The sequence below is a fragment of the Bacillus sp. NEAU-CP5 genome (assembly GCF_026420705.1).
Taxonomy (GTDB): domain Bacteria; phylum Bacillota; class Bacilli; order Bacillales; family Bacillaceae; genus Bacillus; species Bacillus velezensis.
This window is the reverse complement of record NZ_JAPMOV010000009.1, coordinates 1-55,290: the sequence shown is the minus strand read 5'-3', so window position 1 is coordinate 55,290 and position 55,290 is coordinate 1. Positions and strand designations below refer to the sequence as shown.

Here is a 55,290-nt window from a genome sequence, read left to right as displayed (position 1 = left end):
ACTCTCAATGGTTTGGTGGCGATAGCGAAGAGGTCACACCCGTTCCCATGCCGAACACGGAAGTTAAGCTCTTCAGCGCCGATGGTAGTCGGGGGTTTCCCCCTGTGAGAGTAGGACGCCGCCAAGCTATATTATGGTAAAGGCAGCTCATGATGAGCTGCCTTTTTTGTTGTTTTGAATAAAAACAAAACAAACACCGAAATACGGAAACGCCCATATACTAATTGCAAACTTCAAAAAGGTCCAAATTGTGTATACAATCAACAGCTTAAGGGAAGGCTATTCATACGGAGGTGGGCAAAATGAATGAAACGTCCAGCCATGAAGAAACATGTATTGTGTGTGAAACCAAAAAAAGCAGGGGAATCCATATTTATACGAAATTTATATGTTTAGAGTGTGAGAAGAAAGTAGTTTCCACTCCGACCTCTGATCCAAATTATGAATTTTTCGTTCGTAAACTGAAAAGCCTTCATACACCGACGTTATATTCTTAACCCTGAAAAGGGTCTTTTTTTTGCCTGAAATCAGAGGAGTTTTTACACTTTTTATAAAAGAACTGATACGATAAGAAGAGGAACTTGTTTAGACATGGAATGTAATAGATAATACTGATAAAAGTGAATAAATAGGAGTCGATCAAGTATGAAACCGTTTATTCAATATATGAAATGGACGCTTTGCGGCAGCACAGTTTTTGTATTAGCGGGGATAACCTTCTTTACGATAGGGCATCAGCCTTTTCTGTATTCGCTTTTATACGGGGCAGCCGGCGGAGCCGCAGCCAGTGCGGCCGGTCTGTGGAATGCGAAGCGTCTCTTTTTAAAAAAACACCGGCTGACAAGAAAAGAATATGCTTATATCAAGGAAAATCTTGAGGAAGCAAAGGGTAAAATCATCCGATTACGCAGGGCGCTTTTTCGCTCTAAAAGTATACAAATGCTGAAGCAGAATGCAGAGATACTGCGGATAACCCGACGAATATATCTGCTCACAAAGCAAGAGCCGAAGCGTTTTTATCAGGCGGAGCGTTTCTATTATCAAACGCTTGATTCTGTTGTGGAACTGACGGAAAAGTATGCTCTGCTCTCATCACAGCCGCGAAAAAATAAAGATTTATCAATGTCCTTGAGTGATACGAGGGTGACTCTAGCAGAGCTTTCCAGAAGGCTGGAAGAGGATCTTCATGAACTGATGAAGGAGGACATCGACGACCTGCACTTTGAATTAGATGTGGCAAAGCATTCACTGAGAAAATAGGAAAGGAAGAAGGAAATGGCCAAAGACCGTTCCGACGACAGCATGGGCGCCCAAAATGACCAGACCCCTCTAAAGCTTGCAGATACGCTGCCGGAAGAAAAAAGAGAAGCGGCACTTCGGCTCGCTGAAAAACTGGACCCTGAGAACATGCAAAGCATTGTTCTGTTTGGTTCACAGGCGCAGGCGAATCTTCTGGAATTTTCCCACACGATGATAGAGCACGTGCAAAGAAAAGATGCAGGAGAGATGGGACAGATACTGGCTGATTTGATGCTGAAGCTTGATCAGGTCAACCCTGATGATCTGCAGATGAAGAACAAAGGGTTTTTCGCCCGGCTGTTTAAAAGGGTGTCCGGTTCTGTACAGGAAGTGCTTTCGAAATATCAAAAGACAAGTGTGCAGATTGACCGTATCAGCAGAAGGCTGGAACATTCTAAAAATGTGCTGTTGAGTGACAATAAATTGTTAGATCAGCTGTACGCCCAAAATAAACAATACTTTTCTGATTTAACTATGTATATAGCAGCGGGGGAATTAAAAATAGATGAGCTGAAAACAAAGCTGATACCCGAAGCGGCAAGAAAAGCCGAATTACAAGAACACAATCAAATGGCCGCGCAGGAAGTGAATGATCTTCGCCAGTTTGCCGACCGTCTGGATAAGAGGGTGCATGATCTGCTGCTGAGCAGGCAGATTACGCTTCAGAGTGGGCCGCAAATCCGCCTGATTCAAAACACGAATCAGGCACTGGCAGAGAAAATTCAGTCCTCCATTGTTACGGCTATTCCTTTATGGAAGAATCAAGTCGCCATCGCGCTGACGCTTATGAGGCAGCGGAGTGCGGCAGATGTGCAGCAGAAGGCGGCGGATACGACAAATCAATTGCTGCTGAAAAACGCCGAACTTCTGAAAACAAGTACAGTCGAGACCGCCAAAGCCAATGAGCGCGGACTTGTTGAGGCAGAAACCCTCAAAAAAGTGCAGGAAAGCTTAGTCAGCACACTTGAAGAAATCATGTCTATTCAAGAAGAAGGCAGGATGAAACGCAGGCGTGCCGAGGAGGAGCTTGTTATCATGGAAGGCGATTTAAAAAAGAAGCTGCTTGATATGAGGTCCGGCCGGGATAACGGCTAGATGGCAAAAGTCTTAGCTTTAAGTTGGCTCGCAGTCACGATATAATAAGAAAGACAGGCAAAGGATTTGTTTAAAAATGGACACACCTTTATATACAGCGCTGATGAAGCATGCGCACCGAAATACGTATTCTTTTCATGTTCCGGGACATCACAATGGAGATGTCTTTTTTGATGAAGCCAAATCTGTATATCAATCTCTTTTATCTATTGATATGACTGAGATCACGGGTCTTGATGACTTGCATCACCCGACGGGGGTCATTAAGGAAGCGCAGGATTTGGTGAGCAGATTTTACGGCTCTCAGGAAAGCTTCTTTCTCGTCAATGGAACGACCGCCGGCAATCTGGCGATGATTTTAGCTGTTTGTGAACCGGGTGAACCCATTCTGATCCAGCGTAATTGTCACAAGTCTGTTTTCCATGCGGCGGCATTGGCCGGAGCCAAGCCGGTTTATTTGGCGCCGGAAATCGATGAAAACTTGCATGTGCCGGCACATGTATCCCTTTCAGTCATCGAAAAAGCGCTGGCGTCATATCCGAACGCGAAAGGACTTGTTCTGACCAATCCGACTTACTACGGACACGCCGCCGATTTGACTGCGGCAGTTAACAAAGCCCATTCATACGGCGTTCCTGTACTGGTAGATGAGGCTCATGGGGCTCACTTTGTGTTAGGCCAGCCTTTCCCGCCTTCATCATTGGCTATGGGGGCGGACGCCGTTGTTCAATCGGCTCATAAAACGCTTCCGGCTATGACGATGGGGTCTTACTTTCATTTGAACAGCACCAGAATTGACAGAGATCGATTAACTTATTATATAAGCAGTTTGCAAAGCAGCAGCCCGTCATACCCGATTATGGCATCTTTAGATACGGCGCGCGCTTATGTGCAGGATATTGCTGAAAAAGGGACACTTCCCGTTCATATGGAGCACATTGAGAAAATCAAACGAAGGTTCGCATCAATTTCTTCTATTGAAATAATCGAGCCTTCCGGATATGGGCTGCGGGCGGACCCGTTAAAATTAATTCTTCGGTCAAAGCTCGGACATTCCGGCTATTCATTACAACGCATTTTGGAGAGTGAAGGCATTGTTGCCGAGCTGGCTGACGAGTACCAAGTATTGCTCGTACTGCCGATAGGCGGCAGGCGGATGATAGAACAGGCAACCGTAAGAAACATACAGCAGAAACTGGAGAATACACCGCCCGATAAATTGCCGGATGCCGTGAATTGGACATTTCCGTCCATATCGACACTTGAATACCCGCAAAATGAGATGCGGAAGTTTAAAAAAGAGCTTACAGATATAAATAAGGCTGCCGGGCGCTTGCATGCGGGGAACATTATTCCTTATCCGCCGGGAATTCCGCTGATCATGGACGGAGAACGGATAACAGAAGAGATCGTACAAAAGCTTTCCCGTTTAATCGGCATGGACACGCATATTCAAGGCTTGTTAAACGGGGAACAATTACTTGTCTATATAGAAGAGGAGAAATCATGAGCGGTTTATTTATAACATTTGAAGGTCCTGAAGGTGCAGGGAAAACGACTGTGCTTCAGGAAATGAAAGAGATTCTGTCGGCAGAGGGGCTCCCGGTGACAGCGACAAGAGAACCGGGCGGCATCGACATTGCGGAACAGATCAGAGAAGTGATCTTAAATAAAAACAATACACTGATGGATGCAAAAACGGAGGCGCTGCTTTACGCCGCGGCGAGAAGACAGCATTTAGCCGAAAAGGTGCAGCCTGCATTGAAAGAAGGCCGCATTGTGTTGTGCGATCGTTTCATCGACAGTTCGCTGGCTTATCAAGGCTATGCGAGAGGGCTCGGCATTGATGAAGTCCTTTCTATCAACCAGTTTGCAATCGGCGATACGATGCCTGATGTCACCATCTATTTTTCTATTGAGCCGGAAGAAGGGTTGAAACGGATTACGTCGAATGATTCAAGAGAGAAGAATCGTCTCGATCTTGAGGCCCTGCACTTTCACACAAAAGTACGGGAAGGATACCAAAAGGTCATGCAGCGTTTTCCCGAAAGATTTCATACAATCGACGCTTCGAAAAAGAAGGAACTCGTCATTCAGGACGCACTTCAAGTGATAAATGAAGCATTGAAAAAAATTCAGTTGTGACCTGTTTCTCATAAGTTGCTATAATGAATGTAACGACAATGTTCTTTCCAACCTAAAGGGGGCCTAGAGAATGAAACTAATAGTGGCAGTGGTGCAGGATCAGGACAGCAACAGGCTTTTGAAAGTATTAACCGACCACAACTTCAGGGTGACGAAGCTTGCGACAACAGGCGGATTCCTTAAATCAGGCAATACGACGTTTATGATCGGGGTGGAAGATATCCGTGTCGATAAAGCGCTCAGCCTTATTAAAGAGAATGGCTGTAAACGTGATCAGATGATTGCCCCGGTATCCCCGATGGGCGGGAATGCGGATTCCTACGTTCCATATCCCGTCGAAGTGGAAGTCGGCGGAGCGACGGTCTTTGTCCTCCCGGTCGATGAATTTCATCAATTTTAAGGATTTGACGACGTGAAAATAAATTCTGACTTACGTACATTTATTGAGAAAAAGCAGCAGCCTGCTTATAAAGCGGCAGAGCTTTCCGGAACATTTAAAAGTTCAATGGACAGCCAAAGCAGCAAGCTGAAATTTGATCAGCTGAGCAGGTTCTTAACGGATATAGAAACGTTCGGGAAAAGGCTGACGAAGTCGAGAAACTTCAAAGACTTAGCGAAATTCAAAGGATTGGTAAAACGTTTTGTAAAAGAGGCCGTAGACAGCGGATTATCGCATGAGACGGAGAAAAGCTTTGACCTGTACGGCAGCAGCCGGACTCTGGGGCTTGTGAAAGAAATAGATGAAAAACTGCTTCAGCTGACGGAAGAAATGTTAGATCAGGAAAAACCGGCAATTGATTTGCTGGATCGAATCGGAGAAATAAAAGGTTTATTGATTAACCTTTACACATAGAGAGTGATACAATGGTAATATCATGGAAGGAAATGACCGGGCAGCAGCCCAGAGTGATGCGGCTTTTGCATAACAGTATTGAAAAGAAAAGGCTTTCTCACGCCTATCTGTTTGAAGGCAAAAAAGGTACGGGCAAATTGGATGCCGCACTGCTTCTCGCAAAAAGCTTTTTTTGCCTTGAAGGCGGGACTGAGCCTTGCGGGGAGTGCCGGAACTGTAAGCGCATTGAATCCGGAAACCATCCCGACCTGCATGTGGTTCAGCCCGACGGATTATCCATTAAAAAGGCTCAGATCCAGTCGCTTCAGGAAGAGTTTTCTAAAACAGGACTGGAATCGCATAAAAAGCTGTACATTATATCCCATGCGGATCAAATGACGACAAATGCGGCAAACAGTCTGCTGAAATTTTTAGAGGAGCCGAGTCAAGACACCATCGCAATTCTGATTACTGAGCAGCTCCACCGAATACTGGATACCATCGTTTCGAGATGTCAGGTTCTCCCGTTCCAGCCGCTTCAGCCGAAAGCCATAGAAGAAAGGCTGATTGAACAGGAAGTGAGCCTTCACATGGCCCGGCTCTTAGCAAATATGACAAATAATATTGCGGAAGCAGTCGAATTAAGTCGAAATGATGAGTTTGCAGAGTCCAGAGCGAAAGTGATAAAATTGTATGAAGTCTTACATCAGCGGAAAGGACATGCCTTTTTCTTCATTCAGGATCAGTGGGTGCCCTTTTTCAAAGAAAAAACCCATCAAGAAATGGGTCTTGATATGCTCTTATTGATATACCGTGATGTATTATCCATCCAAATTGGAAATGAAGATAAACTGATTTATCAAGACTTATTCCAATCAATAAAACAGCATGCGCTGCAATTTACACAACAAAGCGTTACGAACCAAATTCTCGCTGTTTTAGAAGCAAAAAAACGGCTTCATTCCAATGTGAATGTGCAGGGATTAATGGAGCACTTGGTGTTAACGTTGCAGGAGGGATAAGCTTGTACAACGTAATAGGCGTCCGCTTTAAAAAAGCGGGGAAAATTTATTATTTTGATCCGAACGGATTTGATATAGAACAAGACAGCTGCGTCATTGTTGAAACCGTAAGAGGTGTCGAATACGGGCAGGTTGTCATCGCAAATAAACAAGTGGACGAGCATGATGTTGTGCTTCCGCTTCGAAAGGTCATTCGCGTTGCTGATGAACGCGATCTTCTCATTGTAGAAGAAAACAAACAGGAGGCCCTGTCCGCTTTTGAAGTCTGTCAGAAAAAAGTGGCTGACCACGGCTTAGATATGAAGCTGGTTGATGTTGAGTTTACATTTGACCGCAATAAAGTCATTTTTTACTTTACAGCAGACGGACGGGTTGATTTCAGGGAATTGGTCAAAGACTTGGCTTCTATCTTTAAAACGAGAATCGAATTGCGCCAAATCGGGGTGAGGGACGAGGCGAAAATGCTCGGCGGTATCGGACCATGCGGGAGAATGCTTTGCTGCTCCACGTTCCTCGGTGATTTTGAACCGGTGTCCATCAAAATGGCGAAGGATCAAAATTTATCGTTGAACCCAACGAAGATTTCCGGTCTGTGCGGCCGTTTGATGTGCTGTTTGAAGTACGAAAATGATGAGTATGAGACGGCAAAAGAACAGCTGCCGGATTTAGGCGAAATGATTACGACGGCAAACGGCCCCGCAAAGGTTGTCGGTCTTAATATTCTGGAACGGGTGCTTCAGGTGGAACTGAAGAATCGTGAAAAAGTGATAGAATATACTTGGGAAGAGCTCTTGGAAGAGGGCGTCGTATCCGCACAAACCACAGATTAACGAGGTGTGGAACCTTGGATAAAAAAGAGTTATTTGATACTGTCATAAACCTGGAGGAACAAATCGGTTCGCTGTACCGTCAGCTGGGTGACTTAAAGCAGCATATCGGCGAAATGATTGAAGAGAATCACCATCTTCAGCTTGAAAATAAGCATTTGCGTAAGCGGCTTGATGACACGACAGAGCAAATTGAGAAATTCAAAGCCGATCAGAAAGAAACAAAAACACAGAAGGCAGAGCAGAGTGATATAGGAGAAGGGTACGACAATCTGGCCCGGCTGTATCAAGAAGGCTTTCATATTTGCAACGTCCATTATGGGAGCGTCCGCAAGGGAGATTGCCTTTTTTGTCTGTCCTTCTTAAATAAAAAATAAGGAAAAGGCTTCCGCTGATGTCGGAAGCCTTTTTCAAAGAGTGCCGAAAGGAATAAGATTATGGTTTCATTACGTGATGATGAAAGATTGGATTACTTATTAGCAGAGGATATGAAAATAGTACAGAGTCCGACGGTTTTCGCTTTTTCATTAGATGCCGTGCTGCTGTCTAAGTTTGCATACGTTCCGATTCAAAAGGGGAACATCGTTGATTTATGCACGGGGAACGGCATTGTGCCGCTTTTGCTCAGCACAAGGTCAAAAGCCGATATCACCGGCGTTGAAATTCAGGAACGCTTGTATGATATGGCGCTCCGAAGCGTGGAATACAACGGGCTGGGCGGTCAGATCAGTCTCATTCATGATGATCTGAAAAATATGCCGGAAAGACTCGGACATAATAAATATGATGTTGTCACCTGCAATCCGCCTTATTTTAAAACACCGAAAGAGGCGGAGCAGAACCTGAACGAGCATCTCAGAATCGCAAGGCACGAAATTCTTTGCACGCTTGAAGATGTGATTTCCGTCAGCAGCAAACTGCTGAAGCAAGGCGGAAAAGCGGCTCTCGTTCATCGGCCGGGGAGGCTTTTGGAAATCTTTGAATTAATGAAAGCGTACCGAATAGAACCGAAACGGGTTCAGTTTATTTATCCGAAACAAGGTAAAGAAGCGAATACCATTTTGGTTGAAGGAATTAAAGGCGGCCGCCCTGATCTCAAAATTCTTCCCCCGCTGTTCGTATACAATGAACAAAATGAATATACGAAAGAGATCCGCACGATTTTATATGGAGACAAATAGTCATTTCTTTTATGTGCTGCTGTGCAATGACAACAGTCTGTATGCCGGTTATACAAATGATCTGCAAAAACGGCTGAAAACCCACAATGAGGGAAAGGGCGCGAAGTACACAAGAGCGCGGAGGCCGGTTTTGTTATGCCATGCGGAATCATTTGAAACAAAACGGGAAGCGATGCAGGCGGAATACCGTTTTAAACAGCTGAACCGAAAGAAAAAAGAGCAATATATAGAAGAAAAACGACGCAGCAAGGAGGCTGTATATGTTAAGACGCCAGATGAGTTTTAACGGAAAAACTGAAATGGGAACTCTGTACCTTGTTCCTACACCGATCGGCAATTTGGAGGACATGACCTTTCGTGCAGTAGAGACGCTGAAATCGGCCGATGTCATAGCTGCCGAAGATACAAGACAGACGAAAAAGCTGTGCCATGTTTATGACATAGAAACATCTCTCATCAGCTATCATGAACATAATAAAGAAAGCAGCGGCCATAAAATCATTGAATGGCTGAAAAGCGGAAAGAATGTGGCATTGGTCAGTGATGCCGGCATGCCGACAATTTCCGACCCGGGGGCTGAGATTGTGAGAGATTTCACCCAAATCGGCGGATATGTCGTTCCGCTTCCGGGTGCTAATGCGGCATTAACCGCGCTGACCGCATCAGGCATCACCCCGCAGCCATTTTTCTTCTACGGATTTTTAAACAGACAGAAAAAAGAAAAGAAGAAAGAACTCGAACTCCTGAAAAAACGGCAGGAAACGATGATATTTTACGAAGCGCCGCACAGATTGAAAGAAACATTAACAGCAATGCATGACGTTTTGGGTAATCGAACCATCGCCGTCACGAGAGAATTAACGAAAAAGTATGAGGAATTCATCAGAGGAACCATCGCCGAGGTGATTGAATGGGCAAATGAAGATCAAATCCGCGGTGAGTTCTGTCTCGTTGTCGAAGGAAATCAAACCGCTGAACCGGATGAAGAGGAAAAGCCTTGGTGGACGGAGCTTTCTGAGAAAGAGCATGTGGAGCATTACATAAACGAAGGAGCATCTTCCAAACAGGCCATAAAACAAACAGCGGTAGATCGGGGCGTTCCGAAACGCGAGATTTATGACGCTTATCACATTCAATCATAAAAAAAAACCGTTCTTGTATCGTAACAAGAACGGTTTTTGTATGAAATAGCTTATTTTTGGTTTTGAAGCTGGTTTTGAATTTCAGAGATGATTTGCTCAGCGCCTTCTTTGCTGAGTACCAATTTGCCGCCGGCAAGTTTAAGGTTATCATCAGAAACTTCACCAGTTACTTGGCAAGTCATGTTTGGTTTATATTTTTTAAGGATGATTTTTTCATCATCAACATAAATTTCAAGAGCGTCTTTTTCTGCGATGCCCAGTGTACGGCGAAGTTCGATAGGGATAACTACGCGTCCAAGTTCATCAACTTTACGTACGATACCAGTAGATTTCATTAACAGTCTCCTCCCGAGAGATAATTATTTTGTAGTTTATATTTTTCTTCGTCATTATTCGACAAAATTCCTTACATTCCTAGCATAACAAGGTTTCCAATAATCGTCAATCTTTTTGTTTACTATTGATTGTAAGAATTAGTTCTTATAGTAAGTAAAGCCTTGGAAATCCTGAAATAACAGGCTTTTTGACTGCTTTTTCGAACCTATTATCCTACTGAAAATCCTTTTAAATCAAGACTTTCGAACCAAGATGTTTTATATTAGTAGATTATATACGACAAATTTCGACATGTTAAGACTTTTTTTAATTTCAATAAAAATTTTTAATTTTATTTACTCTTTTACGCGCAGTACGTATATATCCTTGATCTTAAAGGCTAAGATGGTATCATAGATAGAGGACAAATATCAATATTGTATATCAAATAAAACCGCTCTCGTCCTTTGGGCGTGAGCTTTTCGACATTCTGAATGGGAGGTTGCAACATGCCGCAAGACAATAATACTTTTTATATTACAACCCCGATATATTATCCGAGCGGAAAATTACATATCGGCCATGCTTATACTACCGTGGCCGGCGATGCGATGGCGCGTTACAAAAGATTAAAAGGATTTGACGTACGCTACTTAACCGGAACGGATGAGCACGGACAGAAAATCCAGCAGAAAGCGGAGGAAGAGAATATCACGCCTCAAGCTTATGTGGATCGTGCAGTTGCTGAAATCCAAAAACTATGGAAGCAGCTCGACATTTCTCACGATGATTTCATCCGGACGACGGAAAGCCGGCACAAAGAAATTATCGAGAAAGTGTTTCAAAAACTTCTTGATAATGGTGACATTTACCTGGATGAGTATGAGGGCTGGTACAGCATCCCTGATGAAACATTCTATACGGAAACACAGCTGGTGGATGTGGAACGAAATGAGAAGGGTGAGGTTGTCGGCGGAAAAAGCCCTGACAGCGGCCACCCGGTCGAATTAATCAAAGAGGAGTCATACTTCTTCCGCATGAGCAAATACGCAGACCGCCTGCTGAAGTTTTATGAGGAAAATCCTTCTTTCATCCAGCCTGAATCACGCAAAAATGAAATGATTAACAACTTCATTAAACCGGGGCTTGAAGATTTGGCCGTTTCCAGAACGACGTTCGACTGGGGCGTAAAAGTGCCGGGAAATCCGAAGCATGTCGTGTATGTATGGATTGACGCACTGTTCAACTATATTACAGCGCTCGGTTACGATACGGAAAATGATGAGCTTTACAAAAAGTACTGGCCGGCTGACGTCCACCTTGTCGGTAAAGAAATTGTCCGTTTTCATACCATTTACTGGCCGATTATGCTGATGGCGCTTGATCTCCCGCTGCCTAAGCAAGTATTCGCGCATGGCTGGTTATTGATGAAAGACGGAAAAATGTCGAAATCAAAAGGAAATGTCGTTGATCCGGTAACGTTAATTGAACGCTACGGCTTGGATGAACTTCGCTATTACCTGCTTCGCGAAGTACCGTTCGGTTCAGACGGTGTCTTTACGCCGGAAGGTTTCGTAGAACGGATTAATTATGACTTGGCGAACGACTTAGGAAACCTTCTGAATCGTACAGTCGCAATGATCCAAAAATATTTTGACGGCGAGATTGGTTCATATGAAGGAAATGTAACCGATTTTGATTCAGAGCTTTCTTCTGTAGCCGGTGAAACGGTTAAAGCTTATGAAAAGGCAATGGAAAACATGGAGTTTTCAGTCGCTTTATCAACGCTATGGCAATTAATCAGCCGTACGAACAAATATATTGATGAAACTGCTCCGTGGGTGCTTGCTAAAGACCAGGAAAAACAAAAAGAATTACGTTCTGTCATGTATCATTTAGCTGAATCTCTACGTATCTCAGCCGTATTGCTCCAGCCTTTCTTGACGCAAACACCTGAAAAAATGTTTGCCCAGCTCGGAGTTGAGGATCAGTCTCTAAAAGCATGGGAAAGCATTCAGACATTCGGCCAATTGAAGAACACGAAAGTGAAAAAAGGGGAACCGCTTTTCCCTCGTCTTGAAGCTGAAGAAGAAGTAGCTTACATCAAGCAAAAAATGCAAGGAACTGCTCCTGCTAAAGAAGAAAAGGCGGAAGAGCCGCAAGAAGCAGAGCGGCTTCCTGAAATTACGTTTGATCAATTTATGGATACAGAACTTCGCGTCGCAGAGGTCTTGTCCGCAGAGCCGGTGAAAAAAGCAGATCGGCTGCTGAAATTACAAATTGATCTGGGCTTTGAACAGCGCCAAGTTGTATCAGGTATCGCAAAGCATTACACGCCGGATCAGCTTGTGGGAATGAAGATCATTTGTGTAACGAATTTAAAACCGGTAAAACTGAGAGGCGAGCTTTCTCAAGGAATGATACTGGCAGGAGAATCAGACGGCGTTCTCAAAGTTGTAGCTGTCGACCAGTCATTACCGAAAGGCACTCGAATTAAATAAATAGATGCAAAAGGTGTTTCACGTGTAACATTCCGTCGAACACCTTTTGTTTTTCAACAAGAAAGGAGTTTTTATGATGCTTTTTGATACACATGCGCACTTAAATGCCGAGCAATTTGACACAGACTTAGAGGAAGTCATTGCGCGTGCTAAGGCTGAAAAAGTTGAACGGATCGTCGTTGTCGGATTCGACAAACCCACTATCACGCGTGCGATGGAGCTGATTGAGGAATATGACTTTATATACGCTGCGATCGGCTGGCATCCGGTAGACGCAATTGACATGACAGAGGAAGATTTATCATGGATTAAGGAACTGTCCTCTCACGAAAAAGTCGTGGCAATCGGAGAGATGGGCCTTGATTACCACTGGGATAAATCACCAAAAGACGTTCAGAAAGAAGTATTCCGGAAACAAATCGCTCTCGCCAAAGAAGTGAATCTTCCAATTATCATTCATAATCGTGATGCAACAGAAGATGTTGTCACAATTTTGAAAGAAGAGGGAGCGGAAGAAGTCGGCGGTATTATGCACTGCTTTACGGGGAGCGCGGAGGTTGCGCGGCAGTGTATGGATATGAATTTCTATATTTCATTCGGCGGACCGGTTACCTTCAAAAATGCGAAGAAACCAAAAGAAGTAGCAAAGGAAATTCCGAATGACCGTTTGCTGATTGAAACGGATTGCCCTTTCCTGACACCGCATCCTTTCCGCGGCAAACGGAATGAGCCAAGCTATGTAAAATATGTTGCTGAACAGCTCGCTGAATTAAAAGGGCTGACATATGAAGAAATTGCCTCAATTACAACCGAAAACGCAAAAAGACTTTTCCGCATGAACTGACAGAATGCGCTGTCATAACGTGTAAAAGCTTGTCCGATTCAGTGGATATGTAAAACGGTTCTACAAGCTTCCTTCTCCTCATAAGATAGGTTGTCGATATGTCTCTCTTCCTTTTTTTGCTTTGTTTTTGCATAATGAGGGATACGCTGAAGGTTTTTTATCTTCGAGATGGGAGGGTTGACAGCATTTTAGATACTCTATATAATCTCTCCGAGGAGAAGGAGGCGTTTTTCATCACACAAAAAATGAAAAAACTGTTTTCCGTAAAGCTTGGTAAAAGCAAGGTTATTCTTATTGCAGCTATTATTCTGCTGGGCGGAACCGGGACTGCATACGGGGCACATGAGCTCTCAAAACAATCAGTTTCTGTTTCCATCAACGGCAAGAAAAAGCAAATACGCACTCATGCAAAAACGGTTGGGGAACTTCTGGAAGATTTACATATAGAGACGAGAAATGAAGACCGGATTACCCCGTCTAAGCAGACAGCATTGGCAGACAACATGAATGTCGTGTATGAAGCTGCAAAGCAGATCCGTGTGACAAGAGGCGGAGAAGAAAAGACTTTATGGTCAACGGCAAAAACAGTCGGCGCATTTCTGAACGAACAGCATACACCTGTGAATCAGCACGATAAAATAGATCCAGCAGCAGATACGAAAGTGACAAACGGCATGAAAGTCACGGTCGACCCGGCTTTTCAGGTCACTGTAAATGATGCGGGAAAGAAAAAGAAAATATGGACGACTTCGACTACGGTCGCTGACTTTTTAACGCAGCATAAGATGGACATGAAAGACGAAGATAAAGTAAAACCGGCATTACACGAAAAGCTCACAAAAAATCAGGCCGGTATACAAATCACTCGTATCGAAAAAGTCACCGATGTAGTTGAGGAAAAAATAGCGTATCAAGTGAAAGAAAAAGAAGATGCGTCTCTCGACAGCGGGAAAGAAAAGATCGTTCAAAAAGGAAAAGAAGGCAAACTTAAAAAGCATTTTCATGTTGTCAAAGAAAATGGAAAAGAAGTTTCAAGAAAGCTTGTTAAAGAAGAAACATCTGAAAAAAGCAAAGATCAGATCATTGCGGTCGGCACAAAGCGGCACAGTCCCAAGATTGAGCAGCTCAGTGCACCTGTGAAGGCATCTTCGGGCGAAACCGGATCTTCCGGTAAAGTGATTACCGTGTCTTCCACGGCTTATACCGCAAGCTGCAGCGGCTGTTCCGGCCATACGGCTACAGGCGTTAACCTGACAAGCAATCCGAATGCCAAAGTCATTGCGGTAGACCCAAGCGTCATCCCGCTCGGCACAAGAGTCCACGTAGACGGATACGGGGATGCCGTGGCCGCTGATACAGGTTCAGCCATTAAAGGAAGACGGATTGATGTCTTTTTCCCTGAAAAATCTTCAGCTTACCGCTGGGGAAAGAAACAGGTCAAAATAAAAATCTTAAATTAATTCCGATTCACTCAGAGGGTTTTGCGCCCTCTGTTTTTTTCGTTATAATAGGTAAAGTGTATTTTCAGTATATTAGACGTGACATGCAAGCAAAGGTTTCGTTTTGGATATAAAAAGTTTTTTTGGAGGAAGTAATGAAAATTAAAGAAATTATTGTAGTCGAGGGACGCGATGACACTGCGCGCATAAAACTTGCCGTTGATGCGGATACGATCGAGACAAACGGTTCCGCAATCGGAGACGAAGTCATCAGGCAGATTCGGCTGGCGCAGGAAACGAGAGGGGTCATCGTGCTGACGGACCCGGATTTTCCGGGGGAAAAGATCCGGAAAACCATTTCTGAAGCAGTACCCGGCTGTAAACACGCATTTCTGCCCAAACATCTTGCCAAACCGAAAAACAAGCGCGGCATTGGCGTTGAGCACGCATCCATTGAAAGCATCAGAGCATGTTTGGAAAATGTGCATGAAGAGATGGAGGCAAAGCCGAGTGAGATTTCAGCTGAAGATGTCATACAGGCTGGTCTGATCGGCGGACCGGCTGCCAAAAGACGCCGCGAACGATTGGGCGACCTGCTGAAGATTGGCTATACAAACGGCAAGCAGCTTCAAAAACGGCTGCAAATGTTTCAAATCAAAAGAAGTGATTTTATTGATGCGCTCGATGCTATGAGGCAGGAGGAACAGGATGAACAATAAAGATATCGCGACACCTATCAGAACGAAGGAAATTCTGAAAAAGTACGGTTTCTCTTTTAAAAAGAGTCTGGGACAGAATTTCTTAATTGATACAAATATATTGGACAGAATTGTGGACCATGCGGAAATTACGGATCGGACCGGAGTCATTGAAATCGGGCCCGGAATCGGCGCGCTGACAGAGCAGCTTGCCAAACGGGCGAAAAAGGTCGTCGCGTTTGAAATTGATCAGCGCCTGCTGCCCATTCTCAATGATACGCTGTCTCCATATGACAATGTAACGATCATTCATCAAGATGTGCTGAAAGCAGACGTCAAATCTGTCATTGAAGAGCAGTTTCAGGATTGTGATGAAATTATGGTGACGGCGAATCTCCCATATTATGTGACGACGCCTATCATCATGAAGCTATTGGAAGAACATCTTCCGTTAAAAGGAATTGTCGTGATGCTGCAAAAAGAGGTCGCAGAGCGGATGGCTGCTGATCCTTCCTCTAAGGAGTACGGATCGCTTTCCATTGCGGTTCAGTTCTATACGGAGGCCAAAACCGTCATGACCGTCCCGAAAACGGTGTTTGTGCCTCAGCCTAATGTCGATTCAGCCGTCATCCGTCTTTTGCTTCGTGACGGCCCGGCGGTTGACGTCGATAATGAACCGTTTTTCTTCCAGCTGATTAAAGCAAGCTTCGCACAGCGCCGGAAAACCTTGCTGAACAACCTTGTGAACAATCTTCCGGGCGGAAAAGAGAAAAAAGCTCAAATTGAAGAAGTTCTTCAAGAAACGAATATTGACGGAAAGCGGCGCGGTGAATCCCTGTCCATAGAAGAATTCGCGCTCCTGTCCAACGGATTGCATAAAGCCCTTTTCTAAGAGGGCTTTTTGTTTTGCGTCACCACTTGGACTGCCGCTACATAGGCTAGAGGAGAACCTTATTCATTCAACTGCAAGAAAAGCTTGAAACATCAAGCGCCGCAGCGGAAAGAGGTGTATTTGCCAAGACTTCTTTCATGATGAGGCTTAGTCTATTTGTGGAGTGGGTAACGTGCAATTTCAAATAGGAGATATGGTAGCCAGGAAATCCTATCAAATGGATGTTTTATTTCGCATTATCGGTATAGAGCAAACAAGCAACGGAAATTCAATTGCCATCCTGCATGGTGACGAAGTCAGATTGATTGCGGATGCTGATTTTTCTGATTTGGAGCCTGTCAGAAAAGACGAACAGGCCATGAGAAAGAAAAGAGATGAAAGCAGGATGAATGAATCTCTCGAGCTGCTCCGCCAGGATTATAAGCTGCTTCGGGAAAAACAGGAATATTATGCGACAAATCAATATCAGCATCAGGAGCACTACTTTCATATGCCCGGAAAGGTATTGCATCTGGACGGCGATGAGGCCTATTTGAAAAAGTGCCTGAACTTTTATGAAAAAATCGGTGTGCCGGTATACGGAATTCACTGCCATGAGAAAAAAATGCCGGCATCAATTGACGAGCTGCTTGATAAATACAGGCCGGATATTTTAGTCATCACCGGCCATGATGCATATTCCAAGCATAAGGGTGACGTGAACGATTTAAGCGCCTACAGGCATTCTAAACACTTTGTCGAAACCGTTCAAAAAGCGAGGCGTAAAGTCCCTCATTTGGATCAGCTGGTCATATTCGCGGGGGCCTGTCAATCTCATTTCGAGTCTTTAATCAGAGCAGGCGCGAATTTCGCAAGTTCGCCGTCACGCGTCAATATCCATGCGCTTGACCCGGTATATATTGTCGCGAAAATCAGCTTCACCCCGTTTATGGAGCGGATCAATGTGTGGGATGTCCTGAGAAATACGCTGACGAGAGAGAAAGGGCTGGGAGGAATTGAAACGAAGGGTGTGCTGCGTGTCGGTATGCCGTATAAATCAAATGGATGAGTGATAAAACCCGCATATATTTCGCTATGCGGGTTAATTATTTTACATATTGATACATAAATTTCCGGAACTTGTGAAAAATAACGCAGAAATCAATAGAATTTTGTCAAAATAATTTTGTTGACAATGACTTATTAACGTTGATATAATTTAAATTTTATTTGACAAAATTGGGCTCTTGTTGTACAATAAATGTAGTGAGGTGGATGCAATGGCGAAGACGTTGTCCGATATAAAAAGATCGCTTGATGGGAATTTAGGTAAACGGCTTACGTTAAAAGCAAACGGCGGCCGCCGAAAAACGATTGAGCGTTCGGGCATTTTAGCTGAGACGTACCCTTCTGTTTTTGTGATACAACTAGATCAAGACGAGAATTCGTTTGAAAGAGTTTCATACAGTTATGCTGATATTCTGACTGAGACTGTTGAATTGACATTCAATGACGATACGGCAAGCTCAGTAGCATTTTAATGGGCAGTGAACCTTTTGTTTACTGCTTTTTGTTTTGCCTTCTAAAGCTCTTCTAATTATTCCCTCGAAAGTTTCTGCCGATTAAACGAAAGCTATAGGTGTCACATGTTTTATCGTGGCGTGCACGAATGGTGATCAATTCTATAAAAGGGGTTGTTTCGTTTGGGCAGACGTCGTGGAGTTATGTCAGATGAGTTCAAATATGAGCTGGCGAAGGACCTTGGTTTTTACGATACGGTGAAAAACGAGGGCTGGGGAGGCATTCGGGCGCGTGACGCCGGGAATATGGTAAAGCGCGCGATTGAGATTGCCGAACAGCAGATGGCGGCTCAGAACCAAAATAACCGATAATGCAGTGGCCCGGGGGACAATCCGTTCCCCGGTTTTTTCTATCGGCTGTCAAAACCGGCGTCAATTTCGGATAAGTACCTCCGGGTCTCCAAATGTGATACAATGTTCATACTTATGTTTAGATGGAGAAGTAGGTGAAAGCTATGCGTATTTTAGAAAAAGCGCCGGCCAAAATCAATCTGTCCCTCGATGTGACGAGTAAACGCCCGGATGGTTATCACGAAGTGGAGATGATCATGACGACAATTGATTTGGCAGATCGGATTGAACTGACAGAACTGCCCGAAAACGTTATCAGAGTGGCGTCGCATAACCGCTTTGTTCCGGATGATCAAAGAAATCTGGCTTATCAGGCAGCCAAACTGCTTAAAGAACGGTTTCAAATCAAAAAAGGCGTTTCCATTATGATTACAAAAGTGATCCCTGTAGCGGCAGGGCTTGCCGGCGGAAGCAGCGATGCGGCTGCGACACTAAGAGGGCTGAACAGGCTGTGGGATTTAAAGCTTTCTGTCGAAGAGCTCGCGGAGCTTGGCGCTGAAATCGGTTCAGACGTGTCCTTCTGTGTTTACGGAGGCACTGCTCTGGCAACCGGACGCGGTGAGAAGATCAGGCACATCAGTGCTCCGCCTCATTGCTGGGTCGTGCTCGCCAAACCGACGATCGGGGTATCGACTGCCGAAGTGTACCGCCGGCTGAATTTGCAGCAGGTTCGGCATCCGGATGTACAGGCGATGATTGACGCGATTGAAGAAAAAAGCTTCCAAAAGGTATGCGGACAATTAGGAAACGTATTGGAGTCGGTTACGCTCAGCCTCCATCCCGAGGTGGCGATGATTAAAAATCAAATGAAACGCTTCGGCGCTGATGCGGTGTTAATGAGCGGAAGCGGACCGACTGTATTCGGTTTGGTTCAATACGAATCAAAGGTGCAGCGGATTTATAACGGGTTAAGAGGTTTCTGTGATCAAGTGTACGCGGTGCGGATGATCGGCGAACAGAATGCTCTTGATTAAATCCGTATGTTAAGTTATATTATTTTTAAATTATTCGGATTTTGGGGGTAAGTTCATGAAGTTTCGTCGCAGCGGCAGATTGGTGGACTTAACAAATTATTTGTTAACCCATCCGCATGAATTAATACCGTTAACGTTTTTCTCAGAACGGTATCAATCAGCAAAGTCATCAATCAGTGAAGATTTAACGATTATTAAACAGACCTTTGAACAGCAAGGCATTGGGACGCTGCTTACAGTGCCGGGAGCTGCCGGAGGCGTCAAATACATTCCGAAAGTGAAACAGGCAGAAGCAGAAGCGTTTATACAGGAGCTGGGACAGTCTTTAGTAAATCCTGAGCGTATCCTTCCGGGCGGTTATGTATATTTAACGGATATCTTAGGAAAACCATCTGTCCTCTCTCATGTAGGCAGGCTTTTTGCTTCCGTTTTTGCGGAGCGGGAGATTGATGTGGTGATGACCGTTGCGACAAAAGGAATCCCTCTTGCTTACGCAGCGGCCAGTTATCTGAACGTTCCGGTTGTCATCGTGCGAAAGGACAATAAAGTGACGGAAGGCTCCACGGTGAGCATCAATTATGTATCAGGGTCATCTAACCGCATTCAAACGATGTCGCTTGCGAAAAGAAGTTTGGCTACGGGTTCGAACGTTTTGATTATTGACGACTTTATGAAAGCCGGCGGCACCATTAACGGCATGATCAGTTTGCTTGATGAGTTTAATGCAAACGTCGCGGGAATAGGTGTCTTGGTTGAAGCCGAGGGAGTGAATGAACGGCTTGTCGATGAATACATGTCACTGCTCACGCTTTCAACCATCAATATGAAAGACAAAACGATTGAGATTCAAAACGGCAATTTTCTGCGATTTTTTAAAGAACAGCATTTAAAGAATGGGGAGACAGAAAAATGACAAAAGCAATCCATACAAAACACGCGCCGGCAGCGATCGGGCCATATTCACAGGGAATCATTGTAAACAACATGTTTTACAGCTCAGGCCAGATTCCTCTTACTGCTGAAGGAGAAATGGTAAACGGTGATATCACAGAACAAACGCATCAGGTGTTCAGCAATTTAAAAGCTGTGCTGAAAGAAGCGGGCGCTTCTCTCGAGACGGTTGTAAAAGCAACGGTATTTATTGCTGATATGGAGCAGTTTGCGGAAGTGAATGAAGTGTACGGACAATACTTTGATGTACATAAGCCGGCAAGGTCTTGTGTGGAAGTGGCGAGACTGCCGAAAGATGCTCTCGTGGAAATTGAAGTCATTGCGCTGGTGAAATCTTAAATCTCAGAAAAGTGGTTCCGGTCTCCGGGATCACTTTTTTTATGCAGTATATGATCCCCAAATATGGTTTATCACCTAATTGTGTATGTATATCCTATATTTTCAAAAAAACTTTTTGAAACGTGCAGGAATTTAAAAAGAATCGTGGAATTGTTAGACTAATGCTTTTATATAGGGAAAAGGTGGTGAACTACTGTGGAAGTTACTGACGTAAGATTACGCCGCGTGAATACCGATGGTCGCATGAGAGCGATTGCATCCATCACGCTGGATCACGAATTTGTCGTACATGATATTCGTGTGATTGATGGAAACAATGGTCTTTTCGTTGCGATGCCGAGTAAACGCACCCCTGATGGAGAATTCCGCGATATTGCTCATCCTATTAATTCCAGCACGCGGGGCAAGATCCAGGATGCTGTTTTAAATGAGTATCATCGTTTGGGTGATTCTGAAGCATTAGAATATGAAGAAGCCGGGGCTTCTTAAACATAACAAAATGTAAGGACTGCTGATAAAGGCTGACACAAGGCCTTTTCCGGCAGTCCTTTTTTAAATCTGATTTTTCAGTAATAAAGCGATTACATAGAAAATTCTTGCACTTTTTGATGTCTTCTTGAAATCAACAGCTATTTAGGATATATTTTTCTATGGATAAAAGGGATATTGGAGGCCATTAAATGGATAAGCGGTTTGCAGTGATTTTAGCTGCCGGAAAAGGAACGAGAATGAAATCGAAGCTTTACAAGGTCCTTCATCCGGTATGCGGAAAGCCTATGGTAGAGCACGTCGCAGACGAAGCTCTGAAATTATCTTTAGCGAAGCTTGTCACCATCGTAGGACACGGCGCCGAAGATGTGAAGAAGCAGCTCGGACAGAAAAGCGATTACGCTCTCCAAGCAGAACAGCTCGGTACGGCTCATGCGGTCAAACAGGCAAAACCATTTCTTCACGGAGAAAAGGGTGTCACGATCGTTATTTGCGGCGATACACCGCTTCTGACGGCGGAGACGATGGAAGCCATGCTGAATGAACATACAGACAAAGGTGCAAAAGCCACGGTGTTAACGGCCGTTGCCGACGATCCCGCCGGATACGGAAGAATCATCCGCAGTGAAGACGGCGCCGTTCAAAAAATCGTGGAGCACAAGGATGCTTCGGAGCAAGAACGTCTTGTGAAAGAAATTAACACGGGAACGTACTGTTTTGATAACGAGGCTCTTTTTCGTGTCATCGAACAGGTTTCGAATGAAAATGCCCAAGGCGAGTATTATCTGCCGGATGTGATCGAAATCCTCAAAGACGAAGGCGAAACTGTTGCCGCTTACCAGACTGGTAACTTCCAAGAGACGCTCGGAGTGAATGATAGAGTCGCTCTTTCTCAGGCTGAAATGTATATGAAAGAGCGTATTAACAAACGGCATATGCAGAACGGAGTCACTTTAATCGATCCGATGAATACGTACATCTCACCTGACGCACGTATCGGACAAGATACAGTTATTTATCCCGGAACTGTGTTAAAGGGACAAGCTGAAATCGGCGATGAATGTGTCATCGGCCCTCACACTGAGATAGAGGACAGCTCAATCGGCAGCCGCACTGTGATTAAACAATCCGTTGTCAATCGCAGCAAAGTTGGGAATGATGTAAATATCGGTCCTTTTGCTCACATCAGACCCGATTCCGCAATCGGCAATGAAGTGAAGATCGGAAACTTTGTTGAAATCAAGAAAACACAATTCGGCGACCGGAGCAAAGCATCTCATTTAAGCTATATCGGTGATGCCGAAGTGGGCACGGATGTGAATCTGGGCTGCGGCTCCATCACGGTCAATTATGATGGGAAGAAAAAGTATTTAACCAAAATTGAAGACGGCGCCTTTATTGGCTGCAACTCCAATCTGGTCGCTCCTGTTACAGTGGGAGAAGGCGCGTACGTCGCTGCGGGTTCAACCGTAACTGAAGATGTGCCGGGCGAAGCGCTTGCCATTGCCAGAGCAAGACAAGTAAATAAAGAAGATTATGTGAAAAATATTCATAAAAAATAATCCTAAAATCGGAGGTTTACCATGTCTAACGAATACGGAGATAAGAATTTAAAGATTTTTTCTTTGAATTCAAATCCAGAACTTGCAAAAGAAATCGCGGATAATGTAGGGGTTCAATTAGGAAAGTGCTCTGTTACAAGATTCAGTGACGGAGAGGTCCAGATCAACATAGAAGAAAGTATTCGCGGCTGTGATTGCTATATCATTCAGTCTACAAGTGCGCCGGTTAATGAGCACATTATGGAATTGCTGATTATGGTTGACGCTTTAAAGCGCGCTTCCGCGAAAACAATCAACATTGTGATTCCGTACTACGGTTATGCGCGCCAGGACAGAAAAGCAAGATCACGTGAACCGATTACGGCAAAACTTTTTGCAAACCTGCTTGAAACAGCGGGTGCGACACGCGTGATCGCGCTTGATTTACACGCGCCGCAAATTCAAGGTTTCTTTGATATTCCGATTGACCACTTAATGGGTGTTCCGATTTTAGGCCATTACTTTGAAGGTAAAGACTTGAAAGATATCGTCATTGTTTCTCCTGACCACGGCGGTGTGACGCGCGCCCGCAAACTTGCGGACCGTCTGAAAGCGCCGATCGCGATTATCGACAAACGCCGTCCTAGACCGAATGAGGTAGAAGTGATGAACATCGTCGGTAACGTGGAAGGTAAAACAGCGATCCTGATCGATGATATTATTGATACGGCCGGCACAATCACACTTGCCGCTAACGCGCTGGTTGAAAACGGAGCTGCAGAAGTGTATGCATGCTGTACGCACCCTGTACTGTCAGGCCCTGCCGTTGAGCGGATCAATAACTCTAAAATCAAGGAGCTTGTCGTAACGAACAGCATTAAGCTTCCTGATGAGAAAAAAATCGACCGCTTTAAGCAGCTTTCTGTCGGACCGCTTCTGGCTGAAGCGATCATCCGCGTTCACGAGAAACAATCTGTCAGCTATTTATTCAGCTAAACCAAAACTTTAAGGTTTAAATCCCAGTTATTGTGGGTATTGTTCTAATAGGACGATAAAACGATAATTAGGATGGTGCTGAATATGGCAACTTTAAAAGCAAATGAAAGAACAGATTTTAAACGTTCGACGCTTCGGAAAATCCGTCATTCAGGACATGTTCCAGGGATTATATACGGTAAAGAAACAACGAATACGCCTGTCTCTTTAGACAGTGTCGAATTGCTTAAAACATTGCGGGACGAAGGAAAAAACACGATTATCACAATTGATGTCAACGGAAATCAGCAATCGGTTATGGTGACTGATCTTCAGACAGACCCGCTCAAAAACGAATTGACGCACGCCGATTTTCAAGTCGTGAATATGAGTGAGGAGCTGGAGGCCGAGGTGCCGATTCAGCTGACGGGAGAGGCGAAGGGAGTCAAGGACGGAGGCGTCATCCAGCAGCCGCTGCATGAGCTTTCGATCAAGGCTAAGCCGAAGGACATCCCTCAGACAATCAATGTTGATATTTCAGGACTTGAGATGAATGATGTGCTGACCATCGCAGATCTGACTGCTGACGGCAATTATACATTTACAAACGATCCGGAAGAAGTCGTGGCTTCCATCCTTCCTCCTAAGCAGGAAGCATTCGAAGAAGATGCAGAACCGTCTCCTGGGGAAGAGCCCGAAGGAGAAAATCAATAAGCGCTTTAAGACGTAACCCGCCCGAGGTTACGTCTTTTGTGCTAGAATGAGAAGAATTACAGCGATGTTGAGGGAGGATTTACGATGCTTGTGATTGCCGGTCTCGGTAACCCCGGGAAAACCTACGAGAACACGAGACATAATGTCGGCTTTATGGCCATTGACGAGCTTTCTAAAGAATGGAATATTGAATTGAATAAAACGAAATTCAACGGACTTTACGGAATGGGGTTTGTTTCCGGAAAAAAAGTTCTACTTGTTAAACCGCTTACATATATGAATTTATCAGGGGAATGTTTGCGGCCGCTACTGGATTATTATGATGCCGATCATGAAGATCTGAAAGTCATATACGATGACCTTGATCTTCCGACGGGAAAAATCAGACTTCGGACGAAGGGGAGCGCAGGCGGGCATAACGGAATTAAATCGCTTATACAGCACCTCGGAACCCCTGAATTTGACCGGGTCAGAATCGGAATCGGCCGCCCCGTCAACGGAATGAAAGTCGTTGACTATGTACTGGGAGCTTTTACGAAGGAAGAAGCGCCGCATATCAATGATGCCGTCTCAAAAACCGTAAAAGCCTGCGAAGCTTCCTTAACGAAACCATTTTTAGAAGTCATGAACGAATTTAATGCAAATGTATAAGATAAATAATGGGAGACCATACTAGGGAAAAATGATTTTTTCACATCAGGAGGTCCAACGTATGGCTTTGCATTATTTCTGCCGCCACTGCGGCTTTAAGGTAGGGAGCCTGGAATATTCGACGGTGCCGACACAGTCACTTGGATTTCAGCACTTAACAAATGAGGAAAGAAACGATATGATTTCATATAAAGACAATGGAGATGTCCATGTTCTTACAATTTGTGAAGACTGCCAAGAGGCGCTGGAGCGCAATCCGCACTACCATGAACACAACACATTTATTCAATAAGAAGCTTTGGTGTAGATTCTAGACCAAAGCGTTTTTCTGTTCTTGCAGAAAATAGAGAGGAGGGCCCATATGGACAACATTCAAACCTTTATTAAAGAAAGCGATGATTTTAAATCCATTGTCAACGGTTTACATGAGGGGCTGAAGGAACAGCTGCTTGCGGGTCTGTCAGGTTCCGCGCGTTCTGTTTTTACCTCCGCCCTTGCACAGGAAACGAAAAGGCCGATTTTCTTTATCACCCATAATTTATATCAGGCCCAAAAAGTGACGGAAGATCTGACGGCGCTTCTCGGGGATCAATCTGTTTTTTTATACCCCGTGAATGAATTGATTTCTTCAGAAATTGCGGTAGCGAGCCCTGAACTGCGCGCTCAGCGGCTTGATGTCATTAATAGATTAACAAACGGAGAAGCGCCGGTCGTTGTGGCGCCCGTTGCGGCAGTGAGAAGAATGCTTCCGCCGAAGGAGCTGTGGAAAAGCAGCCAGATCGTCATTTCACTCGGAGACGAAATAGAACCGGATCAGCTGTCCGCGCGCCTTGTAGAGGTGGGGTATGAGCGTTCCGATATGGTTTCTGCACCCGGTGAATTCAGTATTCGCGGCGGAATTATCGACATTTATCCGCTGACGTCGGAGCATCCGGTGCGAATTGAACTGTTTGATACGGAGGTCGATTCCATCAGAAGCTTCAATTCTGATGACCAGAGATCAATTGAGACGCTCAAACATGTGGCGATCGGACCGGCGAAGGAATTGATCATCAGGGCGGAAGAAAAAGCCCGGGCAATGGAAAGGCTCGATAAAGGGCTTGCCGACAGTCTGAAAAAGCTGAAGCAGGACAAACAAAAGGAAATGCTTCATATCAATATCTCACATGATAAAGAACGGTTATCAACGGGACAGACTGATCAGGAACTTGTGAAGTATCTCTCGTACTTTTACGAAAAACCTGCTAGTTTGCTAGATTATACACCGGCAGACACGTTGTTACTGTTAGACGAGGTCAGCCGCATTCATGAAATGGAGGATCAGCTGCAAAAAGAAGAGGCCGAATTTACGACAAGTCTGCTCGAGGAAGGGAAAATTCTGCATGACATTCATTTATCCTTCAGCTTTCAGGAGCTTATGAGCGAAAAGCGGCGCCCGGCTATTTATTATTCATTATTTTTGCGTCATGTCCAGCATACAAGCCCTCAGAATATCGTGAATGTGACAAGCCGGCAGATGCAGAGTTTTCACGGGCAGATGAATGTGCTCGCAGGTGAAATGGAGCGCTTTAAGAAATCAAACTTCACCGTCGTCTTTTTAGGCGCAAATAAGGACAGAACCGACAGATTGGCATCCGTGCTGGCTGATTACGAAATTGAAGCCGCAAAAACGGACAGCTCCAAAGCGCTTGTGCAAGGACAGGTCTATGTCATGGAAGGCGAGCTGCAATCCGGTTTTGAACTGCCGCTGATGAAGCTGGCCGTCATTACGGAGGAAGAGCTGTTCAAAAACCGAATTAAGAAAAAGCCGAGAAAGCAGAAGCTGACAAATGCCGAACGGATCAAAAGCTATTCCGAGCTTCAGGTCGGTGACTATGTCGTCCACGTCAACCACGGGATCGGTAAGTATTTGGGGATCGAAACACTAGAAATCAAAGGCATTCATAAAGATTACCTCAACATTCATTATCAGGGCAGCGATAAGCTGTACGTCCCTGTAGAACAAATCGACCAGGTGCAGAAGTACGTCGGCTCTGAAGGAAAAGAACCGAAGCTTTATAAACTGGGCGGCAGTGAATGGAAACGGGTGAAGAAAAAAGTTGAAAACTCCGTTCAGGATATTGCCGATGATCTGATTAAGCTTTATGCGGAACGGGAAGCAAGCAAGGGCTATGCGTTCTCGCCGGATCATGAAATGCAGCGGCAGTTCGAATCTGCTTTCCCTTATCAGGAAACAGAGGACCAGCTCCGTTCCATTCAGGAGATTAAAAAGGACATGGAAAGAGAGCGCCCGATGGACCGTTTGCTTTGCGGTGATGTCGGTTACGGGAAGACGGAGGTAGCCATCCGAGCGGCCTTTAAAGCGATCGCCGACGGAAAGCAGGTCGCGCTTCTTGTGCCGACGACAATACTCGCGCAGCAGCATTATGAAACCATTATGGAGCGTTTCCAGGACTATCCGATTAACATCGGTCTTCTCAGCCGATTCAGAACGAGAAAAGAATCCAATGAAACGATTAAAGGCTTGAAAAACGGAACGGTAGACATCGTAATCGGGACCCACAGGCTCTTATCTAAAGACGTCGTCTATAAAGATCTCGGCTTGCTCATCATTGATGAAGAGCAGCGCTTTGGCGTAACGCATAAGGAAAAAATCAAACAGATCAAAGCCAATGTCGATGTGCTGACTCTTACAGCGACGCCGATACCGCGTACGCTTCATATGTCCATGCTCGGTGTGCGGGACTTATCTGTTATTGAAACGCCGCCGGAAAACCGTTTCCCTGTTCAGACATATGTCGTGGAATACAACGGCGCGCTTGTGCGGGAAGCCATCGAAAGAGAACTGGCGCGCGGAGGACAGGTATATTTCTTGTACAACCGCGTGGATGACATCGAGCGGAAGGCTGATGAAATTTCCATGCTTGTTCCCGATGCGAAAGTGGCATATGCCCACGGAAAAATGACCGAAAATGAATTGGAAAGCGTCATGCTCAATTTTCTGGAAGGGGAATCGGACGTCCTTGTCAGCACGACTATTATTGAGACAGGCGTAGATATACCAAATGTGAATACCTTGATTGTGTTCGACGGAGACAAAATGGGGCTGTCTCAGCTGTATCAGCTGAGAGGACGGGTCGGCCGTTCCAACCGCGTCGCTTACGCGTATTTTACGTACCGCAGAGACAAAGTGCTCACTGAGGTGGCGGAAAAACGGCTGCAGGCGATTAAAGAATTTACCGAGCTAGGGTCAGGCTTTAAAATCGCCATGCGTGACTTGACGATCAGGGGAGCGGGGAACCTTCTCGGCGCCCAGCAGCACGGCTTTATCGACTCAGTTGGTTTTGACCTGTACTCGCAAATGCTCAAGGAAGCGATTGAAGAGCGGAAAGGCGATATTCCGAAAAGCGAACAGTTTGAGACAGAAATCGATATCGAGCTTGACGCGTATATTCCTGAAAACTATATACAAGACGGCAAGCAAAAAATCGACATGTACAAACGCTTCAGGTCGATCGCCACAATTGAGGAGAAAAATGAGCTTCAAGATGAAATCATTGACAGGTTCGGCAGCTACCCTAAAGAGGTTGAATGGCTGTTTACGGTTGCTGAGATGAAGGTATACGGAAAATATGAACGCGTCGAACTCATCAAGCAGGATAAAGACGCGATCAGATTTACCATTTCTGAAGAGGCCAGCGCACAGATTGACGGCCAGAAATTGTTCGAACTCGGCAATAAATACGGCCGGCAGATCGGACTGGGAATGGAAGGGAAAAAGCTGAAAATCTCAGTACAGACGAAAGGCCGCAAAACGGAAGAGTGGCTGGAGACCGTGCTCGGCATGCTGAAAGGCCTTCAGGATGTGAAGAAAGAAACAATCGCGTCTTCATAAAAATTGTTACTCTCTGGTGTATATTACATTTGATGTGACGGATACTAATTTCAAGCGAGTGGCGGAAGCTACATAAAGTAAAGAGCTTTAGTACTTTCCCTTAAATATCATCACATGAAAGAGAGGCACCAGAGAGATGAAAGCTACAGGTATCGTACGTCGTATTGATGATCTAGGACGGGTCGTCATCCCTAAAGAAATTCGGAGAACACTGCGGATCAGGGAAGGAGACCCGCTTGAAATATTCGTTGACCGCGACGGAGAAGTTATATTGAAAAAGTATTCTCCTATCAGTGAGCTTGGCGATTTTGCGAAGGAATATGCAGATGCATTGTATGACAGTCTCGGCCATTCCGTCTTGATTTGCGACCGTGACGCGTATATTGCCGTTTCAGGCAGTTCGAAAAAAGAATTTCTGAACAAAGCCATCAGCGATTTGCTCGAAAAAACGATGGATCAGCGCAGCTCTGTGGTAGAAAACGACGTGAAGTCCGCGCAGCTTGTTAATGACATTGATGAAGATATGAGCTCCTATACAATAGCTCCGATCGTGGCAAATGGCGATCCTATCGGCGCCGTGGTCATCTTTTCCAAGGAACAGGCACTTGGAGAAGTAGAACATAAAGCAGTAGAAACGGCAGCCAGTTTTTTGGCGAGACAAATGGAGCAGTAGGTCTTATTACCATTATTGAAATAAGAAAACGGAGAAAGAACAGCTCTTATACAAGTGCTGTTCTTTTTCATATTCATATGTGCTCTCTATCGGTTCGGCCGTTAGGATTGTGATATAATAAGCTCGTTTTATAGACGTAATTTTCTAGCGGCTGGAAGGAGCTTTTGGATGAACGATTCAGTTGGCGCCAATCGGCAATCGGCATGGAAAGGTGCTTTTGTGCTCGTCGTTGCGGGTATCGTGACGAAGATATTAAGCGCCGTGTACAGGGTTCCTTTTCAGAATATTGTCGGTGACGTCGGATTTTACATTTATCAGCAGGTGTATCCGTTTTTAGGGATCGCGGTCATGCTGTCAACATCCGGTTTTCCGGTAATCATCTCAAAATTAATGAACGATTATAGCAGTCATAAACAAAAAATAATGAAAATTTCCGCCCTTTATGTCACGGCGGCCGGACTTGTTCTGTTTGCGCTCATGTATGCCGGCGCGGCGCCGTTGGCCGGTTTTATGGGTGACGTCCGCCTTGTGATGCTGATAAGGGTCGCGGCGTTCGCTTTCATACTGTTTCCGTTTACGGCGGTTTTCAGGGGGTATTTCCAAGGCGTGCATGATATGATGCCGTCAGCTTTATCCCAGATTACGGAACAGCTTCTTCGCGTGGCGGTGCTTCTTGGTTTATCCTTCTGGCTTTTGAAAAGCGGCCGTTCATTATACGCGGCTGGTGCGGGGGCGGTCTCGGGATCAATTGCCGGAAGCTTGGCGGCCCTTTGTGTATTGGCTGTTTTCTGGTATAAGCGGGAAGAAACAAAGGAAGACGGCGGACATATCGAAACGGCCGTCATTGTAAAAAAGCTGCTGCTTTATTCAGTCACCATCTGTATCAGCAGTGTACTCATGCTTTTGATTCAGCTTGTAGACGCCTTAAACTTATATTCACTGCTTTCAGACGGGACGGAGAGCCATGCCGCGAAACGGCTGAAAGGCATATATGACCGCGGACAGCCGCTCCTTCAGCTGGGAACCGTGTTTGCCGTCAGTATTGCCGCGTCATTGGTCCCTTCAATTTCAAAAGCGGTGCATGAGAATAAGCCGTTTATCATAAAAGAGAAAGCAACATCAGCCGTCAAGCTCTGCCTTGCGGTAGGGATCGGTGCATCAGCCGGGCTTTTTTGCATTTTAGAGCCGGTGAATATCATGCTTTTCCAAAACAGTGAGGGGACGCAGACCTTACAAATATTCAGCTTATCTATCTTTTTTGCCTCAATTGCGCTTACGGCAGCCGCGATTCTGCAAGGAGCGGGGCATACCGTTTTCCCCGCCGTATCCGTTTTGGCGGGAGGGGCGCTGAAATGGGTGCTGAATGTTTGGCTGGTTCCCGGCTGGGGTATTACAGGAGCGGCACTGGCGACCGTCTTGGCATTTGCCGCAGTTGCGTGCCTGAATCTCCGGAGAATTTGGTCGAAGGGCTGGCTGACGAATATCGGAGGCGTGATTGCCCGTCTGTGCTGGTGCAGTCTGCTGATGGTCTTCTTTCTGCTCGTATATATGAAGCTATGGCAGTTATTTGTTCCTGTCAGCAGAGCCGGAGCTGTATGTGAGAGTCTGTCTGCGTCAGTCATCGGAGGGCTATTGTTTATTTATTGTATGATAAGAATGAAGATTTTCACGGACGAAGAGCTGAGCGGCCTTCCTTTCGGCAGTGCTTTAAGCAAATTGAAAAAGAGGAGAGAAAAACATGGCAGGTAACATTACGGTCGTCGGCCTTGGCGCCGGAGACATGGATCAGTTGACAGTGGGCGTACATAAGCTGCTGACTCAGGCGAAGCATTTATATATAAGAACGAAAGACCACCCTTTGATTCCGGAATTAGAGCAAGAGACGGAAGCGGACATCCGGTATTTTGATGATATTTATGAAAAACATGATCAGTTTGAAGCGGTCTATGAAGAGATCGCGGACATTCTGTTTGAAAAAGCGAAGCAAGAGGATGTCGTCTACGCTGTGCCCGGACATCCGTTTGTCGCTGAGAAAACCGTTCAGCTGTTATTTGAACGCCGGGAAGAACAACAGGTAGCTGTTCATACTGCCGGAGGGCAAAGCTTTTTGGATGCCACTTTTAATGCATTGCGAATTGATCCGATTGAAGGGTTTCAATTTACGGATGCGCAAACAATGACGCCGGATGAGCTCGAACTCCGCCATCACCTGATCATTTGCCAGGTTTATGACCAAATGACGGCCTCTGAGGTGAAGCTGACGCTTATGGAGAAATTGCCTGACGACTATGAAGTGGTCATCGTCACGGCAGCCGGAAGCAAGGGAGAAAAGATGACCAAGGTGCCTTTGTTTGAACTTGACCGCAATGTAGAAATAAATAACTTAACAAGCGTGTATGTTCCGCCGATTAAAAAAGAAGAACTCCTTTACCAGGAATTTTCTGCATTCCGAAGTATTATTCGCGAGCTTCGCGGGCCGAACGGCTGTCCGTGGGATCAAAAGCAGACACACCAGTCATTAAAGAAATATATGATTGAGGAATGCTACGAACTGCTTGAGGCCATTGACGAAGAGGACACGGATCACATGATAGAAGAACTCGGGGACGTCATGCTTCAGGTTATGCTGCACGCCCAGATCGGAGAAGACGAGGGGTATTTCTCAATTGATGATGTCATCAGAGACATCAGTGCGAAGATGGTCAGACGGCACCCGCATGTGTTTAAGGATGTTAAGGTTCAGGATGAACATGATGTCGTCGCCAACTGGGAAGAAATCAAAAAGGCGGAAAAGCAAACAACATCCTCTTCATTGCTGGATGCCGTGCCGAAAACACTGCCTTCTCTTGCAAAAGCGGCCAAGCTTCAGAAAAAAGCCGCGAAAACCGGCTTTGACTGGGATGACGTTCAGGATATATGGGATAAAGTAAATGAAGAGCTGAAGGAATTTTCTGCAGAGGCTTCCGCCGAATCAGCAGATGAAATCAGCTTAAAAGCTGAATTCGGCGATGTTTTATTTGCATTGGTCAATATCGGCCGATACTATAAAATTGAGCCTGAGGAAGCGCTCGCCATGACAAATGACAAATTCCGCAGACGCTTTGCTTATATTGAGAAAGAAGCGGCAGCAAAGGGACTTGAATTGACCGCAATGTCACTTGAGGAAATGGACAAATTGTGGGATGAAGCAAAAGAAATGGAGAGGAGATTCTGATATGAGACTTGATAAGTTTTTAAAAGTATCCAGATTGATTAAACGCCGCACATTGGCGAAAGAGGTCGCCGATCAAGGGAGAATCACCGTTAACGGGAATCAGGCGAAAGCCAGCTCAGACGTAAAAGCCGGTGATGAACTGACGGTCCGCTTCGGCCAGAAGCTTGTCACCGTGAAGGTAAACGAATTGAAAGAAACAACGAAAAAAGAAGAAGCCGCGGGCATGTATACAATCGTCAAGGAAGAAAAACTCGGCGAATAGGCTTGTTCTAAACAAGGCTCCCGCCTCATACAATGCAGTAATAATGCTAAAAGTATCGAGGATATGGGGGCTGAATAGATGAATTCATATTATGAGCAAAAAGGTTCTTCTTCTGTTCCGGAACAGCATGATATAACGATGAAAGGGAGAAAGCATTTAGACATTTCGGGCGTCAAGCATGTAGAAAGTTTTGACAACGAAGAGTTTTTGCTGGAAACAGTTATGGGAATGCTTTCCGTCAGAGGCGAGAACCTGCAGATGAAAAATCTTGATGTGGAAAAAGGGATTGTATCTATAAAAGGCAGGGTGTTTGACCTTGTATATTTAGACGAGCAGCAAGGGGATAAAGCTAAAGGGTTTTTTAGCAAGTTGTTTAAATGACGCTGACCACCCAATTTTATACGATGCTGGCAATGACCGGTATGGGCGCCTGGCTCGGAGCGTCGCTTGATACATACAGGCTGTTTGTCAGCCGCGCCAAAACGGCCAGATGGCTGTTATTCATTCATGACATTCTCTTTTGGATTGTACAAGGTCTGCTGTTTTTCTATGTGCTGCTCAACGTGAATGAAGGAGAACTCAGGGTATACATTTTCTTGGCAGTCTTACTGGGTATTGCGACGTACCAAAGCCTGTTTAAACGAATGTATATAAAAATACTGAAATTTGCCATTCATCTTGCGGTGTCTCTTTACCAATTCGCAAAAAAGCTCATTCAGCACGTGCTGTTCCGTCCGGTGCTTCTGCTCTTTAAGCTGCTCATCGGGCTGATCACGGCTATTTCTTTATACTCCTATCGGGTGAGTGCCTTTTTTGCGAAGTGTCTTTTTAAGATCGTAACGTTTTTGCTGTATCCGCTGTTTTTCCTGTTGAAACAATTATTGAAACTTCTTCCTGAAAAGTGGCGTCTTACTTTCAAACGATATTTTCAAAAAAGTGCAGGATTTTTACAAAAGAGCAAGAAACTAATCATAACAATCAGATCGACCATGATACGTATTTTGAAAAGGTGAAAGGAGGACCGTCTGATTTGAATCTATCTAGAGAACGTACAATAACTGAAATTCAAAACGACTATAAAGAGCAGGTTGAACGGCAATCCCAGCTTATGAAAAGAAGGCGGAAAGGGCTTTTCAGACGGTTGATCGTATTCGGCGCCCTTGTGTTGTTGACGGCTATTGTCTTAGCGGGTTCTCTTTGGTCACAGACCTCTTCCCTTAGCGCAAACGAAGAAAAGAAAGCTAGGCTGGAAAAACAAGTAAAAGAATTGAACGCGAAACAGGCTGATTTAAAAGATGAAATTTCCAAATTAAAGGATGAGGATTACGTCACAGAGCTTGCCAGAAGAGACTTGTTTATGTCAGGAAATGGTGAGATTCTCTTCAATGTAGAGAAGAAGAGCAAGTAGCCTTGTTGACACTTAAATTTTTATTTAGGTATAATTAAACAAACGATCTTTTTATAAGCCTAAGGAGGAGCACTTTTTTTATGTCGATTGAAGTTGGCAGCAAGTTGCAAGGGAAAATAACAGGTATTACAAATTTCGGAGCATTTGTTGAATTGCCTGGAGGCTCAACCGGTCTCGTTCATATCAGTGAGGTAGCCGATAATTATGTAAAAGACATTAACGAGCATTTAAAAGTCGGCGATCAAGTTGAAGTGAAAGTCATCAACGTTGAAAAAGACGGGAAAATTGGTTTATCAATTAAAAAAGCTAAAGACCGTCCGCAAGCCAGACCTAGAAATGATTTCCGTCCGAAAGAATCTTTTGAACAGAAAATGAACAAGTTTCTTAAAGATAGCGAAGACCGCTTATCATCTTTAAAACGAAACACGGAATCAAAACGTGGAGGGCGCGGAGCAAGAAGAGGATAACTTGCTGCTTTCTATAAATACATGGAGCATCCGTCTATCCCAGCGGGTGCTTTTTTTGTATGTGTCCGTATAGTCAGAAAATTAAAACTTTAAAGTTCCTGTTGACGGAATGAAGAAACCTTTGTATTATATAACTTGTGCTTATAAGCACCTATATGGCGGTGTAGCTCAGCTGGCTAGAGCGTACGGTTCATACCCGTGAGGTCGGGGGTTCGATCCCCTCCGCCGCTACCATATATATATGGCCCGTTGGTCAAGCGGTTAAGACACCGCCCTTTCACGGCGGTAACACGGGTTCGAATCCCGTACGGGTCATCAAGCGAATCGGCTTCTGTTGCAGAAGCCGGTTTTTTCATATTTAGACAACTTTTTGAGAAATGTCGGAGGAAATACGAAAGGAAAGGGGAACAAGGGAGAAAGCGTCGAAGAGTTCTTTGGAATTGTTACCTTCTTTTGACAAAATCCTATCTGGGCTTTCATTTATAATGACAAGCAACGAATAAAACAGGTGGGGGATGAGAGCAATGGAAAAAGCGGAAAGAAGAGTGAACGGGCCGATGGCGGGACAAGCTCTGGAAAAACTGCAATCGTTTTTTGAAAAGGCGGCAAAGCTTACAGTCCATCAAGCGCATTCACTTTTTTTCTATAAGGGTTTCATTTATGTCGTGATCGGTTTTTTACTTGGACGGGCTTTCATATTATCTGAGGTTCTTCCGTTTGCGCTGCCGTTTTTCGGAGCGATGCTTTTGATCAGAAGAGATAAAGCCTTCTATGCTTGTCTGTCTTTACTTGCGGGCGCTTTAACCATTTCGCCGAAACACTCTTTATTGATTCTCACAGCTTTGGCCGTCTTCACTCTATTTTCAAAAATCGGTACATATATCGTGCAGGACCGGGTGAAGATGCTGCCGATCGTGGTGTTTTTCTCTATGGCTGCCGCGAGAATCGGATTTGTTTATTTTGAAAGCGGCGCTTTTACCACCTATGATTATGTGATGGCTGTTGTCGAGGCGGGTCTGGCCTTTATTTTGACGCTGATCTTTTTACAAAGCCTGCCGATCTTCACGATCAAAAAAGTGAAGCAATCGTTAAAAATAGAAGAAATCATCTGTTTTATGATCTTGATCGCATCCGTTTTAACCGGGCTTGCCGGTGTTTCATTTCAGGGAATGCAGGCTGAGCATATCCTGGCCCGCTATGTCGTGCTGAGTTTTTCCTTTGTCGGCGGGGCAAGCATCGGCTGTACGGTCGGTGTTGTGACCGGACTGATCCTCGGGCTTGCGAATATCGGGAATCTCTATCAAATGAGTCTGCTTGCGTTTTCCGGGCTTCTTGGCGGGCTGCTGAAAGAAGGAAAGAAAGCCGGAGCCGCAGTCGGGTTAGTGATCGGCTCACTGCTGATTTCATTATATGGAGAAGGGTCTGCCGGATTAATGACCACTCTTTATGAATCTTTGATTGCCGTTGTTTTGTTTTTGATTACGCCCCAATCGATTACGAAAAAGGTGGCGCGATACATACCGGGCACTGCTGAGCACAGTCAGGAACAGCAGCAGTACGCGAGGAAAATCAGAGATGTCACCGCCCAGAAAGTAGACCAGTTCTCCAATGTGTTTCATGCCTTGTCGGAGAGCTTCGCCACCTTTCATCAGACGTCTTCTGATGAGCAGGCGGAAGAAGGAGAAGTGGATCTCTTTTTAAGCAAAATCACCGAGCATTCCTGCCAATCCTGCTATAAGAAAAGCAAATGCTGGGTTCAAAACTTTGATAAAACATATGACTTAATGAAACAAGTTATGCATGAAACAGAAGAAAAACAGTATGCCTCAAACCGCAGATTAAAAAAGGAGTTTCAACAGCACTGTTCCAAATCCAGACAGGTGGAAGAGCTGATTGAGGACGAACTTGCCCACCATCACGCCCATCTGACACTGAAGAGAAAAGTTCAGGACAGCAGAAGGCTTGTTGCCGAGCAGCTGTTGGGGGTTTCTGAGGTCATGGCGGACTTTTCTCGGGAAATAAAACGGGAAAGGGAGCAGCATTTTATTCAGGAAGAACAAATGATAGAGGCGCTTCAGCATTTCGGAATCGAGATTCAGCATGTCGAGATATACAGCTTGGAGCAGGGTAATATTGATATCGAAATGACAATCCCGTTCAGCGGAGGACACGGCGAGAGTGAGAAAATTATCGCTCCGATGCTGTCTGACATTCTTGAGGAGCAGATACTTGTCAAAAGCGAACAGCACTCGACTCATCCGAATGGCTACAGCCATGTCGCGTTCGGTTCGACCAAGTCGTACCGGGTATCGACAGGCGCGGCTCATGCGGCAAAAGGCGGCGGCCTTGTCTCCGGAGACAGCTACAGCATGATGGAACTGGGGGCGAGAAAGTATGCGGCCGCGATCAGTGACGGCATGGGCAATGGGGCGAGGGCCCATTATGAGAGCAATGAAACGATTAAGCTGCTCGAAAAAATTCTCGAATCAGGTATTGATGAAAAAATAGCGATCAAAACGATCAACAGTATTCTGTCTTTAAGGACGACAGACGAAATCTACTCAACTCTCGATCTTTCTATCATTGACCTTCAGGATGCAAGCTGCAAATTCTTGAAGGTCGGTTCAACGCCGAGTTTTATCAAGCGGGGAGATCAAGTCATGAAAGTTCAGGCCAGCAATCTGCCGATCGGCATCATCAATGAATTTGATGTGGAGGTTGTAAGTGAACAGTTAAAAGCGGGAGATCTGCTCGTCATGATGAGTGACGGTATTTTTGAAGGGCCGAAGCACGTTGAAAACCACGACCTGTGGATGAAGCGGAAAATGAAAGGGCTGAAAACCGAAGATCCGCAGGAAATCGCTGATATATTAATGGAAGAGGTCATCAGAACGCGTTCCGGCCAAATCGAAGACGATATGACAGTGGTTGTTGTCCGGATTGATCACAACACGCCGAAATGGGCTTCCATACCGGTGCCGGCGGTTTTCCAAAATAAAAAGGAGATTTCTTAATCCATTCGTATAAATCACTTTCCTTCTGGCGAAGATGGGACTAATCGTATCACCGGGAGGAATGTATGTGAATAAGGGACATTTAAATCAAGTTCTGCTGATTACAGATGGCTGCTCCAATCATGGTGAAGACCCGATCGCAATGGCGGCTTTCGCCAAGGAGCAGGGGATTACGGTGAATGTTATAGGAATTATGGAAGAAAACGCGATTGACCAAGAGGCAATGAAGGAAGTTGAAGGCATCGCCATGGCCGGAGGCGGCGTCCATCAAGTTGTGTATGCGTCACAATTGTCTCAGACGGTTCAAATGGTGACGAAAAAAGCAATGACCCAGACGCTGCAAGGTGTCGTCAATCAAGAGCTTAAACAAATATTAGGGAAAAACGTTGAAATGGAAGAGCTTTCTCCTGAAAAACGCGGCGAAGTGATGGAGGTGGTTGATGAACTCGGCGAAACGGTTCATCTGCAAGTGCTTGTGCTGGTTGATACGAGTGCGAGTATGGCGCCGAAACTGCCGACGGTGAAAGAAGCGCTGATCGATCTTTCCATCAGTTTAAATTCCCGGGCCGGGCAAAATGAATTTGCCATGTGTATATTTCCCGGGAAAAGCCAGGAAGTTGAGCTTGTACTGAATTGGACGCCGAAGCTTGAATCCCTTTCTGCACTCTTTGCGAAGCTGTCGACCGGCGGTATCACCCCTACGGGCCCCGCTATCCGGGAAGCGACGCAGCAGTTTGAGAGAATCCGCTCAAGAAGGAGCATGTTGGCAGATGATGAACGACGCTTTAACGAGTTTGGCATGTAGTCTGGCACCGGGGACGGCAATTCAGGGCAAATGGAACGGCAAATCCTACAGATTGCTCAAACAGCTTGGAAAAGGGGCTAACGGTATTGTATATCTGGCAGAAGCATCAGGCGGACAGGTCGCTTTGAAAATAAGCAGCGACAGCATGTCTGTTACCTCTGAAGTGAATGTCTTAAAATCCTTTTCAAAGGCCCGGTCGCAAACGATGGGGCCTTCTTTTTTTGATGCGGACGACGCGTTTATTCCGCAGCTGAATAAAAATGTCTCTTTTTACGTGATGGAGTACATAGAAGGGCCGCTTCTTCCGCAATATATCAGCAGTAAGGGAGCGGAGTGGATTCCGGTGCTGATGGTGCAGCTTCTTTCCAGCTTGTCAGTCCTTCATCAGCAAGGGTGGGTTTTTGGCGACCTCAAACCGGACAATCTCATTGTAACCGGACCACCGGCTGCCATTCGCTGCATTGATGTAGGGGGAACGACAAAACAAGGCCGCGCGATTAAAGAGTATACGGAGTTTTACGACAGGGGCTATTGGGGGTATGGAACAAGAAAAGCAGAACCATCCTATGACCTGTTTGCTGTCGCAATGATCATGATCCACTGTGTCCAGAAGAAAGAGTGCAAAAAGTCAGGACAGCCGAAAGAACAGCTTCGTTCTATCATTGAAGGCCACCCGTTTCTGAATAAGTATAAGAAGGTTCTGTTTTCTGCTTTAAACGGCCAATATCCGTCTGCGGAAGCCATGAAGCATGACATCCTGACGGCGGGACAGAGCGCCGGGAGCAAAAGGAAAGCCGCCGCCAAGCCTAAGCCGCCGCAATCAAAACCGCGGCAGGGCACTGTATCTCAAACGCGGTATAAACCTAAACAAAAACCCGCAAAGCACAATGGTTTGTTTGAAACAACACTTATTTTAATCAGCGTTCTCGCCCTTTATTTCGCTTACATCGTCTTTTTTCTCATCTAGTGCCGGCCGGGCGCCTGCGCTCATGCTTCTTCTTTGCTTGGAGGGAATGAAAGTGATAGGATATGTATATCTTTAAAAAACCTGCTCATTGTGAGGGGGACATTGTGAAAAGCGTGGAAGATTTTTTCAAAACATATCATCTTCAGGCGGAGGGAGAAACGATTATTGCCGGGGTCTCCGGGGGCCCTGATTCAATGGCGCTTCTCAGTATGCTGAATAAGCACTTCGGGCATTCCTCCGTTATCATAGCGGCGCATGTCGACCATCAGTTCAGGGGACCTGAATCTGAAGAAGATATGAAGTTTGTGCAGTCATATTGCGAAGCGGAACACATTCTCTGCGAAACGGTACAGATTGATGTTTCTGCATACGCAAAGAAGAATAGGCTGAACAAGCAGGCTGCCGCGCGTGATTGCAGATATCAGTTTTTCGAAGATCTGATGGCAAAACACCAAGCGAAGTTTTTGGCGCTGGCTCATCATGGCGATGACCAGGTTGAGACAATGCTCATGAGGCTTGCGAAAGGTACGCTCGGGGCAGGGCTTGCGGGAATGCAGCCCGTCCGCGAATTTGCATCCGGCTGGCTGATCAGGCCTTTCCTTTATGCGGCAAAGGATGAAATCCTTGAATACTGCCGTCAAGAAGGGCTCAGCTACAGAACGGATGAGAGCAATGCAAAAGACGATTATACAAGAAACAGATTCAGAAAGACCGTGCTTCCTTTTTTAAAACAAGAATCACCTGACGTTCATAAAATGTTTCAAAAGGTGAGTGAAGCACTGACAGAAGACGAACAATACCTGCAGTCATTAACGAAAGAACGAATGAATAAGGTTATTACAAGCAAGTCTGACACATCGGTTGAAGTCAATTCCTCTCAATTGCTTGCCCTTCCGATACCTTTACAAAGAAGAGGAGTTCAACTAATATTAAACTATCTTTATGAAAACGTTCCATCGTCGTTTTCCGCCCGCCACATACAGCAGTTTCTCGAATGGGCGGAAAATGGAAGCGCCTCGGGAGTTCTTGATTTTCCGAAAGGGCTGAAGGTGGTCAAATCATATCAGACATGTTTGTTTACATTTGAACAATGGCAATGTGAAAAAGTTCCCTTTGAGCTGCAGCTGCAAGGAGCGGAAGGCGAGACTGCTGTTCTCCCCAACGGCTTTATGATAGAGGTGGCCGTTCAGGCTGACCCTCATATCAAAAATGGGAATGCTGTTTTTATGACAAGCAGAAACAAGGTGCAATTTCCTTTAACAATCCGGACGAGAAAAATCGGCGACCGGATCAAACTTAAAGGGATGAATGGCTCGAAAAAGGTGAAAGATATATTTATTGATCATAAACTGCCTCTGCGGGATCGGGACGAATGGCCGATTGTAACGGATGCGAGCGGTGAAATTATCTGGCTGCCTGGCTTGAAAAAATCCATCTTTGACGATCTTGTGATTTCAAACAGTGACCGCATTGTATTACAATATAGACAGCATGAAAAGTGTAGGGGGCAAGCATTAACATGAAACAGGATATCGAAAAAGTGCTGATCTCAGAAGATGAGATCCAGCAGAAAGTAAAACAGCTTGGAGAACAATTAACAAGCGAGTACAGCGACACGTTTCCGTTGGCAATCGGTGTGTTAAAGGGAGCGCTTCCTTTTATGGCTGATCTTATAAAGCATATTGATACATATTTGGAAATGGACTTCATGGATGTATCAAGCTACGGAAATTCCACGGTTTCTTCCGGAGAAGTCAAAATCATCAAAGATTTGGATACATCTGTAGAAGGCCGGGACATCTTAATCATTGAAGATATTATCGACAGTGGGTTAACCTTGAGCTATCTCGTAGAACTCTTCCGATATCGTAAAGCGAAATCAATTAAGATTGTTACCCTGTTGGATAAACCAAGCGGAAGAAAAGCGGACATTAAAGCAGACTTCGTAGGCTTTGAAGTTCCTGACGCGTTTGTTGTGGGTTACGGACTTGATTATGCCGAACGCTATCGCAATCTGCCTTACATCGGAGTATTAAAACCGGCGATTTATGAAAGCTGATCGGCTGCCTGCTTCCGAGATGGTTATCGGTTGTATTGGAATGATTTTCTATGGTACTATTGAACATAGTTGTGCTTACTGTGGGAGGAGGTAAGGAATGAATCGGGTCTTCCGTAATACCATTTTTTATTTACTTATTTTATTAGTAGTAATCGGGGTTGTGAGTTACTTCCAGACTTCAAACCCGAAAACAGAAAATATGTCGTACAGTACGTTTATCAAGAACCTCGATGAGGGGAAAGTTGATAGCGTATCGGTTCAGCCTGTCAGAGGTGTTTATGAGGTAAAAGGACAGCTGAAAAAATACGACAAAGACCAGTACTTTTTAACACATGTTCCTGAAGGAAAGGGAGCAGACCAGATATTTGATGCAATTAAAAAGACGGACGTAAAAGTTGATCCCGCACAGGAAACAAGCGGGTGGGTGACGTTCTTAACGACGATCATTCCGTTTGTCATCATCTTTATTCTGTTTTTCTTCCTGCTCAATCAGGCTCAGGGCGGCGGCAGCCGTGTCATGAACTTCGGAAAGAGCAAAGCGAAGCTGTATACGGAAGAAAAGAAACGCGTGAAGTTTAAAGATGTAGCCGGCGCGGATGAGGAGAAGCAGGAGCTTGTTGAGGTTGTTGAGTTTCTGAAAGATCCTCGCAAATTCGCCGAGCTTGGCGCTAGAATCCCTAAAGGCGTGCTGCTGGTCGGACCTCCGGGAACCGGTAAGACATTGCTTGCGAGAGCCTCAGCCGGTGAAGCGGGCGTTCCTTTCTTCAGCATCAGCGGATCTGACTTCGTTGAAATGTTTGTCGGTGTCGGTGCTTCGCGTGTGCGTGATTTATTCGAAAATGCGAAAAAGAATGCGCCTTGCCTGATCTTCATTGATGAGATCGACGCGGTGGGACGTCAGCGCGGCGCAGGTCTTGGCGGCGGGCATGATGAACGCGAACAGACGCTGAACCAGCTGCTTGTAGAGATGGACGGTTTCAGTGCGAATGAAGGAATCATTATTATCGCTGCGACAAACCGTGCGGACATTCTTGACCCTGCATTGCTTCGTCCGGGACGTTTTGACCGTCAGATTACGGTAGACCGTCCGGATGTCATCGGCCGTGAAGCCGTATTACAGGTCCATGCGAGAAACAAACCGCTTGATGAAACGGTGAACTTAAAAGCAATCGCTTCAAGAACACCCGGTTTCTCAGGCGCCGATTTAGAAAACCTTCTTAACGAAGCGGCACTTGTTGCTGCCCGTCAAAACAAGAAGAAAATTGATATGCGCGACATTGATGAAGCGACGGACCGTGTCATTGCGGGTCCTGCGAAGAAGAGCCGCGTCATATCGAAAAAAGAACGCAATATCGTGGCGTACCACGAGGGCGGTCACACCGTTATCGGACTTGTGCTGGATGAAGCCGATATGGTTCATAAAGTAACGATCGTTCCGAGGGGGCAGGCGGGCGGATACGCGGTCATGCTTCCGAGAGAAGACCGTTACTTCCAGACAAAACCTGAACTTCTCGATAAAATTGTCGGTCTTCTGGGCGGACGGGTTGCCGAGGAAATTATCTTCGGCGAAGTCAGCACGGGGGCTCACAATGACTTCCAGCGGGCAACGAGCATTGCCAGAAGAATGGTGACAGAGTTCGGTATGTCAGAAAAACTCGGACCGCTTCAGTTCGGTCAATCTCAAGGCGGTCAAGTATTCCTGGGCCGGGATTTCAACAACGAGCAAAACTACAGTGATCAGATCGCTTACGAAATCGATCAGGAAATTCAGCGCATCATTAAAGAATGTTATGAGCGTGCGAAAACCATCCTGACTGAAAATCGCGATAAGCTTGAATTGATTGCTCAGACATTGCTTGATGTGGAAACATTAGATGCGGAACAAATCAAGCATCTCGTGGATCACGGAAAACTCCCTGAGCGCAATTTCTCAGATGACCATCTTCAAAAAGACGATGTGAAAGTAAACATCCTGTCTAAAACAGAAGACGAAAAGAAAGACGAGCCGAAAGAATAGTTCGCTTTCTGATATGAAAACCGCCGGCGTATACCGGCGGTTTTTTTACTGGTTCCGTTTTGTTTACAAAAGAGCCGCAGATCGTGTATGGTATTGTAGAATGTTGAAAATGTTATGATTAGAAACTATTCAAAAGTGGTGATAGAGGTTGTTACTGGTTATAGATGTGGGGAACACCAACACCGTGATTGGTGTATATCATGATGGGGAATTAGAATATCATTGGCGCATAGAAACGAGCAGGCACAAAACAGAAGACGAATTCGGCATGCTGCTCCGTTCCTTATTTGAACATTCCGGACTCATGTTTGAACAGATTGAAGGGATTATCATCTCCTCCGTGGTGCCGCCGATTATGTTCTCTTTAGAAAGAATGTGCACAAAATACTTTCACATCGAGCCGCAAGTTGTCGGCCCGGGAATGAAAACAGGTTTAAATATAAAGTATGACAATCCGAAAGAAGTGGGAGCTGACAGGATCGTCAATGCCGTTGCGGCGATCCAGCAGTATGGCGGCCCCTTAATTGTTGTTGATTTCGGAACGGCGACGACGTATTGCTACATTGATGAAAACAAACAATACATGGGCGGCGCGATTGCTCCCGGCATTACGATTTCAACGGAAGCGCTGTACTCGCGTGCGGCGAAGCTTCCGAGAATTGAAATTGCCCGTCCGGACAATATCATCGGCAAAAACACGGTAAGCGCCATGCAGTCCGGCATCCTTTTCGGCTATGTCGGACAAGTTGAAGGTATAGTGAAGCGGATGAAATGGCAGGCAACACAGGAACCGAAAGTCATTGCGACAGGCGGGCTTGCGTCATTAATCGCAAACGAATCAGACTGTATTGATATTGTTGACCCGTTTCTTACTTTAAAAGGGCTGGAAATCATTTATGAGCGAAATCGCGTGGGTCACGTATAGGAGGTAAACGATGGATTATTTAATTAAAGCAATTGCATATGACGGTAAAGTGCGGGCTTATGCAGCCAGAACGACAGATATGGTAAATGAAGCGCAAAGAAGGCATGACACGTGGCCGACGGCATCAGCCGCAATCGGCCGGACGATGACAGCGTCTCTGATGCTCGGAGCGATGCTTAAGGGTGAAGATAAGCTGACAGTCAAAATAGAAGGCGGCGGCCCGATCGGAGCCATTGTCGCAGATGCGAACGCAAAGGGTGAGGTAAGAGCATACGTATCAAACCCGCACGTTCATTTTGACCTCAATGAACAAGGGAAACTGGATGTCAGACGGGCGGTCGGAACTGACGGAACACTCAGTGTCGTAAAAGATTTGGGCTTGCGTGATTATTTTACGGGGCAAGTAGAGATTGTCTCGGGTGAACTCGGTGATGACTTCACGTATTACCTTGTTTCTTCTGAACAAGTCCCTTCATCTGTCGGGGTAGGTGTTCTAGTAAATCCTGATAACACGATTCTCGCTGCGGGCGGGTTCATCATTCAGCTTCTTCCGGGGACTGATGAAGAAACCATTTCAACAATTGAAAAGCAATTATCTCAAATCGAACCGATTTCAAAATTGATTCAAAAAGGCCTGACACCGGAAGAAATCTTAGAAGAAGTTCTGGGTCAAAAACCGGACGTTCTCGAAACAATGCCGGTCAAATTTCACTGTTCTTGTTCAAAAGATCGATTCGAAACGGCCATTTTAGGACTAGGCAAAAAAGAAATACAAGATATGATAGAAGAAGACGGAAAAGCCGAAGCGGTTTGCCATTTTTGTAATGAGAAATATTTATTTACAAAAGAAGAACTGGAAGAGCTTCGTGACGAAACAACCCGCTAGCTCTTTAGCGGGTTGTTCTATTTTGTAAAAGGGATGGGGTAGATTTTGAAATCGAGAACACTTTTGACGATTATTGTAGCGGCGCTGTTGGTATGCAGTGTAGCAGTGGCGTATAAGTTAACAAAATCCCAAGCTGCAGGGTCATCTGAAGAATCCATCGCGACAATCGGTGATAAACATATCACACGGCAGGACTGGATGAAAAAGATGGAAGACGAGTACGGAAAATCAACTCTGGAAGACATGATTAATGCACAAGTAGTGGAAGAACTTGCGAAAAAGAATAAACTCACAGTTTCAAACACCGAATTGGAACGTGAATTTCTTTTAATCAAAGCGGTGAATAATTCATTTTATGAAGACAGCCATATTACCGAAAAAGAATGGAGAGACCAGATCCGCTACAACATTCTTCTTGAAGAACTGCTGACGAAGGACATCGATATATCGGATAAGGAAATGCAATCATTTTATAATAAAAATAAAGAACTGTACCATTTCGATGATTCCTACAGAATCAGGCACATTGTCGTCAAAAACAAGGAAGAGGCGGACAGGGTGCTTGCTGATTTGAAAGGCGGTTCCAGCTTTGAAGCCGTCGCCGCTGAGCGTTCCACGGACAGATACACGTCTCAGTATGGCGGAGACCTCGGCTTTGTGACAGAAAACCAGGAAAATATCCCGCAGGCATATATCACAGAAGCTAAAAATCTCAAAGAAGATGAGTGGTCCGCTGAACCGATTAAAGTTTCTTCAGGATATGCCGTCATTCAGCTGAAAGAAAAGCTTAAAGCGAGAACTTTCTCATACAATGAAGTGAAGAGCCAAATCAGACGCCAGATCGCGATGGATCAATTAGGTGACAAGGCGACAGTCAAAACGCTGTGGAAAGAGGCGGGGGTCTCTTGGTTCTACGGGGAAAAAAGAACTAAATGATTGACAAAAAATTTTGAAATTGATAACTTATATTTATAATACCAATAAATTTAGTCGGAAATTGAGGTGTCCAACATGGTGCGTATTGCAAATTCTATTACTGAACTAATCGGAAATACTCCTATTGTGAAATTGAATCGCCTGACGGATGAAAACAGTGCAGATGTATATCTGAAGCTTGAATACATGAATCCGGGCAGCAGCGTAAAAGACCGTATCGGAGCGGCGATGATTGAAGCGGCTGAAAAAGAAGGAAAATTAAAAGCCGGCGACACAATCATTGAACCGACAAGCGGAAATACAGGGATCGGTCTTGCGATGGTGGCAGCGGCTAAAGGTCTCAGAGCCATTCTCGTTATGCCTGATACAATGAGTATGGAACGACGCAATCTGCTGCGCGCATACGGAGCGGAGCTTGTGCTGACTCCCGGCGCAGAAGGAATGAAGGGCGCCATTAAAAAGGCGGAAGAACTTGCGGAGGAAAACGGATACTTTGTGCCTCAGCAATTCAACAATGCGGCAAACCCGGAAATTCACCGTCAAACGACGGGGAAAGAAATCGTAGAACAGTTTGGTGACGACCAGCTTGATGCGTTCGTGGCCGGAATCGGTACCGGCGGAACCATCACGGGAGCGGGCGAAGTGCTGAAAGAAGCATATCCATCCATCAAAATCTATGCGGTAGAGCCGGCGGATTCTCCGGTTCTTTCCGGCGGAAAACCGGGTCCGCATAAAATTCAGGGTATCGGAGCGGGATTTGTCCCTGAAACATTGAATACGGACATCTATGATCAAATCATTCCCGTCAAAAACGAGGATGCATTTGAATATGCCCGTAAAACGGCAAAAGAAGAAGGGATTCTCGGCGGTATTTCTTCCGGAGCGGCCATTTACGCGGCACTGGAAATCGCGAAAAAACTCGGGAAAGGCAAGAAAGTGCTTGCGATCATCCCTAGTAACGGAGAACGTTACTTAAGCACACCGCTTTATCAGTTTGAATAGAGACATACACACGGCTCCCGGCTGTATCCGGGAGTTTTTTTGTGCCTGAAGTATCGAAAATCCAAAAAACGTTTCGAATTTTATGGTTGGAAGTGAAATTCACTTTTTTCACCAGTGTGATTGCTTTAAAATAAAACTACAGTAAAACGAAGCAGAGGATTGATATGATGGCACAACGCAGACCGGCAGGAAGAAAAATACCTTTTACGAAACAAGCATTTTTACAGCGATATGAAAACCTTTCGAAATCGAGAAAACGGCATGTTCTGCTCGAAAGCGCGAGAGGGGGAAGATTCAGTATAGCCGGTCTAGATCCGATTGCATCCGTCAGAGGGAAAGACGGAATTACAACGATCAAGCATGAGGGAGAAACACTGTTTAAAGAAGGTGACCCGCTGCGGGCCTTTCATGAATGGTTTGGAACGCTCGGAACGGAAACAAACGTTGAATTTCCGGACTTTCAGGGCGGTGCGATTGGTTTTATCAGTTACGACTATGCCCGATATATTGAGAATTTTAAGATGCTGTCGTTAGATGATCTGGAAACACCCGATATTTACTTTCTTGTTTTTGATGATGTGGCCGTTTATGACCATGAGGAAGAGGCGTTATGGCTCATTACCCATACTGAAGCGGAAGAAGCGGATCTTGCAAAAGAAAAGCTGTCCGGCTTAGAGGACATGTGGTGTTCCCTCCAAACGGCGGACGAGCCTTTTTCACCGCTGAATCGGAATGGGGACGGATCGTACGCCGCTCCGTTCAATGAGGAAGGATTTTCACAGGCTGTAGAACAAATTAAACAATATATCGCGAGCGGCGATGTGTTCCAGGTTAATTTGTCCATCAGGCAGTCTCAGTCTTTATCCGTTCATCCGTACGAGGTGTATAAACACTTGAGAAACGTCAATCCGTCTCCTTACATGGCCTATCTCGAGACACCGGGGTTTCAAGTGATATGCGGGTCGCCGGAGCTATTGGTGACAAAGAAGGGGAAGAAGCTTGAAACGAGACCGATCGCGGGTACGCGTTCAAGAGGAAAAGACGATGCTGAAGACAAGGCCTTGGCTGATGAATTAATTCACAACGAAAAAGAACGTGCGGAACACGTCATGCTTGTGGATCTTGAGCGCAATGACCTCGGGCGCGTATCGCGCTACGGCTCCGTGCGGGTTAACGAATTTATGGCGATCGAAAAGTATTCCCACGTCATGCATATCGTGTCAAACGTACAGGGAGAGCTGCAGGACGGATATGACGCGACAGACATTATTCATGCGGTGTTCCCGGGGGGCACCATCACGGGAGCGCCCAAAGTGAGAACGATGGAAATTATAGAAGAGCTTGAGCCGACAAGACGGGGGCTTTATACTGGATCTATAGGCTGGTTCGGATTCAACGGAGATCTGCAGTTTAACATTGTGATCCGGACGATCTATGCAGCCGGCGGACATGCTTTTATGCAGTCCGGTGCAGGAGTGGTCATTGATTCGGTTCCGAAGCATGAATACAAGGAATCGTTCAAAAAAGCTTTTGCGATGAAAAAGGCGTTAGAGCTGAGCGAAGAAGAGACAAAAAATCAGACGAGGTGAGCAGAGATGATTTTAATGATTGACAATTATGATTCATTTACGTACAACTTGGTTCAATATTTGGGTGAGCTCGGGGAGGAACTGATCGTCAGACGGAATGACGAGATTACGATTGAGCAGATTGAAGAGCTGGGTCCGGACTTCTTAATGATTTCACCCGGGCCGTGCAGTCCTGATGAAGCGGGGATCAGCCTCGAAGCCATCAAACATTTTGCCGGCAGTATTCCTGTTTTCGGCGTATGTCTCGGGCATCAGTCGATTGCGCAAGTATTCGGCGGCGACGTCGTCAGAGCAGAGCGGCTCATGCACGGCAAAACGTCAGAAGTTATGCATGACGGAAAGACGATTTTTAAAGGCCTGCAAAATCCGCTGGTCGCCACCCGGTATCATTCACTTATTGTCAAAGCGGACACGCTGCCGGATTGTTTTACGGTATCCGCTCAAACCAAAGAAGGAGAAATTATGGCAATCCGCCATAATGAGCTTCCTGTTGAAGGTGTTCAGTTCCATCCGGAATCCATCATGACCTCCTTCGGCAAAGAGATGCTCAGAAACTTTATAGAGACACACCGCAAAAAGGAAGTGACGGTGTGATTATATATTTGAATGGTCAATATATAGAGGAGAAAGAAGCGGCGCTTTCTCCTTTTGACCATGGTTATCTGTACGGGATCGGCGCGTTCGAGACGTTCAGGCTTTACAGCGGCCGGCCGTTTCTGCCGGATGCGCATGTCGCCAGGCTCAACAGGGCGCTTCGGGATCTGCAGATTGCATATGAGGTGAACAAACAGGAACTGCTTAATATGCTTCGGAGACTGTTGCTCCTCAATGACATAAAGGACGGCAGCGCACGTGTCCGGCTTAACATCTCGGCAGGCGTCAGCGATAAAGGGTTTGCCGCGCAGACTTATGAAAAGCCGACCGTCCTTTGTTTCGTCAACCGGCTCAATCCGGAAACGCTGCCTGTTCAAAAAGAAGGCAGGCTTCTCTCTATCAGGAGAAATACGCCTGAAGGATATTTCCGGTTAAAATCCCATCACTATTTAAACAACATGTATGCTAAACGGGAGATCGGGAATGATCCCAATCTTGAAGGCATTTTCCTGACCGGAGAAGGGGATGTCGCGGAAGGCATTGTCTCCAACGTGTTTTGGCGAAAAGGAGACAAGGTCTTTACACCATCCTTGGATACGGGCATTCTCGATGGTGTAACAAGACAGTTTGTCATTGATGAATTGAAACGGCAGGGGACAGAAGTCACCGAAGGCCGATTCCGTTTTCAATCAATGCTTGAAGCGGATGAAGCATGGTTGACAAACTCCGTGCTTGAAATCATCCCGTTTTCTAAAATAGAGGAAGTGCCGCTGCCCGGAGTGAGCGGAAAAACGGTGCAATTGCTCCGTAAGCAGTATCAGCAGGAAATAAACAAAATGAATGTACAGGAGGAGGAACAAAATGGCGCAGCAAACAATTGAACAGCCTAAACTGATTCATACAAAAAAAGGCGCTCTGTCCTATAAAGAGAAGACGCTCATTATGGGGATATTAAATGTAACGCCAGACTCCTTCTCTGACGGCGGTAAATACGACAGTACGGAAAGGGCGCTTCTGCATGCGGCGAAGATGGCTGAAGAAGGGGCGCATATCATAGATATCGGCGGCGAATCGACAAGGCCCGGCGCATCACTCGTGTCGGCTGATGAGGAAATGTCGCGAGTCATCCCCGTCATAGAACGGATTACAAGCGAGCTGGACATTCCGCTTTCAATCGATACGTACAAAGCGTCCGTGGCAGACGAAGCGGTCAAAGCGGGAGCCTCTATCCTTAATGACATCTGGGGGGCGAAAGGTGACCCTGATATGGCGTCAGTAGCCGCCGCACACGGGGTTCCGATTATCTTAATGCATAATCGCATGGAAAGAAACTACAACGATCTTATTCCTGATATGCTTGCAGACTTGATGGAAAGCGTAAAAATTGCCGCAGAAGCCGGCGTCACAGATGAAAACATGATTCTGGATCCGGGGATCGGCTTTGCGAAAAACTATGAGGACAATCTGGCTGTCATGAACAAGCTGGAGGTGTTCAGCGGGTTAGGTTATCCGCTGCTCCTGGCGACATCGAGAAAAAGGTTCATCGGCCGTGTGCTTGACCTTCCCCCTGAAGAACGTGCCGAGGGAACGGGAGCGACAGTATGCCTTGGCGTCCAGAAAGGCTGCGACATTGTGAGGGTGCACGATGTCAAAGAGATCGCAAGAATGACTAAGATGATGGATGCTATGTTGAACAAAGGAGGCGTACATTATGGATAAAGTATATGTAGAAGGTATGGAGTTTTACGGATATCACGGCGTATTCGAAGAAGAAAACAAACTCGGCCAGCGCTTCAAAGTAGACCTGACTGCCGAACTGGATTTAAGCAAAGCGGGAAAAACGGATGACCTTTCTTATACCATTAACTATGCGGAATTGTACAGTGTCTGCCGCGGCATCGTTGAGGGCGAGCCCGTTAATTTGGTCGAGACCCTTGCGGAACGGATCGCAGACACCGTCCTTGAGAAATTTGAGCCGGTGCATCAATGTACGGTAAAGGTTGTTAAGCCTGACCCGCCGATTCCCGGCCATTATAAATCAGTAGCCATAGAAATGACGAGAAAGAAATCATGAACAATACGGCATATATCGGCCTCGGTTCCAATATGGGCGACCGTGAACATTATTTGCGTCAGGCAGTGGCCATGCTCAGTCGTCATCATGGCGTGACGGTGTCAAAGGTGTCCTCCATATATGAAACAGATCCCGTCGGCTATGAGGATCAAGATCAGTTTCTTAATATGGCGGTTGAAGTGAAAACGGCGTTATCTCCTTTTGAACTTCTTGACGTAACGCAGAGCATTGAAGCTGAATTAGGCAGAACGAGAGAGATTCGCTGGGGACCGCGGACGGCAGACCTTGACATTTTGCTGTATAATCGTGAAAATATTGAAACAGAGCGGCTGATTGTTCCGCATCCGAGAATGTATGAGCGCTTATTTGTCCTTGCGCCGTTAAAAGAAATATGTCCGCAGGCGGATCATATCACGGTAAGCGCTGAAACAAACCAAGAAGGTGTAAGAGTATGGAAGCAGAAATCTGGGGTAGGCGAATTCGTGCATTCAGAAAGCTGAAAGGTTATACTCAAGAAGGATTTGCAAAAGCATTAGGTGTATCAGTTTCTATTGTCGGTGAAATTGAACGCGGAAACCGATTGCCGTCAGATGCCATCATTCAAGATGCGGCAGATGTTTTAAATATAAGTGCGGACGAATTGGCCCCGCCTGAAAAATAGACAAATAATGAAAGGAGGGGAAAAATGTTTAAAATCGGTGACATTCAATTGAAAAACCGGGTCGTGCTTGCCCCTATGGCCGGTGTCTGTAACTCAGCGTTCAGATTGACTGTAAAGGAATTCGGAGCCGGATTGGTATGCGCTGAAATGGTCAGTGACAAAGCGATTCTTTACAACAACGCCAGAACAATGGGGATGCTTTACATTGATGAACGTGAAAAACCGCTCAGCCTTCAGATTTTTGGAGGAAAAAAGGAAACCCTTGTGGAAGCGGCGAAGTTTGTAGATCAAAACACGACTGCTGATATTATTGATATTAACATGGGATGTCCCGTACCCAAGATTACAAAATGTGATGCGGGCGCCAAATGGCTTCTCGATCCTGATAAGATTTATGAAATGGTATCCGCAGTAGTAGATGCTGTTGATAAGCCGGTTACAGTGAAGATGAGAATGGGTTGGGATGAAGAGCACATCTATGCGGTGAAAAATGCCCAAGCCGTTGAACGTGCCGGCGGAAAAGCCGTTGCCCTGCACGGCCGCACAAGAGTGCAAATGTATGAAGGCACTGCGAACTGGGATATCATTAAAGAAGTGAAGCAATCCGTCTCCATTCCCGTCATCGGAAACGGTGATGTCAAAACGCCTCAGGACGCGAAACGCATGCTTGAGGAAACAGGAGTTGACGGCGTCATGATCGGCCGGGCCGCACTCGGCAACCCGTGGATGATTTACCGTACGGTGCACTACCTTGAAACCGGTGAGTTGAAAGACGAACCGAAAGTTCGTGAAAAAATGTCGGTATGCAAACTGCACTTAGATCGCCTGATTAAGTTAAAAGGCGAAAATGTGGCAGTCAGAGAAATGAGAAAACACGCTGCCTGGTACCTGAAAGGTGTCAGAGGCAATGCGAATGTACGCAACGAAATTAACCAATGTGAGACGCGTGAAGAAGTTGTGCAGCTTTTAGATGCATTTACCGCCGAAGCAGAGGCAAAAGAGCTTCAAGATGCAAAAGTAGGTTAATATACACCCTCTATTGCTGCTCACTGCCAGCTTACCGCTGGCAGTTTTTCTGCTTTTTCGTGAAAACAAAATGTAACGGAGTGATACCAATGAGTCAAGAAGAGCAAAATCATGAGGAATTGAACGACCAGCTGCAAGTCAGACGAGATAAAATGAACCAGCTGAGAGAAAACGGCATTGACCCTTTCGGCGAACGTTTCGAGAGAACGCATCAATCTCAACAGATCATTGACGCCTACCAGGAGCTTTCTAAAGAAGAACTGGAAGAAAAAGCGATCGAAGTGACCATTGCAGGCCGTATGATGACAAAGCGCGGAAAAGGGAAAGCCGGCTTTGCGCATCTGCAGGACTTAGAAGGTCAAATTCAAATTTACGTAAGAAAAGACAGTGTCGGCGAAGAACAATATGAAATCTTTAAATCTTCAGACCTCGGAGACGTTATCGGCATCACGGGGAAAGTTTTCAAAACAAACGTAGGCGAGCTTTCTGTCAAAGCGACATCTTTTGAACTGCTGACAAAAGCACTGCGTCCTCTTCCTGATAAATATCATGGGTTAAAAGACGTTGAACAGCGTTACCGCCAGCGCTATCTCGATCTCATCGTAAACCCTGACAGCAAACAAACGTTTATCACACGCAGCAAAATCATCCAAGCGATGAGAAGATACTTAGATGACCATGGATACTTAGAAGTTGAAACACCTACGATGCACAGCATACCGGGAGGAGCGTCTGCACGCCCGTTCATCACGCACCATAACGCGCTCGACATGCCTCTTTATATGCGTATTGCGATTGAACTGCACCTAAAACGCCTGATTGTCGGCGGATTGGAAAAAGTCTACGAAATCGGCCGTGTGTTCCGTAATGAAGGTGTTTCTACACGCCATAACCCTGAATTCACGATGATCGAGCTGTATGAAGCGTACGCCGATTATAAAGATATTATGAGCCTTACGGAAAACCTCGTTGCACATATTGCGCAGGAAGTGCTTGGAAGCACCACAATCCAGTACGGCGAAGAGCAGATTGATCTGAAACCTGAATGGAAACGACTCCACATGGTAGATGCGGTCAAAGAAGCGACAGGTGTAGATTTCTGGAATGAGATGACTGTTGAAGAAGCGCGCGGTCATGCAAAAGAGCATGGTATCGAGATCACAAACTCAATGACGGTGGGTCATATCATCAATGAATTCTTCGAACAAAAAATTGAAGAAACACTCATTCAGCCTACATTTATTTACGGCCACCCTGTAGAGATTTCTCCTCTTGCTAAGAAAAATCCGGAGGACCCTCGCTTTACAGACCGTTTTGAGCTGTTTATCGTCGGCCGTGAGCACGCTAATGCGTTTACGGAGCTGAATGACCCTATTGACCAGAGGGAACGCTTTGAAGCGCAATTAAAAGAAAGAGAAGAAGGAAACGATGAAGCGCATATGATGGATGAAGACTTCGTTGAAGCTCTTGAATACGGCATGCCGCCGACCGGGGGATTGGGTATCGGTATCGACCGCCTTGTCATGCTGTTAACAAATGCTCCGTCTATCAGAGACGTTTTATTATTCCCTCAAATGAGACAACGATAATAAAAGGGAAGGCGCCGTTTCTGTTTATCGCAGTACGGCGCTTTTTTAGAAACAAGCCGCTCGTAAAACTTTTTTGATTTTCTTTTAAAAAACTATTGCACTATTATTTGCGAGGTGGTATATTATTATTCGTTGCCGCTAAACAAGGCGCTGACGAAAAAAGAAATTTAAAAAGTTATTGACTTCAAGAGATTGATAAGATATAATAATAAAGTCGCTTGAACGAAAGACAAAATGATCTTTGAAAACTAAACAAGACAAAACGTACCTGTTAATTCAAAGTTTTAAATAAATCGCACAGTGATGTGCGTAGTCAGTCAAACTACTTTATCGGAGAGTTTGATCCTGGCTCAGGACGAACGCTGGCGGCGTGCCTAATACATGCAAGTCGAGCGGACAGATGGGAGCTTGCTCCCTGATGTTAGCGGCGGACGGGTGAGTAACACGTGGG

The 55,290-nt window shown here is 45.5% G+C and carries 59 protein-coding genes, 2 tRNA genes and 2 rRNA genes; 62 read left to right on the top strand and 1 reads right to left on the bottom strand.

Annotated features, from left to right (window positions below):
- Window positions 1-11 precede the first annotated feature (11 nt).
- From rrf to rsmI, 14 genes are all read left to right on the top strand, one after another.
- Window positions 12-127, top strand: a 5S ribosomal RNA gene (gene rrf / locus OTK50_RS19620).
- A gap of 175 nt (window positions 128-302) precedes the next feature.
- The gene (locus OTK50_RS19615; RefSeq protein WP_007409914.1) at window positions 303-497 is read left to right on the top strand and encodes a sigma factor G inhibitor Gin; all 195 of its coding nucleotides are present in this window, start codon (window positions 303-305) and stop codon (window positions 495-497) included.
- Between the two features lie 148 nt (window positions 498-645).
- Window positions 646-1,260, top strand: coding sequence for a 5-bromo-4-chloroindolyl phosphate hydrolysis family protein (locus OTK50_RS19610; RefSeq protein ID WP_224223961.1), 615 nt, complete (start codon window positions 646-648; stop codon window positions 1,258-1,260).
- A gap of 15 nt (window positions 1,261-1,275) precedes the next feature.
- On the top strand, window positions 1,276-2,394 hold the full coding sequence (locus tag OTK50_RS19605; RefSeq protein WP_088461226.1) for a toxic anion resistance protein: 1,119 nt from the start codon (window positions 1,276-1,278) through the stop codon (window positions 2,392-2,394).
- A 76-nt stretch (window positions 2,395-2,470) separates the two neighbouring features.
- Window positions 2,471-3,904 carry an aminotransferase class I/II-fold pyridoxal phosphate-dependent enzyme gene (locus OTK50_RS19600; protein WP_044803040.1) on the top strand — a complete coding sequence of 478 codons (1,434 nt, stop codon included), beginning with the start codon at window positions 2,471-2,473 and terminating at the stop codon, window positions 3,902-3,904.
- On the top strand, window positions 3,901-4,539 hold the full coding sequence (gene tmk / locus OTK50_RS19595; protein ID WP_007615155.1) for a dTMP kinase: 639 nt from the start codon (window positions 3,901-3,903) through the stop codon (window positions 4,537-4,539). Before OTK50_RS19600 ends, tmk begins: the two co-directional genes overlap by 4 nt.
- 70 nt (window positions 4,540-4,609) lie before the next feature.
- The gene (gene darA / locus OTK50_RS19590; RefSeq protein ID WP_004264734.1) at window positions 4,610-4,939 is read left to right on the top strand and encodes a cyclic di-AMP receptor DarA; all 330 of its coding nucleotides are present in this window, start codon (window positions 4,610-4,612) and stop codon (window positions 4,937-4,939) included.
- 12 nt (window positions 4,940-4,951) lie between these two features.
- Window positions 4,952-5,392: a YaaR family protein gene (locus tag OTK50_RS19585; protein WP_004264730.1), complete on the top strand. Its 441-nt coding sequence runs from the start codon at window positions 4,952-4,954 to the stop codon at window positions 5,390-5,392.
- Window positions 5,393-5,403: 11 nt separating this feature from the next.
- A complete protein-coding gene (holB, locus tag OTK50_RS19580) occupies window positions 5,404-6,393 on the top strand; it encodes a DNA polymerase III subunit delta' (RefSeq protein WP_088461224.1) in 990 nt (329 codons plus the stop codon).
- Between the two features lie 2 nt (window positions 6,394-6,395).
- Complete coding sequence (gene ricT / locus OTK50_RS19575) at window positions 6,396-7,223, top strand: competence/sporulation regulator complex protein RicT (RefSeq protein ID WP_004264723.1); 828 nt, start codon at window positions 6,396-6,398, stop codon at window positions 7,221-7,223.
- Between the two features lie 14 nt (window positions 7,224-7,237).
- Complete coding sequence (gene yabA / locus OTK50_RS19570) at window positions 7,238-7,597, top strand: replication initiation-control protein YabA (RefSeq protein WP_004264720.1); 360 nt, start codon at window positions 7,238-7,240, stop codon at window positions 7,595-7,597.
- A gap of 60 nt (window positions 7,598-7,657) precedes the next feature.
- Complete coding sequence (locus OTK50_RS19565; protein WP_004264717.1) at window positions 7,658-8,401, top strand: tRNA1(Val) (adenine(37)-N6)-methyltransferase; 744 nt, start codon at window positions 7,658-7,660, stop codon at window positions 8,399-8,401.
- Window positions 8,388-8,687, top strand: a complete 300-nt coding sequence (locus OTK50_RS19560; protein WP_088461223.1) for a GIY-YIG nuclease family protein — start codon at window positions 8,388-8,390, stop codon at window positions 8,685-8,687. Before OTK50_RS19565 ends, OTK50_RS19560 begins: the two co-directional genes overlap by 14 nt.
- Window positions 8,662-9,543 (top strand): 16S rRNA (cytidine(1402)-2'-O)-methyltransferase, encoded by an 882-nt coding sequence (gene rsmI, locus OTK50_RS19555; protein WP_088461222.1) that lies wholly within the window; start codon window positions 8,662-8,664, stop codon window positions 9,541-9,543. Before OTK50_RS19560 ends, rsmI begins: the two co-directional genes overlap by 26 nt.
- A 50-nt stretch (window positions 9,544-9,593) precedes the next feature.
- On the opposite strand, the gene abrB is transcribed toward rsmI, so the two are convergent.
- Window positions 9,594-9,884 (bottom strand): transition state genes transcriptional regulator AbrB, encoded by a 291-nt coding sequence (abrB, locus tag OTK50_RS19550; protein WP_169510469.1) that lies wholly within the window; start codon window positions 9,882-9,884, stop codon window positions 9,594-9,596.
- 483 nt (window positions 9,885-10,367) lie between these two features.
- Here abrB and metG point away from each other — a divergent pair, with 483 nt between their 5' ends.
- The 48 genes from metG to OTK50_RS19310 all read left to right on the top strand — a co-directional run.
- Window positions 10,368-12,359, top strand: coding sequence for a methionine--tRNA ligase (gene metG, locus OTK50_RS19545; RefSeq protein ID WP_088461221.1), 1,992 nt, complete (start codon window positions 10,368-10,370; stop codon window positions 12,357-12,359).
- Between the two features lie 76 nt (window positions 12,360-12,435).
- On the top strand, window positions 12,436-13,203 hold the full coding sequence (locus tag OTK50_RS19540; protein ID WP_017419495.1) for a TatD family hydrolase: 768 nt from the start codon (window positions 12,436-12,438) through the stop codon (window positions 13,201-13,203).
- A 134-nt stretch (window positions 13,204-13,337) separates the two neighbouring features.
- Complete coding sequence (locus tag OTK50_RS19535) at window positions 13,338-14,663, top strand: G5 and 3D domain-containing protein (protein ID WP_088461229.1); 1,326 nt, start codon at window positions 13,338-13,340, stop codon at window positions 14,661-14,663.
- A 134-nt stretch (window positions 14,664-14,797) separates the two neighbouring features.
- Window positions 14,798-15,361: a ribonuclease M5 gene (rnmV, locus tag OTK50_RS19530; RefSeq protein ID WP_004264696.1), complete on the top strand. Its 564-nt coding sequence runs from the start codon at window positions 14,798-14,800 to the stop codon at window positions 15,359-15,361.
- Complete coding sequence (gene rsmA, locus OTK50_RS19525; protein ID WP_004264694.1) at window positions 15,351-16,232, top strand: 16S rRNA (adenine(1518)-N(6)/adenine(1519)-N(6))-dimethyltransferase RsmA; 882 nt, start codon at window positions 15,351-15,353, stop codon at window positions 16,230-16,232. Before rnmV ends, rsmA begins: the two co-directional genes overlap by 11 nt.
- Before the next feature lie 172 nt (window positions 16,233-16,404).
- A complete protein-coding gene (gene yabG / locus OTK50_RS19520; RefSeq protein WP_032872185.1) occupies window positions 16,405-17,280 on the top strand; it encodes a sporulation peptidase YabG in 876 nt (291 codons plus the stop codon).
- 211 nt (window positions 17,281-17,491) lie between these two features.
- Window positions 17,492-17,752, top strand: coding sequence for a biofilm formation stimulator Veg (gene veg / locus OTK50_RS19515; RefSeq protein WP_007615173.1), 261 nt, complete (start codon window positions 17,492-17,494; stop codon window positions 17,750-17,752).
- Between the two features lie 162 nt (window positions 17,753-17,914).
- A complete protein-coding gene (locus OTK50_RS19510; protein ID WP_011996172.1) occupies window positions 17,915-18,103 on the top strand; it encodes a small, acid-soluble spore protein, alpha/beta type in 189 nt (62 codons plus the stop codon).
- A gap of 143 nt (window positions 18,104-18,246) precedes the next feature.
- Window positions 18,247-19,116 (top strand): 4-(cytidine 5'-diphospho)-2-C-methyl-D-erythritol kinase, encoded by an 870-nt coding sequence (ispE, locus tag OTK50_RS19505; RefSeq protein ID WP_266122004.1) that lies wholly within the window; start codon window positions 18,247-18,249, stop codon window positions 19,114-19,116.
- A 55-nt stretch (window positions 19,117-19,171) separates the two neighbouring features.
- Window positions 19,172-20,029, top strand: coding sequence for a pur operon repressor (purR, locus tag OTK50_RS19500; RefSeq protein ID WP_004264666.1), 858 nt, complete (start codon window positions 19,172-19,174; stop codon window positions 20,027-20,029).
- Window positions 20,026-20,406: a 2-iminobutanoate/2-iminopropanoate deaminase gene (ridA, locus tag OTK50_RS19495; RefSeq protein WP_004264663.1), complete on the top strand. Its 381-nt coding sequence runs from the start codon at window positions 20,026-20,028 to the stop codon at window positions 20,404-20,406. The genes purR and ridA overlap by 4 nt, the downstream gene beginning before the upstream one ends.
- Window positions 20,407-20,601: 195 nt before the next feature.
- Window positions 20,602-20,895 (top strand): septation regulator SpoVG, encoded by a 294-nt coding sequence (gene spoVG, locus OTK50_RS19490; RefSeq protein WP_004264660.1) that lies wholly within the window; start codon window positions 20,602-20,604, stop codon window positions 20,893-20,895.
- A gap of 191 nt (window positions 20,896-21,086) precedes the next feature.
- Entirely contained in the window at window positions 21,087-22,457 is a 1,371-nt protein-coding gene (gene glmU, locus OTK50_RS19485; RefSeq protein ID WP_004264658.1) for a bifunctional UDP-N-acetylglucosamine diphosphorylase/glucosamine-1-phosphate N-acetyltransferase GlmU, read from the top strand.
- Between the two features lie 21 nt (window positions 22,458-22,478).
- A complete protein-coding gene (locus OTK50_RS19480; RefSeq protein WP_004264656.1) occupies window positions 22,479-23,432 on the top strand; it encodes a ribose-phosphate diphosphokinase in 954 nt (317 codons plus the stop codon).
- An 84-nt stretch (window positions 23,433-23,516) separates the two neighbouring features.
- Window positions 23,517-24,125 (top strand): 50S ribosomal protein L25/general stress protein Ctc, encoded by a 609-nt coding sequence (locus tag OTK50_RS19475; RefSeq protein ID WP_029326252.1) that lies wholly within the window; start codon window positions 23,517-23,519, stop codon window positions 24,123-24,125.
- Window positions 24,126-24,209: 84 nt separating this feature from the next.
- Window positions 24,210-24,776, top strand: coding sequence for an aminoacyl-tRNA hydrolase (pth, locus tag OTK50_RS19470; RefSeq protein WP_004264652.1), 567 nt, complete (start codon window positions 24,210-24,212; stop codon window positions 24,774-24,776).
- Window positions 24,777-24,837: 61 nt separating this feature from the next.
- A complete protein-coding gene (locus OTK50_RS19465) occupies window positions 24,838-25,068 on the top strand; it encodes an anti-sigma-F factor Fin family protein (RefSeq protein WP_004264650.1) in 231 nt (76 codons plus the stop codon).
- A 69-nt stretch (window positions 25,069-25,137) separates the two neighbouring features.
- Window positions 25,138-28,671, top strand: a complete 3,534-nt coding sequence (gene mfd, locus OTK50_RS19460; protein WP_045206439.1) for a transcription-repair coupling factor — start codon at window positions 25,138-25,140, stop codon at window positions 28,669-28,671.
- Between the two features lie 136 nt (window positions 28,672-28,807).
- Window positions 28,808-29,344 carry a stage V sporulation protein T gene (gene spoVT, locus OTK50_RS19455; RefSeq protein ID WP_004264646.1) on the top strand — a complete coding sequence of 179 codons (537 nt, stop codon included), beginning with the start codon at window positions 28,808-28,810 and terminating at the stop codon, window positions 29,342-29,344.
- A gap of 168 nt (window positions 29,345-29,512) precedes the next feature.
- Window positions 29,513-31,093, top strand: a complete 1,581-nt coding sequence (locus OTK50_RS19450) for a putative polysaccharide biosynthesis protein (RefSeq protein ID WP_224223962.1) — start codon at window positions 29,513-29,515, stop codon at window positions 31,091-31,093.
- A complete protein-coding gene (gene mazG / locus OTK50_RS19445) occupies window positions 31,083-32,558 on the top strand; it encodes a nucleoside triphosphate pyrophosphohydrolase (RefSeq protein ID WP_007615180.1) in 1,476 nt (491 codons plus the stop codon). Before OTK50_RS19450 ends, mazG begins: the two co-directional genes overlap by 11 nt.
- 1 nt (window position 32,559) lies before the next feature.
- Window positions 32,560-32,820, top strand: coding sequence for an RNA-binding S4 domain-containing protein (locus tag OTK50_RS19440; RefSeq protein ID WP_007409934.1), 261 nt, complete (start codon window positions 32,560-32,562; stop codon window positions 32,818-32,820).
- Between the two features lie 78 nt (window positions 32,821-32,898).
- Window positions 32,899-33,201, top strand: a complete 303-nt coding sequence (gene yabP, locus OTK50_RS19435; protein ID WP_003328571.1) for a sporulation protein YabP — start codon at window positions 32,899-32,901, stop codon at window positions 33,199-33,201.
- Window positions 33,198-33,833, top strand: coding sequence for a spore cortex biosynthesis protein YabQ (gene yabQ / locus OTK50_RS19430; protein ID WP_007615182.1), 636 nt, complete (start codon window positions 33,198-33,200; stop codon window positions 33,831-33,833). Before yabP ends, yabQ begins: the two co-directional genes overlap by 4 nt.
- Before the next feature lie 17 nt (window positions 33,834-33,850).
- Window positions 33,851-34,228 (top strand): cell division protein DivIC, encoded by a 378-nt coding sequence (gene divIC, locus OTK50_RS19425; protein WP_032858294.1) that lies wholly within the window; start codon window positions 33,851-33,853, stop codon window positions 34,226-34,228.
- An 80-nt stretch (window positions 34,229-34,308) separates the two neighbouring features.
- Window positions 34,309-34,695: a S1 domain-containing RNA-binding protein gene (locus tag OTK50_RS19420; RefSeq protein ID WP_004264630.1), complete on the top strand. Its 387-nt coding sequence runs from the start codon at window positions 34,309-34,311 to the stop codon at window positions 34,693-34,695.
- Window positions 34,696-34,852: 157 nt separating this feature from the next.
- A tRNA-Met gene (locus OTK50_RS19415) sits at window positions 34,853-34,929 on the top strand.
- A 9-nt stretch (window positions 34,930-34,938) separates the two neighbouring features.
- Window positions 34,939-35,010 (top strand) — tRNA-Glu (locus tag OTK50_RS19410).
- 209 nt (window positions 35,011-35,219) lie between these two features.
- Window positions 35,220-37,709, top strand: coding sequence for a stage II sporulation protein E (gene spoIIE / locus OTK50_RS19405; RefSeq protein WP_007409936.1), 2,490 nt, complete (start codon window positions 35,220-35,222; stop codon window positions 37,707-37,709).
- Between the two features lie 67 nt (window positions 37,710-37,776).
- Window positions 37,777-38,514 (top strand): VWA domain-containing protein, encoded by a 738-nt coding sequence (locus tag OTK50_RS19400; protein WP_004264624.1) that lies wholly within the window; start codon window positions 37,777-37,779, stop codon window positions 38,512-38,514.
- A complete protein-coding gene (locus OTK50_RS19395; RefSeq protein ID WP_007615197.1) occupies window positions 38,480-39,481 on the top strand; it encodes a protein kinase domain-containing protein in 1,002 nt (333 codons plus the stop codon). Before OTK50_RS19400 ends, OTK50_RS19395 begins: the two co-directional genes overlap by 35 nt.
- Window positions 39,482-39,585: 104 nt before the next feature.
- Window positions 39,586-41,004: a tRNA lysidine(34) synthetase TilS gene (tilS, locus tag OTK50_RS19390; RefSeq protein WP_224223963.1), complete on the top strand. Its 1,419-nt coding sequence runs from the start codon at window positions 39,586-39,588 to the stop codon at window positions 41,002-41,004.
- Entirely contained in the window at window positions 41,001-41,540 is a 540-nt protein-coding gene (gene hpt, locus OTK50_RS19385; RefSeq protein WP_004264611.1) for a hypoxanthine phosphoribosyltransferase, read from the top strand. The genes tilS and hpt overlap by 4 nt, the downstream gene beginning before the upstream one ends.
- A gap of 97 nt (window positions 41,541-41,637) precedes the next feature.
- Entirely contained in the window at window positions 41,638-43,557 is a 1,920-nt protein-coding gene (gene ftsH / locus OTK50_RS19380) for an ATP-dependent zinc metalloprotease FtsH (RefSeq protein WP_007615201.1), read from the top strand.
- Window positions 43,558-43,705: 148 nt separating this feature from the next.
- Window positions 43,706-44,482 carry a type III pantothenate kinase gene (locus OTK50_RS19375; RefSeq protein ID WP_007409940.1) on the top strand — a complete coding sequence of 259 codons (777 nt, stop codon included), beginning with the start codon at window positions 43,706-43,708 and terminating at the stop codon, window positions 44,480-44,482.
- A 10-nt stretch (window positions 44,483-44,492) separates the two neighbouring features.
- On the top strand, window positions 44,493-45,368 hold the full coding sequence (gene hslO, locus OTK50_RS19370) for an Hsp33 family molecular chaperone HslO (RefSeq protein ID WP_004264606.1): 876 nt from the start codon (window positions 44,493-44,495) through the stop codon (window positions 45,366-45,368).
- A gap of 45 nt (window positions 45,369-45,413) precedes the next feature.
- A complete protein-coding gene (locus OTK50_RS19365; RefSeq protein WP_015388785.1) occupies window positions 45,414-46,304 on the top strand; it encodes a peptidyl-prolyl cis-trans isomerase in 891 nt (296 codons plus the stop codon).
- Between the two features lie 75 nt (window positions 46,305-46,379).
- On the top strand, window positions 46,380-47,306 hold the full coding sequence (cysK, locus tag OTK50_RS19360) for a cysteine synthase A (protein ID WP_032872203.1): 927 nt from the start codon (window positions 46,380-46,382) through the stop codon (window positions 47,304-47,306).
- Between the two features lie 167 nt (window positions 47,307-47,473).
- Window positions 47,474-48,895: an aminodeoxychorismate synthase, component I gene (gene pabB / locus OTK50_RS19355; protein WP_266122003.1), complete on the top strand. Its 1,422-nt coding sequence runs from the start codon at window positions 47,474-47,476 to the stop codon at window positions 48,893-48,895.
- A gap of 6 nt (window positions 48,896-48,901) precedes the next feature.
- The gene (gene pabA / locus OTK50_RS19350; RefSeq protein ID WP_038456701.1) at window positions 48,902-49,489 is read left to right on the top strand and encodes an aminodeoxychorismate/anthranilate synthase component II; all 588 of its coding nucleotides are present in this window, start codon (window positions 48,902-48,904) and stop codon (window positions 49,487-49,489) included.
- Entirely contained in the window at window positions 49,486-50,370 is an 885-nt protein-coding gene (gene pabC / locus OTK50_RS19345; RefSeq protein ID WP_038456703.1) for an aminodeoxychorismate lyase, read from the top strand. Before pabA ends, pabC begins: the two co-directional genes overlap by 4 nt.
- The gene (gene folP / locus OTK50_RS19340) at window positions 50,351-51,208 is read left to right on the top strand and encodes a dihydropteroate synthase (protein WP_007615212.1); all 858 of its coding nucleotides are present in this window, start codon (window positions 50,351-50,353) and stop codon (window positions 51,206-51,208) included. Before pabC ends, folP begins: the two co-directional genes overlap by 20 nt.
- Window positions 51,201-51,563 carry a dihydroneopterin aldolase gene (gene folB, locus OTK50_RS19335; RefSeq protein WP_044803025.1) on the top strand — a complete coding sequence of 121 codons (363 nt, stop codon included), beginning with the start codon at window positions 51,201-51,203 and terminating at the stop codon, window positions 51,561-51,563. The genes folP and folB overlap by 8 nt, the downstream gene beginning before the upstream one ends.
- Entirely contained in the window at window positions 51,560-52,063 is a 504-nt protein-coding gene (folK, locus tag OTK50_RS19330) for a 2-amino-4-hydroxy-6-hydroxymethyldihydropteridine diphosphokinase (protein ID WP_032872206.1), read from the top strand. Before folB ends, folK begins: the two co-directional genes overlap by 4 nt.
- On the top strand, window positions 52,015-52,224 hold the full coding sequence (locus OTK50_RS19325) for a helix-turn-helix domain-containing protein (protein ID WP_032872207.1): 210 nt from the start codon (window positions 52,015-52,017) through the stop codon (window positions 52,222-52,224). The genes folK and OTK50_RS19325 overlap by 49 nt, the downstream gene beginning before the upstream one ends.
- Window positions 52,225-52,248: 24 nt before the next feature.
- The gene (dusB, locus tag OTK50_RS19320; protein WP_007409948.1) at window positions 52,249-53,250 is read left to right on the top strand and encodes a tRNA dihydrouridine synthase DusB; all 1,002 of its coding nucleotides are present in this window, start codon (window positions 52,249-52,251) and stop codon (window positions 53,248-53,250) included.
- Between the two features lie 89 nt (window positions 53,251-53,339).
- The gene (gene lysS, locus OTK50_RS19315; protein WP_014416740.1) at window positions 53,340-54,839 is read left to right on the top strand and encodes a lysine--tRNA ligase; all 1,500 of its coding nucleotides are present in this window, start codon (window positions 53,340-53,342) and stop codon (window positions 54,837-54,839) included.
- Between the two features lie 327 nt (window positions 54,840-55,166).
- Window positions 55,167-55,290: ribosomal RNA gene (locus OTK50_RS19310) — 16S ribosomal RNA — on the top strand; the annotation flags it as partial.

Bases quoted from the DNA above. Each gene is read 5' to 3' on its own strand.
- OTK50_RS19440 (WP_007409934.1), top strand. From the start codon at position 32,560: ATGAGACTTGATAAGTTTTTAAAAGTATCCAGATTGATTAAACGCCGC.
- ftsH (WP_007615201.1), top strand. From the start codon at position 41,638: ATGAATCGGGTCTTCCGTAATACCATTTTTTATTTACTTATTTTATTA.
- tmk (WP_007615155.1), top strand. From the start codon at position 3,901: ATGAGCGGTTTATTTATAACATTTGAAGGTCCTGAAGGTGCAGGGAAA.
- OTK50_RS19535 (WP_088461229.1), top strand. From the start codon at position 13,338: ATGAGGGATACGCTGAAGGTTTTTTATCTTCGAGATGGGAGGGTTGAC.
- OTK50_RS19610 (WP_224223961.1), top strand. From the start codon at position 646: ATGAAACCGTTTATTCAATATATGAAATGGACGCTTTGCGGCAGCACA.
- OTK50_RS19480 (WP_004264656.1), top strand. From the start codon at position 22,479: ATGTCTAACGAATACGGAGATAAGAATTTAAAGATTTTTTCTTTGAAT.
- ispE (WP_266122004.1), top strand. From the start codon at position 18,247: ATGCGTATTTTAGAAAAAGCGCCGGCCAAAATCAATCTGTCCCTCGAT.
- mazG (WP_007615180.1), top strand. From the start codon at position 31,083: ATGGCAGGTAACATTACGGTCGTCGGCCTTGGCGCCGGAGACATGGAT.
- OTK50_RS19465 (WP_004264650.1), top strand. From the start codon at position 24,838: ATGGCTTTGCATTATTTCTGCCGCCACTGCGGCTTTAAGGTAGGGAGC.
- OTK50_RS19540 (WP_017419495.1), top strand. From the start codon at position 12,436: ATGCTTTTTGATACACATGCGCACTTAAATGCCGAGCAATTTGACACA.
- holB (WP_088461224.1), top strand. From the start codon at position 5,404: ATGGTAATATCATGGAAGGAAATGACCGGGCAGCAGCCCAGAGTGATG.
- rnmV (WP_004264696.1), top strand. From the start codon at position 14,798: ATGAAAATTAAAGAAATTATTGTAGTCGAGGGACGCGATGACACTGCG.
- OTK50_RS19565 (WP_004264717.1), top strand. From the start codon at position 7,658: ATGGTTTCATTACGTGATGATGAAAGATTGGATTACTTATTAGCAGAG.
- OTK50_RS19605 (WP_088461226.1), top strand. From the start codon at position 1,276: ATGGCCAAAGACCGTTCCGACGACAGCATGGGCGCCCAAAATGACCAG.
- pth (WP_004264652.1), top strand. From the start codon at position 24,210: ATGCTTGTGATTGCCGGTCTCGGTAACCCCGGGAAAACCTACGAGAAC.
- pabB (WP_266122003.1), top strand. From the start codon at position 47,474: ATGGCACAACGCAGACCGGCAGGAAGAAAAATACCTTTTACGAAACAA.
- glmU (WP_004264658.1), top strand. From the start codon at position 21,087: ATGGATAAGCGGTTTGCAGTGATTTTAGCTGCCGGAAAAGGAACGAGA.
- yabQ (WP_007615182.1), top strand. From the start codon at position 33,198: ATGACGCTGACCACCCAATTTTATACGATGCTGGCAATGACCGGTATG.
- OTK50_RS19395 (WP_007615197.1), top strand. From the start codon at position 38,480: ATGATGAACGACGCTTTAACGAGTTTGGCATGTAGTCTGGCACCGGGG.
- OTK50_RS19475 (WP_029326252.1), top strand. From the start codon at position 23,517: ATGGCAACTTTAAAAGCAAATGAAAGAACAGATTTTAAACGTTCGACG.
- yabP (WP_003328571.1), top strand. From the start codon at position 32,899: ATGAATTCATATTATGAGCAAAAAGGTTCTTCTTCTGTTCCGGAACAG.
- OTK50_RS19615 (WP_007409914.1), top strand. From the start codon at position 303: ATGAATGAAACGTCCAGCCATGAAGAAACATGTATTGTGTGTGAAACC.
- OTK50_RS19600 (WP_044803040.1), top strand. From the start codon at position 2,471: ATGGACACACCTTTATATACAGCGCTGATGAAGCATGCGCACCGAAAT.
- rsmA (WP_004264694.1), top strand. From the start codon at position 15,351: ATGAACAATAAAGATATCGCGACACCTATCAGAACGAAGGAAATTCTG.
- folK (WP_032872206.1), top strand. From the start codon at position 51,560: ATGAACAATACGGCATATATCGGCCTCGGTTCCAATATGGGCGACCGT.
- cysK (WP_032872203.1), top strand. From the start codon at position 46,380: ATGGTGCGTATTGCAAATTCTATTACTGAACTAATCGGAAATACTCCT.
- dusB (WP_007409948.1), top strand. From the start codon at position 52,249: ATGTTTAAAATCGGTGACATTCAATTGAAAAACCGGGTCGTGCTTGCC.
- mfd (WP_045206439.1), top strand. From the start codon at position 25,138: ATGGACAACATTCAAACCTTTATTAAAGAAAGCGATGATTTTAAATCC.
- spoVT (WP_004264646.1), top strand. From the start codon at position 28,808: ATGAAAGCTACAGGTATCGTACGTCGTATTGATGATCTAGGACGGGTC.
- pabA (WP_038456701.1), top strand. From the start codon at position 48,902: ATGATTTTAATGATTGACAATTATGATTCATTTACGTACAACTTGGTT.
- hslO (WP_004264606.1), top strand. From the start codon at position 44,493: ATGGATTATTTAATTAAAGCAATTGCATATGACGGTAAAGTGCGGGCT.
- darA (WP_004264734.1), top strand. From the start codon at position 4,610: ATGAAACTAATAGTGGCAGTGGTGCAGGATCAGGACAGCAACAGGCTT.
- OTK50_RS19560 (WP_088461223.1), top strand. From the start codon at position 8,388: ATGGAGACAAATAGTCATTTCTTTTATGTGCTGCTGTGCAATGACAAC.
- OTK50_RS19420 (WP_004264630.1), top strand. From the start codon at position 34,309: ATGTCGATTGAAGTTGGCAGCAAGTTGCAAGGGAAAATAACAGGTATT.
- ridA (WP_004264663.1), top strand. From the start codon at position 20,026: ATGACAAAAGCAATCCATACAAAACACGCGCCGGCAGCGATCGGGCCA.
- hpt (WP_004264611.1), top strand. From the start codon at position 41,001: ATGAAACAGGATATCGAAAAAGTGCTGATCTCAGAAGATGAGATCCAG.
- lysS (WP_014416740.1), top strand. From the start codon at position 53,340: ATGAGTCAAGAAGAGCAAAATCATGAGGAATTGAACGACCAGCTGCAA.
- OTK50_RS19450 (WP_224223962.1), top strand. From the start codon at position 29,513: ATGAACGATTCAGTTGGCGCCAATCGGCAATCGGCATGGAAAGGTGCT.
- purR (WP_004264666.1), top strand. From the start codon at position 19,172: ATGAAGTTTCGTCGCAGCGGCAGATTGGTGGACTTAACAAATTATTTG.
- metG (WP_088461221.1), top strand. From the start codon at position 10,368: ATGCCGCAAGACAATAATACTTTTTATATTACAACCCCGATATATTAT.
- folP (WP_007615212.1), top strand. From the start codon at position 50,351: ATGGCGCAGCAAACAATTGAACAGCCTAAACTGATTCATACAAAAAAA.
- spoIIE (WP_007409936.1), top strand. From the start codon at position 35,220: ATGGAAAAAGCGGAAAGAAGAGTGAACGGGCCGATGGCGGGACAAGCT.
- veg (WP_007615173.1), top strand. From the start codon at position 17,492: ATGGCGAAGACGTTGTCCGATATAAAAAGATCGCTTGATGGGAATTTA.
- rsmI (WP_088461222.1), top strand. From the start codon at position 8,662: ATGTTAAGACGCCAGATGAGTTTTAACGGAAAAACTGAAATGGGAACT.
- folB (WP_044803025.1), top strand. From the start codon at position 51,201: ATGGATAAAGTATATGTAGAAGGTATGGAGTTTTACGGATATCACGGC.
- OTK50_RS19325 (WP_032872207.1), top strand. From the start codon at position 52,015: ATGGAAGCAGAAATCTGGGGTAGGCGAATTCGTGCATTCAGAAAGCTG.